The organism is Roseibium sp. RKSG952 (assembly GCF_009711355.1).
The window spans coordinates 105,774-161,503 of sequence record NZ_SMMF01000954.1 but is presented as its reverse complement, the minus strand read 5'-3'; the positions used below and the strand labels follow the sequence as shown (position 1 = coordinate 161,503).

Annotated in this window: 61 protein-coding genes, 1 tRNA gene and 1 riboswitch (1 of these 63 only partly in view); of the genes, 25 read left to right on the top strand and 37 right to left on the bottom strand. The window is 56.2% G+C overall.

The genetic code is table 11. The features are described 5' to 3' along the window. The 6 genes in view from dxs to E1297_RS36450 are tightly spaced (at most 39 nt apart) and all read right to left on the bottom strand, a layout consistent with a single transcriptional unit that may run on beyond the window. Positions 1-1,396: the 5' portion of a 1-deoxy-D-xylulose-5-phosphate synthase gene (gene dxs / locus E1297_RS36475; RefSeq protein WP_155146864.1), read on the bottom strand. 533 nt of this gene lie to the left of the window's left edge; 1,396 of the gene's 1,929 nt are visible here — the first part of the coding sequence; it begins with the start codon at positions 1,394-1,396; its stop codon lies off the left edge, out of view. Between the two features lie 16 nt (positions 1,397-1,412). Next, a complete protein-coding gene (locus E1297_RS36470) occupies positions 1,413-2,279 on the bottom strand; it encodes a polyprenyl synthetase family protein (RefSeq protein WP_155146862.1) in 867 nt (288 codons plus the stop codon). Beyond that, positions 2,280-2,522: an exodeoxyribonuclease VII small subunit gene (locus E1297_RS36465; RefSeq protein ID WP_155146860.1), complete on the bottom strand. Its 243-nt coding sequence runs from the start codon at positions 2,520-2,522 to the stop codon at positions 2,280-2,282. Next, positions 2,519-3,445, bottom strand: coding sequence for a histone deacetylase family protein (locus E1297_RS36460; RefSeq protein WP_155146858.1), 927 nt, complete (start codon positions 3,443-3,445; stop codon positions 2,519-2,521). The genes E1297_RS36465 and E1297_RS36460 overlap by 4 nt, the downstream gene beginning before the upstream one ends. A gap of 39 nt (positions 3,446-3,484) precedes the next feature. After that, entirely contained in the window at positions 3,485-4,186 is a 702-nt protein-coding gene (locus E1297_RS36455; RefSeq protein ID WP_155146856.1) for a response regulator, read from the bottom strand. Next, a complete protein-coding gene (locus E1297_RS36450; RefSeq protein ID WP_155146855.1) occupies positions 4,183-4,695 on the bottom strand; it encodes a MarR family winged helix-turn-helix transcriptional regulator in 513 nt (170 codons plus the stop codon). Before E1297_RS36450 ends, E1297_RS36455 begins: the two co-directional genes overlap by 4 nt. 158 nt (positions 4,696-4,853) lie before the next feature. Here E1297_RS36450 and E1297_RS36445 point away from each other — a divergent pair, with 158 nt between their 5' ends. The 4 genes from E1297_RS36445 (at position 4,854) to E1297_RS36430 (ending at position 7,799) form a co-directional block, all read left to right on the top strand. Beyond that, complete coding sequence (locus E1297_RS36445; protein ID WP_155146853.1) at positions 4,854-5,720, top strand: branched-chain amino acid aminotransferase; 867 nt, start codon at positions 4,854-4,856, stop codon at positions 5,718-5,720. A gap of 123 nt (positions 5,721-5,843) precedes the next feature. Further along, complete coding sequence (locus E1297_RS36440) at positions 5,844-6,794, top strand: AraC family transcriptional regulator (RefSeq protein ID WP_155146851.1); 951 nt, start codon at positions 5,844-5,846, stop codon at positions 6,792-6,794. A 111-nt stretch (positions 6,795-6,905) separates the two neighbouring features. Beyond that, entirely contained in the window at positions 6,906-7,271 is a 366-nt protein-coding gene (locus tag E1297_RS36435) for a hypothetical protein (RefSeq protein ID WP_155146849.1), read from the top strand. Between the two features lie 318 nt (positions 7,272-7,589). Beyond that, a complete protein-coding gene (locus tag E1297_RS36430) occupies positions 7,590-7,799 on the top strand; it encodes a hypothetical protein (RefSeq protein WP_155146848.1) in 210 nt (69 codons plus the stop codon). A 21-nt stretch (positions 7,800-7,820) separates the two neighbouring features. On the opposite strand, the gene cobO is transcribed toward E1297_RS36430, so the two are convergent. From cobO to E1297_RS36405, 5 genes are all read right to left on the bottom strand, one after another. Next, positions 7,821-8,420: a cob(I)yrinic acid a,c-diamide adenosyltransferase gene (cobO, locus tag E1297_RS36425; protein WP_155146846.1), complete on the bottom strand. Its 600-nt coding sequence runs from the start codon at positions 8,418-8,420 to the stop codon at positions 7,821-7,823. A 56-nt stretch (positions 8,421-8,476) separates the two neighbouring features. Further along, a complete protein-coding gene (locus E1297_RS36420) occupies positions 8,477-9,412 on the bottom strand; it encodes a DMT family transporter (protein WP_155146844.1) in 936 nt (311 codons plus the stop codon). Positions 9,413-9,464: 52 nt separating this feature from the next. Next, on the bottom strand, positions 9,465-10,127 hold the full coding sequence (locus E1297_RS36415) for an HD domain-containing protein (RefSeq protein WP_368669800.1): 663 nt from the start codon (positions 10,125-10,127) through the stop codon (positions 9,465-9,467). Further along, on the bottom strand, positions 10,111-11,211 hold the full coding sequence (gene aroC / locus E1297_RS36410; RefSeq protein ID WP_155146842.1) for a chorismate synthase: 1,101 nt from the start codon (positions 11,209-11,211) through the stop codon (positions 10,111-10,113). Before aroC ends, E1297_RS36415 begins: the two co-directional genes overlap by 17 nt. A 94-nt stretch (positions 11,212-11,305) precedes the next feature. After that, complete coding sequence (locus E1297_RS36405) at positions 11,306-11,746, bottom strand: 6,7-dimethyl-8-ribityllumazine synthase (protein ID WP_155146939.1); 441 nt, start codon at positions 11,744-11,746, stop codon at positions 11,306-11,308. Between the two features lie 72 nt (positions 11,747-11,818). Then, positions 11,819-11,966, bottom strand: a riboswitch (FMN riboswitch). A gap of 55 nt (positions 11,967-12,021) precedes the next feature. Here E1297_RS36405 and E1297_RS36400 point away from each other — a divergent pair. Then, positions 12,022-12,636, top strand: a complete 615-nt coding sequence (locus E1297_RS36400; protein ID WP_155146840.1) for an FMN-binding negative transcriptional regulator — start codon at positions 12,022-12,024, stop codon at positions 12,634-12,636. A 23-nt stretch (positions 12,637-12,659) separates the two neighbouring features. Here E1297_RS36400 and E1297_RS36395 read toward each other — a convergent pair whose 3' ends face one another. Next, positions 12,660-13,106: a cytochrome c family protein gene (locus E1297_RS36395; protein WP_155146838.1), complete on the bottom strand. Its 447-nt coding sequence runs from the start codon at positions 13,104-13,106 to the stop codon at positions 12,660-12,662. 444 nt (positions 13,107-13,550) lie between these two features. Between E1297_RS36395 and petA the strand changes: the two genes are divergently transcribed. From petA to E1297_RS36380, 3 genes are read left to right on the top strand one after another with little or no spacing between them, the layout of a single operon-like run. Further along, a complete protein-coding gene (gene petA, locus E1297_RS36390) occupies positions 13,551-14,174 on the top strand; it encodes a ubiquinol-cytochrome c reductase iron-sulfur subunit (RefSeq protein ID WP_155146836.1) in 624 nt (207 codons plus the stop codon). Between the two features lie 12 nt (positions 14,175-14,186). Next, positions 14,187-15,518, top strand: coding sequence for a cytochrome b (gene petB, locus E1297_RS36385; RefSeq protein ID WP_155146835.1), 1,332 nt, complete (start codon positions 14,187-14,189; stop codon positions 15,516-15,518). Between the two features lie 17 nt (positions 15,519-15,535). After that, the gene (locus E1297_RS36380) at positions 15,536-16,324 is read left to right on the top strand and encodes a cytochrome c1 (RefSeq protein WP_155146833.1); all 789 of its coding nucleotides are present in this window, start codon (positions 15,536-15,538) and stop codon (positions 16,322-16,324) included. A gap of 167 nt (positions 16,325-16,491) precedes the next feature. Here E1297_RS36380 and mtaB read toward each other — a convergent pair whose 3' ends face one another. Continuing rightward, complete coding sequence (gene mtaB / locus E1297_RS36375; protein WP_155146831.1) at positions 16,492-17,748, bottom strand: tRNA (N(6)-L-threonylcarbamoyladenosine(37)-C(2))-methylthiotransferase MtaB; 1,257 nt, start codon at positions 17,746-17,748, stop codon at positions 16,492-16,494. Beyond that, positions 17,745-18,578 carry a diaminopimelate epimerase gene (gene dapF, locus E1297_RS36370; RefSeq protein ID WP_209016218.1) on the bottom strand — a complete coding sequence of 278 codons (834 nt, stop codon included), beginning with the start codon at positions 18,576-18,578 and terminating at the stop codon, positions 17,745-17,747. Before dapF ends, mtaB begins: the two co-directional genes overlap by 4 nt. A gap of 220 nt (positions 18,579-18,798) precedes the next feature. Here dapF and E1297_RS36365 point away from each other — a divergent pair. After that, positions 18,799-18,874: transfer RNA gene (locus E1297_RS36365), tRNA-Lys, on the top strand. Between the two features lie 178 nt (positions 18,875-19,052). Here the strand turns inward: E1297_RS36365 and E1297_RS36360 are convergent. The 4 genes from E1297_RS36360 to E1297_RS36345 all read right to left on the bottom strand — a co-directional run bounded on the left by E1297_RS36360 (position 19,053) and on the right by E1297_RS36345 (position 21,871). After that, positions 19,053-19,808: an SDR family oxidoreductase gene (locus tag E1297_RS36360; protein ID WP_155146827.1), complete on the bottom strand. Its 756-nt coding sequence runs from the start codon at positions 19,806-19,808 to the stop codon at positions 19,053-19,055. A gap of 902 nt (positions 19,809-20,710) precedes the next feature. Continuing rightward, positions 20,711-20,899: a GNAT family N-acetyltransferase gene (locus tag E1297_RS51390; RefSeq protein WP_368669801.1), complete on the bottom strand. Its 189-nt coding sequence runs from the start codon at positions 20,897-20,899 to the stop codon at positions 20,711-20,713. Between the two features lie 122 nt (positions 20,900-21,021). Continuing rightward, positions 21,022-21,465, bottom strand: a complete 444-nt coding sequence (locus tag E1297_RS36350) for a hypothetical protein (protein WP_155146825.1) — start codon at positions 21,463-21,465, stop codon at positions 21,022-21,024. A 37-nt stretch (positions 21,466-21,502) separates the two neighbouring features. Then, a complete protein-coding gene (locus E1297_RS36345; RefSeq protein ID WP_155146823.1) occupies positions 21,503-21,871 on the bottom strand; it encodes an antibiotic biosynthesis monooxygenase in 369 nt (122 codons plus the stop codon). A gap of 103 nt (positions 21,872-21,974) precedes the next feature. On the opposite strand from E1297_RS36345, the gene E1297_RS36340 reads away from it, so the two are divergent. Then, entirely contained in the window at positions 21,975-22,463 is a 489-nt protein-coding gene (locus E1297_RS36340) for a MarR family winged helix-turn-helix transcriptional regulator (RefSeq protein ID WP_155146821.1), read from the top strand. A gap of 214 nt (positions 22,464-22,677) precedes the next feature. On the opposite strand, the gene E1297_RS36335 is transcribed toward E1297_RS36340, so the two are convergent. Genes E1297_RS36335 through E1297_RS36315 form a run of 5 tightly spaced genes read right to left on the bottom strand, consistent with a single transcriptional unit; the run spans position 22,678 to position 26,884 of the window. Beyond that, positions 22,678-23,220 carry a DUF3833 domain-containing protein gene (locus E1297_RS36335; protein ID WP_155146820.1) on the bottom strand — a complete coding sequence of 181 codons (543 nt, stop codon included), beginning with the start codon at positions 23,218-23,220 and terminating at the stop codon, positions 22,678-22,680. Then, positions 23,217-23,834: a DUF3833 domain-containing protein gene (locus E1297_RS36330; RefSeq protein WP_155146818.1), complete on the bottom strand. Its 618-nt coding sequence runs from the start codon at positions 23,832-23,834 to the stop codon at positions 23,217-23,219. Before E1297_RS36330 ends, E1297_RS36335 begins: the two co-directional genes overlap by 4 nt. Continuing rightward, the gene (locus tag E1297_RS36325) at positions 23,831-25,054 is read right to left on the bottom strand and encodes an MFS transporter (protein ID WP_155146816.1); all 1,224 of its coding nucleotides are present in this window, start codon (positions 25,052-25,054) and stop codon (positions 23,831-23,833) included. Before E1297_RS36325 ends, E1297_RS36330 begins: the two co-directional genes overlap by 4 nt. Beyond that, complete coding sequence (locus E1297_RS36320) at positions 25,054-25,599, bottom strand: hypothetical protein (RefSeq protein ID WP_155146814.1); 546 nt, start codon at positions 25,597-25,599, stop codon at positions 25,054-25,056. The genes E1297_RS36325 and E1297_RS36320 overlap by 1 nt, the downstream gene beginning before the upstream one ends. Next, positions 25,550-26,884 carry an NAD(P)/FAD-dependent oxidoreductase gene (locus E1297_RS36315; RefSeq protein ID WP_155146812.1) on the bottom strand — a complete coding sequence of 445 codons (1,335 nt, stop codon included), beginning with the start codon at positions 26,882-26,884 and terminating at the stop codon, positions 25,550-25,552. The genes E1297_RS36320 and E1297_RS36315 overlap by 50 nt, the downstream gene beginning before the upstream one ends. A gap of 229 nt (positions 26,885-27,113) precedes the next feature. On the opposite strand from E1297_RS36315, the gene E1297_RS36310 reads away from it, so the two are divergent. Next, positions 27,114-27,839 (top strand): SDR family oxidoreductase, encoded by a 726-nt coding sequence (locus tag E1297_RS36310; RefSeq protein WP_155146810.1) that lies wholly within the window; start codon positions 27,114-27,116, stop codon positions 27,837-27,839. A 39-nt stretch (positions 27,840-27,878) separates the two neighbouring features. On the opposite strand, the gene E1297_RS36305 is transcribed toward E1297_RS36310, so the two are convergent. Next, complete coding sequence (locus E1297_RS36305; protein ID WP_155146808.1) at positions 27,879-28,166, bottom strand: I78 family peptidase inhibitor; 288 nt, start codon at positions 28,164-28,166, stop codon at positions 27,879-27,881. Between the two features lie 130 nt (positions 28,167-28,296). On the opposite strand from E1297_RS36305, the gene E1297_RS36300 reads away from it, so the two are divergent. The 3 genes from E1297_RS36300 to E1297_RS36290 all read left to right on the top strand — a co-directional run bounded on the left by E1297_RS36300 (position 28,297) and on the right by E1297_RS36290 (position 32,283). Further along, complete coding sequence (locus tag E1297_RS36300; RefSeq protein WP_155146805.1) at positions 28,297-29,409, top strand: S-(hydroxymethyl)glutathione dehydrogenase/class III alcohol dehydrogenase; 1,113 nt, start codon at positions 28,297-28,299, stop codon at positions 29,407-29,409. A 252-nt stretch (positions 29,410-29,661) separates the two neighbouring features. Further along, positions 29,662-30,768, top strand: a complete 1,107-nt coding sequence (locus E1297_RS36295) for a saccharopine dehydrogenase family protein (RefSeq protein ID WP_155146804.1) — start codon at positions 29,662-29,664, stop codon at positions 30,766-30,768. A gap of 18 nt (positions 30,769-30,786) precedes the next feature. Beyond that, complete coding sequence (locus tag E1297_RS36290; RefSeq protein WP_155146935.1) at positions 30,787-32,283, top strand: aldehyde dehydrogenase family protein; 1,497 nt, start codon at positions 30,787-30,789, stop codon at positions 32,281-32,283. A gap of 47 nt (positions 32,284-32,330) precedes the next feature. On the opposite strand, the gene E1297_RS36285 is transcribed toward E1297_RS36290, so the two are convergent. Beyond that, on the bottom strand, positions 32,331-33,908 hold the full coding sequence (locus E1297_RS36285) for a DUF5928 domain-containing protein (RefSeq protein WP_155146802.1): 1,578 nt from the start codon (positions 33,906-33,908) through the stop codon (positions 32,331-32,333). A 143-nt stretch (positions 33,909-34,051) separates the two neighbouring features. On the opposite strand from E1297_RS36285, the gene E1297_RS36280 reads away from it, so the two are divergent. Then, positions 34,052-34,870, top strand: coding sequence for a sulfotransferase family protein (locus E1297_RS36280; protein WP_155146799.1), 819 nt, complete (start codon positions 34,052-34,054; stop codon positions 34,868-34,870). 1 nt (position 34,871) lies between these two features. On the opposite strand, the gene E1297_RS36275 is transcribed toward E1297_RS36280, so the two are convergent. Both E1297_RS36275 and ilvD read right to left on the bottom strand, forming a co-directional pair. Then, complete coding sequence (locus E1297_RS36275) at positions 34,872-35,318, bottom strand: NUDIX hydrolase (RefSeq protein WP_155146797.1); 447 nt, start codon at positions 35,316-35,318, stop codon at positions 34,872-34,874. Between the two features lie 115 nt (positions 35,319-35,433). Continuing rightward, positions 35,434-37,266, bottom strand: coding sequence for a dihydroxy-acid dehydratase (gene ilvD, locus E1297_RS36270; RefSeq protein ID WP_155146796.1), 1,833 nt, complete (start codon positions 37,264-37,266; stop codon positions 35,434-35,436). 106 nt (positions 37,267-37,372) lie between these two features. On the opposite strand from ilvD, the gene E1297_RS36265 reads away from it, so the two are divergent. The 5 genes from E1297_RS36265 (at position 37,373) to E1297_RS36245 (ending at position 41,643) form a co-directional block, all read left to right on the top strand. Beyond that, on the top strand, positions 37,373-37,936 hold the full coding sequence (locus E1297_RS36265; protein ID WP_155146794.1) for a helix-turn-helix domain-containing protein: 564 nt from the start codon (positions 37,373-37,375) through the stop codon (positions 37,934-37,936). Positions 37,937-37,971: 35 nt separating this feature from the next. After that, a complete protein-coding gene (locus E1297_RS36260) occupies positions 37,972-38,241 on the top strand; it encodes a hypothetical protein (protein WP_155146792.1) in 270 nt (89 codons plus the stop codon). Between the two features lie 94 nt (positions 38,242-38,335). Continuing rightward, positions 38,336-39,190: a 3-mercaptopyruvate sulfurtransferase gene (gene sseA, locus E1297_RS36255; protein ID WP_155146790.1), complete on the top strand. Its 855-nt coding sequence runs from the start codon at positions 38,336-38,338 to the stop codon at positions 39,188-39,190. After that, positions 39,190-40,374, top strand: coding sequence for an amino acid aminotransferase (locus tag E1297_RS36250; protein ID WP_155146788.1), 1,185 nt, complete (start codon positions 39,190-39,192; stop codon positions 40,372-40,374). The genes sseA and E1297_RS36250 overlap by 1 nt, the downstream gene beginning before the upstream one ends. 228 nt (positions 40,375-40,602) lie before the next feature. Next, positions 40,603-41,643 (top strand): patatin-like phospholipase family protein, encoded by a 1,041-nt coding sequence (locus E1297_RS36245; protein ID WP_196223479.1) that lies wholly within the window; start codon positions 40,603-40,605, stop codon positions 41,641-41,643. 52 nt (positions 41,644-41,695) lie between these two features. Here E1297_RS36245 and E1297_RS36240 read toward each other — a convergent pair whose 3' ends face one another. After that, on the bottom strand, positions 41,696-43,021 hold the full coding sequence (locus E1297_RS36240) for an ammonium transporter (RefSeq protein WP_155146784.1): 1,326 nt from the start codon (positions 43,019-43,021) through the stop codon (positions 41,696-41,698). A 32-nt stretch (positions 43,022-43,053) separates the two neighbouring features. Further along, complete coding sequence (locus E1297_RS36235; protein WP_170336579.1) at positions 43,054-43,392, bottom strand: P-II family nitrogen regulator; 339 nt, start codon at positions 43,390-43,392, stop codon at positions 43,054-43,056. Positions 43,393-43,649: 257 nt separating this feature from the next. Here E1297_RS36235 and E1297_RS36230 point away from each other — a divergent pair, with 257 nt between their 5' ends. Then, on the top strand, positions 43,650-45,842 hold the full coding sequence (locus E1297_RS36230; protein ID WP_155146782.1) for a transglycosylase domain-containing protein: 2,193 nt from the start codon (positions 43,650-43,652) through the stop codon (positions 45,840-45,842). Between the two features lie 51 nt (positions 45,843-45,893). On the opposite strand, the gene leuB is transcribed toward E1297_RS36230, so the two are convergent. Continuing rightward, on the bottom strand, positions 45,894-46,997 hold the full coding sequence (gene leuB / locus E1297_RS36225; RefSeq protein ID WP_155146780.1) for a 3-isopropylmalate dehydrogenase: 1,104 nt from the start codon (positions 46,995-46,997) through the stop codon (positions 45,894-45,896). Between the two features lie 91 nt (positions 46,998-47,088). On the opposite strand from leuB, the gene E1297_RS36220 reads away from it, so the two are divergent. After that, positions 47,089-47,616: a redoxin domain-containing protein gene (locus E1297_RS36220; RefSeq protein WP_155146778.1), complete on the top strand. Its 528-nt coding sequence runs from the start codon at positions 47,089-47,091 to the stop codon at positions 47,614-47,616. A gap of 6 nt (positions 47,617-47,622) precedes the next feature. Here the strand turns inward: E1297_RS36220 and E1297_RS36215 are convergent, their stop codons facing one another. Continuing rightward, positions 47,623-48,483 (bottom strand): LysR family transcriptional regulator, encoded by an 861-nt coding sequence (locus E1297_RS36215; protein ID WP_244328006.1) that lies wholly within the window; start codon positions 48,481-48,483, stop codon positions 47,623-47,625. 116 nt (positions 48,484-48,599) lie between these two features. Here E1297_RS36215 and E1297_RS36210 point away from each other — a divergent pair, with 116 nt between their 5' ends. After that, complete coding sequence (locus E1297_RS36210) at positions 48,600-49,526, top strand: sugar nucleotide-binding protein (protein ID WP_209016216.1); 927 nt, start codon at positions 48,600-48,602, stop codon at positions 49,524-49,526. On the opposite strand, the gene E1297_RS36205 is transcribed toward E1297_RS36210, so the two are convergent. Both E1297_RS36205 and E1297_RS36200 read right to left on the bottom strand, forming a co-directional pair. Next, complete coding sequence (locus tag E1297_RS36205) at positions 49,523-50,557, bottom strand: endonuclease/exonuclease/phosphatase family protein (protein ID WP_155146774.1); 1,035 nt, start codon at positions 50,555-50,557, stop codon at positions 49,523-49,525. The two genes, E1297_RS36210 and E1297_RS36205, sit on opposite strands and share 4 nt — an antisense overlap. Next, positions 50,554-51,342: a hypothetical protein gene (locus E1297_RS36200; protein ID WP_209016215.1), complete on the bottom strand. Its 789-nt coding sequence runs from the start codon at positions 51,340-51,342 to the stop codon at positions 50,554-50,556. The genes E1297_RS36205 and E1297_RS36200 overlap by 4 nt, the downstream gene beginning before the upstream one ends. Between E1297_RS36200 and E1297_RS49295 the strand changes: the two genes are divergently transcribed. Further along, a complete protein-coding gene (locus tag E1297_RS49295; RefSeq protein ID WP_196223482.1) occupies positions 51,323-51,574 on the top strand; it encodes a hypothetical protein in 252 nt (83 codons plus the stop codon). The two genes, E1297_RS36200 and E1297_RS49295, sit on opposite strands and share 20 nt — an antisense overlap. Before the next feature lie 120 nt (positions 51,575-51,694). Here E1297_RS49295 and leuD read toward each other — a convergent pair whose 3' ends face one another. The 4 genes from leuD to leuC all read right to left on the bottom strand — a co-directional run bounded on the left by leuD (position 51,695) and on the right by leuC (position 55,192). Continuing rightward, positions 51,695-52,300, bottom strand: a complete 606-nt coding sequence (leuD, locus tag E1297_RS36195) for a 3-isopropylmalate dehydratase small subunit (RefSeq protein ID WP_155146772.1) — start codon at positions 52,298-52,300, stop codon at positions 51,695-51,697. 42 nt (positions 52,301-52,342) lie between these two features. After that, positions 52,343-52,894: an HdeD family acid-resistance protein gene (locus tag E1297_RS36190; RefSeq protein ID WP_155146770.1), complete on the bottom strand. Its 552-nt coding sequence runs from the start codon at positions 52,892-52,894 to the stop codon at positions 52,343-52,345. A 142-nt stretch (positions 52,895-53,036) separates the two neighbouring features. Continuing rightward, on the bottom strand, positions 53,037-53,684 hold the full coding sequence (locus E1297_RS36185; protein ID WP_196223478.1) for a class I SAM-dependent methyltransferase: 648 nt from the start codon (positions 53,682-53,684) through the stop codon (positions 53,037-53,039). Between the two features lie 104 nt (positions 53,685-53,788). Further along, the gene (leuC, locus tag E1297_RS36180) at positions 53,789-55,192 is read right to left on the bottom strand and encodes a 3-isopropylmalate dehydratase large subunit (RefSeq protein WP_155146766.1); all 1,404 of its coding nucleotides are present in this window, start codon (positions 55,190-55,192) and stop codon (positions 53,789-53,791) included. A 271-nt stretch (positions 55,193-55,463) separates the two neighbouring features. On the opposite strand from leuC, the gene E1297_RS36170 reads away from it, so the two are divergent. Next, on the top strand, positions 55,464-55,730 hold a 267-nt coding region (locus E1297_RS36170; protein ID WP_209016214.1), incomplete at its 3' end, for a hypothetical protein.

Here is a 55,730-nt window from a genome sequence, read left to right as displayed (position 1 = left end):
CCATATGCATCAGCTCGGCTTCATCTGCTGCGGCCATGACAACCATGCCCGGCAAATTCGCAAGGTATGCGATGTCAAACGATCCCGCGTGGGTAGCGCCATCTGCTCCGACCAATCCCGCACGATCGATGGCAAATCGAACGGGCAGGCGCTGAATGGCCACGTCATGCACGACCTGGTCGTACCCGCGCTGCAGGAACGTGGAATACATCGCGCAGAACGGCTTCATTCCTCCGGCAGCTAATGCAGCTGAGAAGGTAACCCCATGCTGTTCGGCAATTGCCACATCAAAGCAACGTGACGGGTAGCGTTCCGCAAACAGGTTCAGTCCGGTGCCATCCGGCATGGCAGCGGTGACAGCGACGATTTTGTCGTCCCGTGCGGCTTCTTCAACCAGCGTTTTTCCAAAAACCGACGTGTAGGAGGGCGCATTCGAAGGGGTCTTTTTCTGCTTGCCGGTAACAACATCGAATTTTGCTGTTGCATGGCCTTTATCGCGTGCCTGCTCTGCCGGAGCGTAGCCTTTGCCTTTTTTCGTTAGCACATGGATCAAGATTGGACCGGTTGCCCGTGCTTTGACCGTACGCAGGACGGGCAGAAGCTGATCCAGGTCGTGCCCGTCGATCGGACCGAGGTATGAGAAGCCCAGTTCTTCAAACAGGGTTCCGCCGACTGCCATACCCTTCAGCATTTCCTTGGCGCGTTTTGCACCCTCGCGGAATGGTTCAGGCAACAAGGACACGGCACCTTTGGCCGCAGCCTTCAGGTCGTGGAACGGCTCTTCGGCATAGATGCGGGACAGATAGTTCGATAGTGCCCCAACCGGTGGAGCGATGCTCATCTCATTGTCGTTCAGAATGACGATCAGGCGCTTTTTCAAATGGCCGGCATTGTTCATGGCCTCAAATGCCATGCCCGCAGACAGCGATCCGTCGCCAATCACCGCAATTGCATCACCCAGCCCTTCGGGGGTGACACCACCAAGATCGCGCGCGACGGCAAATCCAAGCGCTGCGCTGATCGAAGTAGAACTATGTGCCGCGCCAAACGGGTCATAGGGGCTTTCGCTGCGTTTGGTGAAACCGCTTAACCCGTCCTTTTGGCGCAGCGTTCGAATCCGGTCGCGCCGTTCGGTCAGGATTTTATGCGGGTAGCACTGGTGGCCTACGTCCCAGATGATCTTGTCCCGGGGTGTGTCAAAAACAGCGTGCAGCGCAGTTGTCAGCTCTACAACACCCAGACCTGCGCCCAGATGTCCACCTGTAACAGATACTGCCGAAATCGTCTCGGCCCGCAATTCGCTGGCCAGTTGGTGCAGCTGCGCATCCGAGAACTGCTTGAGATCCGCCGGGCGGTTCACAAGGTCCAGCAGGGGCGTATTCGGGCGGTCAGACATTTGGCGCGTTCCTGGCTTAGCTGTCCCGGGCAATAACGAAGCGTGCGGCTTCCTTCAAGGTTTCGGCTTTGGGTCCGTAACCATCCAATGCCGCGCAGGCCTGATCAATCAGATCGGTTGCACGGGTCTTGGCTGCGTCCAGTCCCAACAGCGAAACAAAGGTTGCCTTGCCTGCATCGGCATCCTTTTGCAGGCGTTTTCCGGCTTTCTTGGCATCGCCCTCTACATCAAGGATGTCATCGGCGATCTGAAAGGCAAGCCCCAATGCTTGGGCATATCGGCGCAATGGCGCAGGATCGGCCTGTGCCAACCGGGATCCGGCGCAGGCGGACCACTCGATCAGGGCCCCGGTCTTTCCTGCCTGCAGTCGCGTGATTTCCTCCAGCGTCAGAGGATCAGGGGCTGTTTCAGCGGCAATGTCCAGCGCTTGCCCCAGCACCATACCTTGTGCCCCGCTCGCCTTGGCCAGGGTCAGAGCCAATTCGGCGCGCACTTCAGCACTTCCTGTTTCCGCTCGTGCACAGAGTTCAAATGCAAGGGTCTGCAGCGCATCGCCAGCCAGAACGGCAATGCCATCGTTCCATTTAACGTGAACCGTCGGACGTCCGCGCCGCAAGTCATCGTCGTCCATGCACGGCAAGTCGTCATGTACTAGAGAATACGCGTGTAGCGCCTCAATACCCGTCGCAGGCCAGATCGCGTGTGATTCATCAATCCCATGCAGACGGGCGCTTTCTAGAACCAGAAAACCGCGGAGGCGTTTGCCGCCCTGCGTGGCATAGGCCATCGCGCGGGTTACATCGAGATCGTCCAGTACGCCGAGAACCAGATCGAACTGCGTCTGAATGCGGTCTGCATCCTGCGCAAGAATTTCGCGAAACATTCAGAGCCCTTCGACAGGTGTCGTCCCGGTCGGCTGACCATTGGCGTCCAGCGTGATGGCGGCCACCTTTTCTTCGGCCCGCTTCAGCTCGTCCTCGCAGCGCTTTTTCAGCGCGGCGCCACGTTCATAAAGCGCGATGGACTGATCCAAAGCCACATCACCACGCTCCAGCTGGCCAACAACGGCTTCAAGCTCTTTCATCGCCTGTTCGAACGTCATCTGATCTACGGGAGTATCTGTCATGGGGCTGCCTTCATCAGTTCCTGCACATGGGCGCGTGTCGCCTCGGCCAGTGCGTTCAGATCATAACCACCTTCAAGAGTCGAGACGATACGACCATCGCAGATTTCTTCGGCGATCTTGCACAACTCGGCGGTGACCCACGCGAAATCTCCGGTCGACCAATTCAGATTGGCCAGCGGATCGTCCTGATGAGCATCGAAACCCGCTGAAATGATGATCAGCTCTGGTTTGAAGGCGCGCAAACGCGGGAATGCCTGCGTCTCGTAGGCTGCGCGCATCTCGGCCCCGCCAGTTCCGGGTGCAAGTGGAATGTTCAATACGGTGTCATAAGCACCGGTCTCGTCGGGTCGCCCCGAACCGGGCCAAAGTGGCATCTGTTGGCTGGTGATCACCAGTGCACGTGGTTCGTCCCACAGCAGATCCTGTGTCCCATTACCGTGGTGTACATCGAAATCGACCACAGCCACGCGTTTTAGTCCGTGATGATCCAGTGCGTGCTTTGCAGCCAGTGCGGCATTTCCGAACAGGCAGAATCCCATGGCGGTTTCGCGTTCTGCGTGATGTCCGGGTGGGCGGATGGCGCAGAATGCGTTTGAGGCTTCACCTCCCAGAACCAGATCGACCGCCCGAACAACCGCCCCGACTGCGCGATAGGCGGCATCGACTGACCCTGGCGACATAAACGTGTCTCCGTCAATCTGCTTGAATCCATCGTTGGGTCGGTTGCCGCGGATATCCCGAATGTGGCTTTCAGGGTGAATGCGCAACAGATCATCATCTGCCGCGAGCGGCGCAGTAACCCGTTGCAGATCCAGCGGCTCGAGCGCATGAAGGATGTGTTCCAGCCGCTCCACGCGTTCGGGATGTCCCTGCGGCGTGACGTGGCCGAGGCAATCAGCATGAGTGATCAGGGCGGTTTTCATACTGTTTTCCTGTTTTCTTGTTGTGGCCGAAGCTGCGAATTAGTCGGGGGCCAGCATGTAGCCGGCACCGCGCACGGTCTGCAGATAACGCGGCTGTTTTGGATCCTGCTCGATCTTGCGGCGCAGGCGTGTGATCTGAACGTCCACGGCGCGTTCCTGGGCCTGACCTTTGTCGCGGCCCAGATCCTCAACCAGTTTGGCACGGCTGATCGGCTCGCCGGGCTGGCCGGAAAAGATCTTCATCAACTGGCTTTCAGTGGCGGTCAGACGCACCGGATCCTCACCCTGCCACATCTCACCACGTTCGATGTCATAGCGTATCGGTCCCAGATGCAGAATTTTCGACACTGCATCCTGAGCAGGCGTTTCCGGCATCCTGCGCAGGATCGCATTTATGCGCAGCAACAGTTCCTTGGGTTCGAACGGCTTGGCCAAATAGTCATCCGCGCCAGCCTCAAGACCTGCAATCCGATGTTCGGTTTCACCACGCGCGGTCAGCAACAGGATCGGTGTTGTATGTGTTTCCCGCAGGGCACGGGTCAAACTGACCCCATCCTCGCCGGGCATCATCACATCCAAAACGATCAGGTCGAAATCCAAACCAGACAGAACCCGGCGCGCATGGGCGGCATCGCGGGCTGCGGTCACAAGAAAGCCATTACGCATCAAAAACTTCTTGAGCAGATCGCGAATACGCTCGTCATCGTCGACGATCAGCAGATGGGCGTCCATATCGCTCATGAGGTTGTATCCCGCAGTTTCGTATATGCACGACGCATATCAGCATCCATCATCGCTTCAAGCACTTTGCGAAATCCTGCCACGGCCTCGGGGCCTGCATCCTTGTAGGCGGCGCGCATCCGGGCGCGCTGTGCATCCGATAGCTTGGATTCCAATGCCTTGCCTTTCTCCGTCAGAAACAAATGGCGTTCCCGCTTGTCTACGGTCCCGACGCGACTTTCGACCAGACCATCGTCAATCAGGGTTCTCAGTACCCTATTTAGAGATTGTTTCGTCACGCCAAGGATAGCTAACAGGTTGTTTACCGTTGTTCCGGGGGCGCGGTTGATAAAATGGATGGCCCGGTGATGGGCGCGCCCATAGGCCATCTGGGTCAGAATTCGATCCGGATCTGCGGTAAACCCTCGATAAGCAAAGAACATCGCCTCGATTCCCTGCCGCAACTGCTCATCGGTCAGAAACAACAGGCTTTCTCCGCCAAAGACAGGCGCGGGGCGGATTTCGGACATATCATGCCTCATTCGTTACTCAGGCTGACTTTATGTCAGCGTTATTGACATTCCAAGTGCGTACAGGTATCGAATCGCAGTTTTTGCGCAACATTATGTCCGCTTCGGTCTTAAATAGCGCAACAATCGAAAATTCAGCCCGGTTCAGGAGGTTTCGCATGGCGGGGTATGACGATCGTGATGGTGTCATCTGGTTGGATGGCGAACTGGTGCCTTGGCGCGAGGCCAATGTGCATATTCTGTCCCACGCGATGCACTATGCCTCTTCGGTTTTTGAAGGTGAGCGGGCCTATAACGGCAAGATTTTCAAAAGCCGGGAACATTCCGAGCGCCTGATCGCCTCGGCCGAGGCACTGGATATGCCGATGCCCTATTCGGTTGATGAAATCGAAGCGGCAAAGGAAGAGGCGCTGAAGGCAAGCGGCCTGCAGGATGCCTATGTACGGGCCCTGGTCTGGCGTGGTTCCGGCGAAGACATGGGCGTTGCATCGGCCAAGAACCCTGTGCGCATGGCCATCGCGGTCTGGCCATGGGGCGCGTATTACGGTGATGCCAAGATGCAGGGTGCCAAGCTGGATATCGCAGAATGGAAACGCCCCAGCCCGGAAACCATCCCGGTTCACGCCAAGGCGGCGGGGCTTTACATGATCTGCACCATTTCAAAGCACAAGGCCGAGGCCAAAGGTTGCTCGGATGCGCTGTTCATGGACTATCGCGGCTATGTGGCCGAGGCGACCGGCGCAAATGTATTCTTCGTCAAGGATGGTGAGGTTCACACGCCGCTGGCAGATTGCTTCCTGAACGGGATTACCCGGCAGACGGTCATCCAGATGCTGAAAGACAAAGGCATCACCGTACATGAGCGTCACATCATGCCCGAAGAGATGTCTGATTTCGAACAGTGCTGGCTGACCGGAACTGCGGCCGAAGTCACGCCTGTTGGTCAGATCGGTGACTACACATTTGAAGTAGGCGATCTGACGCGTGAGATTGCGGAAGACTACGAAAAGCTGGTTCGCTCCTGATCTCACGATAAGAATTCTTGAAACCCTCGCTTATGCGGGGGTTTTTTGTTGCGGTGCGTGCGGAATTCCATGCCAATCGTTCAGACAGGTGGACGAACGCTCTAATTGAGATAGGTTCGGGCCATGTTGGATTTGCTCAGCGATATTCTCACCCGTTTGTCTTTGCGGGGAACATTTTACTTTCGCACGTCTTTCACTCCGCCTTTCGGGATTCAGGTGCCGAGCTTTGAAAACGTGGCACGATTCCATTTTGTTCAGCGGGGTGAGCTGAAGGTCTACGTTTCTTCCACCGGCGAAACCATTCGTCTGCGGCAGGGTGATCTGATCCTTATCCCTCATGGTGCGGCACACGCACTGCTGTGCAACGAGGTCAAGCCGATGGACGCGCTGCCGTTGGAACAGGTTCTGGAGGCTTCGGGTTACAAGGGCGACGGTGTTCTTGTGTATGGTGGCGCGGATGAGGACAGGGATACGCAGCTGATCTGCGGGCATTTCTCATTCACCGGACCCGCCGGTCGCCGTGGAACCGGCCATATGTTGATAGACCGGTTGCCGCCATATATTCTGATCGAAAACTATGGTGAGGACGCGGGTGCCTGGGTCGAGGCTACTTTGCGCATGATCGGTTCCGAAGTGGCCGGAGCGCGGATCGGGGGCGATCTGATCGCGCTGAAATTGTCAGAGGTTCTGTTCGCGCAGGCCATCCGTGCATACCTTGAACGTCAAAGCACAAGTGATGCAGCTTTGGCTGGTTTCGCCGATCAGCGCATTTCCCGCGCTCTGACAGCTTTTCACCAATCCCCCGCTCAGGAGTGGAGCGTCGCCACCTTGGCCAAAGAGGCAGGCATGTCACGCACCGCTTTTGCGCAACTGTTTGCAGAAAAGATGCACACGACGCCAATGCAGTACCTGACGGATTGGCGCATGCAGATCGCCTGTCATGGATTGACAGAAAGCCGCTGGAACGTAGCGGATGCTGCGGCCGAGGTCGGATATGCCTCGGAGGCCGCGTTCTCTCGGGTGTTCAAAAAGCAGGTTGGCCTGTCCCCGGCGGCTTACAGGGCCATGCACTGATAATCCGAAACTTCTGAACGATCGGCAATGTTTCTGAGACGATCTGGGCTGCACCGTCCGTCCCGCGCTTCCTATTCTTTGGTCATATCTCATCAAGGAAAGGAAATTCAGATGTCTCTTCGTTTCGTAACCCGTTCGGTCCACGCATATCTGGATTATCCGGTGGCCATTGCGTTGATGATCCTGCCTTTTGTCCTGGGGCTGGGGCAGTCGAACCCAATGGCGATTTGGTTGTCTGTTGTTACCGGTGCTGCTGCTTTTGTTCTGACCGTCTTGACCGATCATCATCTGGGGATCTGGCGGGTTCTGCCTTACAAATTCCATCTCGCGGTTGATCTGATTGTGGGTATCACCTTTTTGTTTGCGCCCAGCCTGTTTGGCTTCTCGGGACTGGATGCGATCTACTACTGGCTGAACGGCGCTGCCGTCGTTGCTGTGATCTCACTCAGCGCACCAGAACAGGGCGTAACCGCCTGACAGAGCGTCCGCCTCTGTCACCACATCTGAGCGCTACGCTCAAAAAAACTGAGCCGCCCGTGTTAAGCACCGGCGGCTCAGGCCGTGGGATTGGCCATCACCTGACTTTAATTTTTCGAAACAGCGAGAAAGAGCGCGCAGGTGGTTGGATCAAAAATTTTCGCTTCAGGGCTTGATAAATCTGACTAAATTAATCAGATATAGCGCAACGCCAGATACGAGATGATCAAGCCTTAAGTTTCGAGGCGGTTTGCGCGCTTAGCGAATTCCATTGTGAGGGCGCGCCACCGTCTCGGAAACGAACCAAGGGGTGGCAATATGCGCGATCCGATCGATAAGTTGGTCTCATTGCAGGGCACATCCGCGATTGGCGGATGTTCAATGGACGACGATATTGCCGCCTATCTGGATCAAAAGTGTTGTGAAAATCCTGAAGGTTGCTGTGATCCGTATCCCGAAGATCGCGAAGAACCACGCCAATCCGTTCGCAGGCTGCACGAAAACAGCGATCCCCGCCCGAAAACATAAGCTCGAACGGGGCTTAGAATATCAAAAGTCCACGCCGCGCTGAGCTTTGATGCCAGCCTGAAACGGGTGCTTTTCTTCGGTCATTTCGGTCACCAGATCCGCATATTCCCGCAGTTCCTGGGGTGCATCACGGCCTGTCAGGAAAACGCTGGTTTTGTCTGACCGGGCTTTGAGACCTTCGATAACGGTCTCGACCGAAAGATACTCATAGCGCAACGCAATGTTGATTTCGTCCAGCACGACCAGATCATAGTCTCCGCTTGCCATCAGCGCACATGCTTTGTCGAAGGCAGCGGTTGCTGCGGCTATGTCGCGTTCGCGATCTTGGGTGTCCCAGGTAAAGCCCTCACCCATCGTGTGCCAGGTCACCAGATCCCGCTCTTCAAAGAAACGGCGTTCACCGGTTTTCCACTTGCCTTTGATGAATTGCACCACGGCAACCTTTTGGCCCCACCCCAGCGCGCGGATTACGACACCAAAAGCGGCAGAGGATTTGCCTTTGCCCTTGCCGGTATTGATCAGAACCAGACCGCGCCCGGGGTCGACCGCCTCGGACACTTTCTTGCGGTGCTTGGCCTGCACCTCCTGCATCTTTTCTTTGTGATCCTGTGCGTCGCTCATGGGGATACCTCGTCAAATCTCCGGCCCAAACTAGGGAAAGTTGTGAAAAGGTAAAGTCACGCTTTCGGGTCTGTCACCGATCGGGCTTTGCCACGCTCCAACCCAAGTTGATGTTCACGCCAGATCACCACCACATTGCCAGCAATGACGAGCGCTGCACCGATCAGGATGGCAAGTGTCGGCAGTTCGTCAAACCAGAGATATCCGATGATTATGGCAAACAGCATGCTGGTATAATCATATGGCGCCAGCATCGAAGCCTGCCCGAACCTGTAAGACGAGGTGACAAGTATCTGGGCAACGCCACCTGTCAGACCCATCGCAATCAGGATAGCGGCCTGTTCCCACGTGGGCATGGTCCAGCCCCAGAAAACGGTTAGCCCGGACAGCAGCGTCGCCGTCATCGAGAAATAGAATACGATCGCCGCAGGATGATCGACCTGAACCAGCTGCCGAATGTGAATCTGAACAAAGGCACGGGCGATGGTTGCACCAAGAACGCACAGAGCCCCGATGGTGGCCGCCACTTCCAGTTCGCTACTGCCGAGGCGAGGCCAGATCATGATCAAGACACCCAGCAGCCCGATGGCGACTGCGCCGATGCGTATCATTCGGATGCGCTCACCCAGCATGACTGCGGCAAGAATCAGAGTGAAGATCGGAGTGGCGTAGCCAATTGCCGTGACTTCGGGCAGCGGCAGCAGGCTAAGCCCCGTAAAGGTCAGGCCCATCGCCATCGTGCCCAGCACTCCGCGCCAGAAGTGGCCCATTGGTTTCTTCACGACAAAACCCTGCGCCAATTCTCCGCGTGATATCAGCCAGATAATGATGACCGGGATGGCAAAAAGTGAGCGAAAGAACACCAGTTCGCCGGGCGGAAAGTCTTCTGACAGGGCTTTGACCAGCGCCGACATAGCCGTGAACAAAAACAGCGCGCTGAGCTTCAGCGTCACGGCAAGAACAGGTCGATGCGATGTTAAGGATTTTGCCATCCGCGCGACCCTGCGCCTTTGTTTGGCAAAGATCAATGTCTGCTGGTCGGGATTATCGATTTGCCCAGTTTCGTGGCAGCGTGCTGCCAATCTCATCTGCGAAGTCTTCGAGAAACCGGATCATGCGCGCGGTTCTGGTATGTGCAATTTCTTTGCCTGCTTCCGTCAGCATATCGTCCGGCAACTTCAGGAGTTTGACCTTCCAGTGATCAATAGAGAATTGCAGATCATTCAGGGGTCGCTGTTCTGCGAAAGGATCAGAAGGATCATAAAGCGGGCGGTCCAATGCACCAGCAACTGAAAAAGTACGGGCTATACCGATGGCACCCAGAGCATCCAGACGGTCGGCGTCACGCAGGATGCATGCTTCGTCCGTTTCCGGAGGAACCCTTGCAGAGTAGCTGTGGGCAACAATTGCATGTTGAGTGTTCTGAATTTCGCTCACGGCAAAGCCCAGATTCTTAAGAATAGACTCTGATCCCTCGGCGGATCGCCGTGAGGCCAGATGGCGGTTCGGATCGTCTTTTGCCAGATTGACCAGATCGTGAAGGTAACTCGCAGCAAGTAGCACGCGCATATCGTTCTGGTCATTCGCAATGGCCTGCACATTTACCCAGACCCGGTCCAGATGGGCCAGATCATGGGCTGGATCTGTTGCCATGCGGGCCTGTACGATGTCGCGCAGGCGGTCGCGAAGTTCAGCCAATCCGGCCACGGTTCTCGCCGATTTGGCCGCGATGCAACAGCAGGTGATCCAGGATTACGCAGGCCATCATCGCCTCGCCCACTGGTACGGCGCGGATGCCAACGCACGGGTCGTGTCGGCCCTTGGTGATGATCTCGGTCTCTTCACCGGATTTGGTGATGGTCTTGCGGGTGGTCAGGATCGACGATGTTGGCTTGACTGCGAACCGCACGACGAGGTCCTGACCCGTCGAGATCCCGCCGAGAATACCGCCAGAGTGGTTCGAGCTGTATTGGGGGCCGTTCTGCCCCATGAAGATCTCATCGGCGTTTGCCTCACCCGTCAGCTCGGCGGCGGCCATACCTTCACCGATCTCAACGCCTTTCACCGCGTTGATCGACATCATCGCAGCGGCCAGATCAGTGTCTAACTTGGCATAAACCGGCGCGCCGATCCCGGCAGGTACGCCGCGTGCCACAACTTCGACAATCGCGCCAACTGAGTTTCCAGACTTGCGCAGGTCGTCCAGGTAAGTTGCCCAGTCCTCAGCCGCTTGAGCATCGGGGGTCCAGAACGGGTTCTGTTCGATCTGGGACCAGTCGAAGTTGTCCCGATCGATCTTGTGCGGCCCAATCTGGGTCATGTAGCCGGTGATCTGAACGTTGGGTGCGATCTGCTTGATCGCTTCTCGAGCCAACCCGCCAGCAGCTACACGCGATGCGGTTTCCCGTGCCGAGCTGCGCCCGCCGCCGCGATAGTCGCGGATCCCGTATTTCTGCCAGTATGTGATGTCGGCGTGACCCGGACGGAACTTGTCCATGATATCGCCGTAGTCTTTCGAGCGCTGATCGGTGTTTTCGATCATCAGCTGCACTGGCGTGCCCGTGGTCTGGCCTTCGAACACGCCGGACAGGATTTTCACCTGATCGGGTTCACGCCGCTGGGTGGTGAACTTGTTCTGACCCGGTTTGCGCTTGTCCAGCCAGTGCTGAATCATGTCCTCATCGATCGCAACGCCCGGAGGGCAGCCATCGACGGTCGCACCCAACGCGGGCCCGTGGCTCTCACCCCAGGTGGTGACGCGGAAGAGGTGGCCAAAACTGTTCATCGACATGGGGCATGCTCCTTTGAGCGTCGTGATTAGCGGGCAAGGCCCTTGGCCTCAAGCGGATTTGCGGTTGGGGCGTGCTTGCCCCAACCCAATGAGCTTACGCAGCGGTGGCGAGTTTTGCGCGCGTCGCGTTGATTTTCAGCACAGCTTGTGCGGCTTCGCGGCCTTTTTCGACAAAATGCGCGCGGTAGATTGCGTTGTGGTGATCGGTCTCCTGATACTGATGCGGCGTCAGGGAAACGGACAGGACCGGTACGCCTGTATCCATGCCAGCGCGCATCAACCCATCAACAACGGCCTGTGCGACAAAATCGTGCCGGTAAATACCGCCATCCACAACAAACGCTGCGCAGGCGACGGCTGCGTAGCGGCCGGTCTGGGCCAGATCGCGGGCCAGCAGCGGCATCTCAAACGCGCCGGGGACGTCGAATACGTCAACCTGATCGGCGGGGATGAGTTCCAGAAACCCTTCTAGGGCCTGATCAACAATATCGGAATGCCAGTTGGCTTTTACAAAGGCATAGCGGGTGTGTGTCATCATGATCTCCTTTCGCAACAGACACGTCACCCAAGGCGATCACGGGCAGGCACGCGGCAAGGCCGACGCGCTACACGTTCTCTTTCATCCGGACTGTAACCGTCGGCTCTGGCTTTTCACCAGATCTGCTGACACCCCATTAACCGAGGCCGCTCGCGGGCTTACGGGTCGCAGCCCGCATACCGCCGGTGGGGAATTTCGCCCCGCCCTGAGAACATCGCAGAGCTTGCCAAGGACTGCCCGGTTCTGCAAGTGCTGTTGGCAGGAGGACAGGTATGCACCCCAACCCAGCCTTTCGCGCCGAAGATCGCGCGCGCCATGTTACCTTCGCCCGGGATCGCGCGTTTGGTATTCTTGCCTTGTCGACGCAGGATGCGCCGTTGCTAAGCCATGTCCCATTCCTTCTGGATGAAGATGGGCAAGTGGCAGAGCTTCATCTTGTACGTTCAAATCCCATTGTTCGGTTATTGAAGCAGCCTCAGACTGTGCGGATCGCAGTTTCCGGGCCAGATGGCTACATTTCTCCGGATTGGTATGTAGTCGAAGATCAGGTGCCGACCTGGAATTATGTCGCGGTGCATTTGACCGGCCAACTTGAGCTGATGCCGCAGGATGCATTGCCTGATCTTCTGGACCGCCAGTCAGAATTTTATGAAACACGCCTGTTGCCAAAACCGCCTTGGGTCACAGGTAAAATGTCCGAGGGCGCATTGGAGCGGATGATGCGGATGATCGTGCCGTGCCGCATGCAGGTCGAAGATGTTCAGGGCACTTGGAAACTGAACCAAAACAAGACAGAAGATGCTCGATTGGGCGCTGCTGATCAGGTTGAGGCTGCGGGTTTTGGTGTTGAAACCGGACGGCTGGCCGCGTTGATGCGGACGACGTGACCAGCGCCGGACCTGGAAACTTTTTACTGATCGCTGAAGGTGGCGAGATAGGCCGCGACATCGTCGGCCCCTTTCTTCAGCTTAACGCTCATGTTGGGGCGGGCTGATTCGTCATCCAGATACTCCTGAATGAAAACGATTGGGTTTTCGGAGTAAGCCGCGATGTTTTCTTCAGTCCAGACCAGACCTTCATCACCCGCACGGATCATATCATCGGTGAACATACCGATGGGCAAACGCTCGCTTCCATAGCGATAATCGTTTTCGGATCCGGCAACTCGCCCGACCACCCCATAGAGATTCGGTCCGGTGATGCCGCCTTTGACCAGAACTTCGCCATCCTTGATGATCGCGTGGCAGGATGAGCATCTATTGTAGAGTTTTTCACCTTTTTCCGGATCACCGGCAGCCGAGGCCTGAGTTGAAATCGCAATCGTTAACAACACCGTGGTCACAGTGACCTTTGACATGAGTTATCTCCTGTAAGGAGTTCGCGCGATTTGGCCTTTCGGACATTCTCGTTTGGGGTGCAACAGGAATCTGCCTCTCGGGGCGGATCTGGAAATATCTATTTTAAATTAATAATTTAAACTAAATACAATACCGCTATGGTTGCGCAATTCCGTTTCTGATTACTGTCCAATCCACCCGTTCGAAACGGCGTCTGAGTGGTGGTCGGACCTTCAGCCACCGCTTACAGAGGAAGCGGATTCCGCCGAATCAGCAAGTTTGTTGCCGAGTGCTCTAAGTGATGAAACAGATTTAATCCGCTTCATATCTTGAAATAATTGGCCTTCGTTGTGACATGAAAGCCCGGATGCGGCGTAATGCGCGCCTATGACCGCTGGACGAACCGATTTCTCCCCGATAGATACCCCGTTTAAGACACCGCATTCGTGCGGTGCGCGAGCTATATGCCCGTACGCGGGCGCCAGATAATCGGAGAAAACCTCGTGTCCCACGCAGAAGACCACGAAGGCACCCGCAGAGACTTCCTCTACTACGTCGCTGGCGGCGCAGGTGTCGTAGCAACGGGGGCTGTTGTTTGGCCCCTGGTCAACCAGATGAATCCTTCGGCAGATGTACAGGCTCTGTCCTCGATCCGCGTTGACGTAAGCGGGGTCGAGCCTGGAACGCAGTTGACCGTGAAATGGCTGGGTAAACCGGTCTTTATCCGTCACCGCACAGGTGCCGAGATCACCGAAGCCCAGGAACAGGATGCAGAAGGCGTTGATGCGCTGCCTGATCCGCTGGCCCGTAACTTCAACCTGAACCCTGATGCTCCTGCGACGGACGCCAACCGCGTGATGCCGTCGCCCGAAGGCGAAGCGCCGGGTGCATGGATTGTTCAGATGGGCGTTTGTACGCACCTCGGCTGTGTGCCGCTGGGCGACGCCGGCGACTTTGGTGGCTGGTTCTGCCCCTGCCACGGGTCGCACTATGACCTTGCCGGTCGTATCCGTAAGGGCCCCGCGCCCGAGAACCTTCCTGTCCCGCCCGCAGAATGGGTGGACAACAGCACAATCAAACTCGGCTAAGGGAGACCCAGAATGTCAGGAATTCCCCACGACCACTATGAGCCAAAGACCAAAGGCGAGAAGTGGCTGAACAGCCGTCTGCCGATCGTCGGCCTGCTTTATGACACCCTCATGATCCCAACCCCCAAGAACCTGAACTGGTGGTGGATCTGGGGCATCGTTCTGGCATTCTGCCTGGCGTTGCAAATCGTTACCGGCATTGTTCTGGTGATGCACTACACCCCGCATGTCGACCTGGCCTTCGCCAGCGTCGAGCACATCATGCGTAACGTGAATGGCGGCTACATGATCCGCTATCTGCACATGAACGGCGCGTCGCTGTTCTTTGTTGCGGTCTACATTCACATGTTCCGCGGCCTGTTCTACGGCTCGTACAAAGCCCCGCGTGAGATCACGTGGATCATCGGTATGCTCATTTACCTGATGATGATGGGTACTGCGTTCATGGGTTACGTTCTGCCTTGGGGTCAGATGTCCTTCTGGGGCGCAACCGTGATCACCGGCCTGTTCGGCGCGATCCCATTTGTTGGCGACGCAATCCAGACCTGGCTGCTGGGCGGACCCGCAGTGGACAATGCTACGCTGAACCGCTTCTTCTCGCTGCACTACCTGCTGCCCTTTATCATTGCGGCGCTGGTTGTCGTGCACATCTGGGCCTTCCACACTACCGGCAACAACAACCCAACAGGTGTTGAAGTGCGTCGCGGCTCAAAGGCCGAGGCCGAGAAAGACACGCTGCCGTTCTGGCCCTACTTCGTGATCAAGGATCTGTTCGCACTGGCCGTCATTCTGGTCGTGTTCTGGGCCATTGTTGGCTACATGCCGAACTACTTGGGTCACCCGGACAACTACATCGAAGCCAACCCGCTGGTCACACCTGCACACATCGTCCCTGAATGGTACTTCCTGCCGTTCTACGCGATCCTGCGGGCCTTCACCGGTGAGGTATGGGTCGTTCAGTTCGCCAGCTTCATCACCGGCGGCATCATCGACGCCAAGTTCTTTGGTGTGATCGCGATGTTCGGTGCGATCCTGGCCATGGCCCTGGCGCCCTGGCTGGACACTTCGACCGTGCGTTCGGGCAAGTATCGTCCGATGTTCAAATGGTGGTTCTACCTGCTGATCGTCGACTTCTTTGCGCTGATGTGGCTGGGTGCGATGCCCGCAGAAGAGCCTTATGCGACCTTCTCGCTGATCGCGTCTGCCTATTGGTTCGCCTATTTCTTCGTGATCCTTCCGATCCTGGGTGTCATCGAAAAACCCGATGTGCCGCCGGAAACCATCGAAGAAGACTTCAACGCGCATTATGGCAAGGCTAACGCCGATGCCACGCCGGCCGAGTAAGAAGAGGGACCGGAATCATGTTCAAGAAACTTGCAATCGGTGCCGCGTTTGCTCTGGCCCTTGCGCCCGCCTCAACCTTTGCGGCAGGTGGCGGTGAGCAGCACATCGAGGACTTTGACTTTTCATTCGAAGGTCCGTTCGGCACCTATGATGAACATCAGCTTCAGCGCGGCCTTCAGGTTTACACCGAAGTCTGCGCGGCCTGCCACGGCCTGAGATACGTGCCTCTTCGTACCCTTGAGGATCTTGGGTACACCGAAGAGCAGGTCATCACTTATTCGGCTGACAACTTCGAAGTGTTCGATCCCGAGCTGGACGATTTCCGCCCGGCCATCCCGACCGACCACTTCCCGGCCAACGACGCCGTTGGCGCACCTGACCTGAGCCTGATGGCAAAGGCGCGTGCCGGTTTCCATGGTCCTTATGGTCTGGGTATCAACCAGCTGGTCAAAGGCATGGGTGGCGCGGAATACATCGCCTCTCTGCTGGATGGCTATACCGGTAAGGAAAAGGAAGAAGCGGGTACGATCCTGTACGAAAACACCGCATTCCCCGGTGGCTGGATCTCTATGGCCCCGCCGCTGGCTGAAGATCAGGTCGAGTTCGCCGATGGTCACCCGGCCAGTGTTGAAGCGATGTCCGAAGATGTTTCTGCGTTCCTGATGTGGGCGGCTGAGCCCAAGATGATGGACCGCAAGAATGCAGGCTTCGTTGGCGTAATCTTCCTGACGATTATGTCGGTATTGCTTTATCTTGTGAACAAGCGCCTTTGGGCACCTCACAAAGGTAAGATCCGTAAGGACTAAGGTCTTAAGTGATCGCAAATGCAAAACCCCCGCACCGGATGGTCGCGGGGGTTTTTTTTAGTGATACCCGAATTCGCAGGGTGGTTTTCCGGATAGCGAATGCGAAAGGGACCACAGCCTGATCCATCAAGCGTTCAGAGGCCGATCCTGCTGATGCGACTGCGGAGCTATGCCCGCAATTGCGAAGCAGATTTGCCGGTAATGACGCCGCTCACAATCGTACCTTCGATTTGCGCTTGGTCGAACGTCACTTCGGTAAACTGTTCTGTGCGGCCCATATGCGGGTTTTCCATGAGGATCTGATGTGTCTTGCCAATTTGAGCCTCAAGGTGGCGGACAACCTGCTGCTCGCCGGCCTGACGAAGCCTGGCTGCGCGTTCCTTGATCGTGTTTCCGTTCACTTGTTGCGGAATGCGTGCGGCGGGTGTGCCTTCGCGTTTGGAATATGGGAAGACATGCAACCAGGTCAGATCGCACTCTGTCACCAGCTTTAGCGAGTTTTCGAAATGGGCATCCGTCTCTGTCGGGAAACCGGCGATGATGTCTGCGCCAAAAGTCATTTCAGGGCGCAACCTGCGCGCCTCTTCCGTAAAGCGGATTGCATCATCACGCAGGTGACGGCGTTTCATCCGTTTTAGGATCAGGTCATCGCCATGCTGCAGGGACAGATGCAGATGCGGCATCAGGCGCGGTTCAGTCGCGATGGCCTGCATCAGGTTCTCATCAACCTCAATCGAATCGATCGAGCTGATCCGCAGGCGCGGGAGGTCGGGCACCAGCTTCAGGATGCGCATGACCAGATCGCCCAGTTTGGGCTGCGCGGGCAGATCTGCCCCCCATGAGGTCAGGTCGACGCCGGTCAGAACAACCTCGTTATAACCTTTGTCCACCAGCCGCTTGATCTGATCCACCACAACGCCCGCTGGGACGCTGCGTGAGTTGCCGCGGCCATAGGGAATGATGCAAAAGGTACAGCGATGGTCACAGCCATTCTGGACCTGTACATAAGCGCGGGATCGGGTCCCAAAACCGTCAATCAGATGGCCAGCTGTTTCAGTCACCGACATGATGTCATCGACCTGCACCGCTTCGGTCTCACCTATGAAATCAGCGGCCATACCTTTCCAGGTTTCGGGCTGCATTTTCTCGGTGTTGCCGATGACCGCATCGACCTCATCCATCTGTACAAATGTCTCAGGCTCGGTCTGCGCAGCGCAGCCCGTCACGATCAGGCGCGCATCTGGGTTTTCACGCCGCAGCTTGCGAATCTCCTGCCGGGCTTTGCGCACGGCTTCGGCGGTCACGGCACAGGTGTTTATGATCACCGCATCCTGCAACCCGGCTTGCTGCGACAGCTCTTTCATCGCCTCGGTTTCATAGGCGTTGAGCCGACAGCCCAGTGTTGTGAATTTTGGTGCGCTCATCCCAGCGACTCCAGAAACTCTGGCGTCAAAGTGCCAGAGAAGACATGGCGAGTTGGCCCGGTCATCCAGACACCGTCGTCGCGCCAGTCAATCCAGATGGTGCCACCGTCCAGTTCTATCTGCACCTTACGCCCTGTCAGGCCACGCCGAGCCGCCGCAACCGCAGTCGCGCAGGAAGAAGAGCCTGAGGCGAGCGTGATTCCGACACCCCGTTCCCAGACGCGCATCCGGATATGGTCGGTCCCGATGATCTGGGCGACCTGTACATTGGTGCGTTCGGGATAAAGTGGGTGGTACTCATATCGCGCGCCAAATTCCTCAAGCGGTATTGCCTCGGCATTCTCAACGAAAAACGTGCAATGCGGATTGCCCATACCGGTCGCGGTCGGTGCGCCTTCGATCGGCAGCTCCAATGTATCCATCTCCTCGGACAACGGAATTTCCTGCCAGTTTAGCTGAGGCTGCCCCATGTTAACGGATGTCAGACCGTTTCCCGCATCGCGGGCGAAGAGTGTCCCGCGTTCAGTCGTCAGCGTAAGTTCGGATTTCCCGGTTTCCTCCATCAGAAACCGTGCAATACAGCGGGTGGCGTTCCCGCAGGCCGCCGATGTAGAGCCGTCCGCATTATAGAACACCAGGTGCGCGTCCGATTCGCCGCTTTCGATGACGGCTAGCTGATCGAAACCAACACCAAACTGTCGATGTCCGATTCCTTTGGCCAGAGCCGGAGTAATGGCCGCAGAATGAGCGCGCGCATCGACAATGACAAAGTCATTGCCCAGCCCGTGCATCTTCATAAAGGGCAAACCGGTATCGTGTGAGTGTTGCATGGCGGGCATATAGCGATGGTCACAAAATGAATCCACCCTGTCACGCAGATTCCTGAAAAAAGGGGTTGACCCCCCTGCGCCACCTGCCTAATTAGGCCGCCTATCGGGACGCCGGAAACAAGTTAAACACCGGCGAAACGAGGCGCAAAATAAGGGCTTGAACCTGATCGGTAAAATGCCTTAGAGAGCGCCACGGATCGACAAGATCCAACAAAAGAGTGGGCCGTTAGCTCAGTTGGTAGAGCAACTGACTTTTAATCAGTGGGTCGCAGGTTCGAATCCTGCACGGCTCACCACTTTTTAAATAAAAACAAGTATTTGCGTAGACGCCAGTAGTGGCGTTGAAGTTCGGTCGCTCCGTGCCCACCTAGCGCCCGCAAATTCAACATCCTAATTTATAGCATCTCGGTGAGGCAGGTTTCGTACTTATTAGTTCGCCTATCAACCATGCGCTGCAAACTTTGTGGCGACTATTCAAAGCAGACGGGTCGCCATGCCGCCATCCACGGCTAGTGGTGAACCGGTCACAAATTTTGACCTGTCTGACAGCAAGAACAACGCAGCTTGCGCAATCTCCTCTGGCTCTGCCATGCGTTTCACAGGGTGCAGATCAGCAATAAAGTCATGTGTGGCGGGGTCATCTCCGGCCATGTCGGTTTTTGTGCCACCCGGTAAAATAGTGTTAACACGAACACCGTTCGCTGCGTGATCAGATGCCAAAGACTGTGTGAGCCCAATCAACCCGGCTTTGGATGCGGCATAGGCCCCCATGCCAGGCATTCCTCCATTGCTGAAGCCAACAAAAGTTCCGGTGAATACGATGGACCCACCGCCGCGCTGCTCAATCGCCGGCAGCTGTGCTTTTGCTGCAAAAAAAGCGCTGGTCAGGTTTGTCGCAAGAACTGATTGCCAGTTGTCGGATGCCATCTCCGGAACCGGCCCCATCTCACCCATCAAGCCCGCGTTGTTAAATGCGCCATCAAGGCCGCCAAATTGACGTTCGGCAAGATCGACAAGCTCTTTGGAGTAGGCTTCGTCAGTCACGTCTCCCGCTAGACAAATGGCACGCCCATTGCTCTGTGCGATCTGCTCTACAATTGTGTTCAAGCGCAGTTCACGGCGTGCACCCAACACAACATTTGCTCCTTCTGAGGCAAACAGAAGTGCGGCAGCAGCACCTATTCCACTGCTCGCCCCCGTTACGATGATGGTTTTGTCTCTCAGTTCCATGGCTATGCCTTTCCGTAGTTGCATGCCAATCAACTAGGGAATGACGCGAGCAACGTGCGACCCGTATCTTGCGGGTCTTGAGAAACTTGAAGTGGATGCGCAAGAAACGGGTCGGTTCACAACTTACAGCCGTAAGCGGGCATTTGTGTCCATTGTAGCATCGGTTCATTTGTACTCAGGGCTAGCTTGCACAAGCATGATGAGCTGAGATCGAGGCAACGAGGGCGGCAATGCAGGCAAGGTCCGCGAGTGCGCGAGAGACCGCAGTCGAGTAAAAATCGACCAAAAACCGTTTAGGTTGTTGAGTCAGAGATATCACTCTGATAGTTAGGGGCACTGGAAACCCTGATTTAGGAGAGAATAGATATGCTGAATCGTCAGACCTCAATGCTTTGCGCGCCAGGCGCAGTAGCCCGTTAAAGCGGTCTGACAGGTTTCCAATCTGAAGGCCGCCTCGTGAGCGGCCTTTTTTATGTTTTCCTCACGTGGCGGCTTTCCATCAATTCATGGAGAGTACAATGCCAAGTTTATCACTTTACATCCCCCTCAGCCGGTCGCGCAGCCTATTGCTACAGTTAGTGGCCGTTTTCGCCCGGCGGCCCAGCGGAGATCAGCCCGTTCTGCTCAGGAGAGCCGATCTGCCGGAATATCTGAGGAAAGACGTGGGCCTCCCGCCCGAGGTTGAACACCCACCTCCTTCGCACCATCGGTTCCCGTTTTGAGCAGGCGATCCAGCAAGGGCAGATCTATGCCCTTGCTTTCCTAATCGCACATTGTTCGACGTACAGGACAATGCTGGCTTACGACTTATGGCGAGATAGTTGTCTTGACCATTACTGCTGTCTCTTCATCCCCAAAGAACTTACGGCCTTGCTCAATGTAGCCTAGCGACGAGTGGAGTTTTATCGCGATGAGGAAGACGAAACTGTGAGTTCTCGCAAACCTCGTTCGAAAGCAACCTTTTTAAGCTTTCCCGCCAAGTTACTTCCAATCCTTTTGCGGCGCAGGTCGGATGCGACAAATACAGTATTTAGTTTAAAGCCTTGCGGCGAGCCTGTGCTAATGACCTCTTCATCAGATAAAACGACGATAATCAGCCTGTTTTTGAAGGATCCAAGATCATGAGACGTCGAGAAGTTGCGGACATAGCGCCAATTCGCTGCGTTTGCTCGGATGTCGGCAATTTAGCCATGCTTGGGTTGGTACTGCATCTTCAGCGATGCCTCCGAATTTTGCCTGTCATTCGTAAACCATCACGAATGTTCAGTCCCATCATCGTGAGGTTGGCCGCCCCGGCGATTAGTTCAACCACCTGAACCGTGTAAAATGTGCCGTCGAATTCGCCAGCGGCAGCTTTGCCGGCCAGAAACCAAGCGGCGGGTACGAGGACCAGCAACCCATTCAGCGCAATGATCGGCATACGGGTCTTCTTTGCTCTTGTCAGCGCATCTTTGCGTTTCCGGCCCATTGCCATGCCCGATCCGCCAGCAATGGCCATTGCCGGAATGAGAATGAACATGCCCTTCAGGATCAACGCTTTGACAGCTGCGATTGTTTCATGGCTCGCAAAGAGTTCGCTGGTGACCGTTGATGTCCAGAAGAGGAGGATCATCACAAAGCCGATGCCGCCCGCGATGGCGTGAATCTTTGTTTTCATTGCGGTTCCCTCAAATTGGCTTTTTCAAAGGGCATCGTCACGCCGTGCAGCAATTTGGCACCGCAACCTTCTCGAACAGGTGGGGTGCTGTCACAGCGCTTGAAGGATAGTGGCTGAGCTGCTGCTGAAATTCGGGGTTTGAAAACGCGGCGCGGAAGTCCGCAACGGAATCCCAGACCGCGTAGTTCAGGTACATGCTGCCATCACCAATAGCTTTATGCAGTTGCGTGCTGATGTAACCCGGTTGCTTTTTCATCCATTGGGCATCGCTCTTCCAGGCTTCAACCAAGGCGTCTTGGTCAACGGGATCGACTGTGAAGAGGTTGACGAGAACGACGGGTCCAGCGTCGATGCTCAATTGTTGTTCAATGGGAAACTCAGGGTCGAGGGGTTTGAAACTCACCATTTCGGTACTCCTTGAAAGTCATTTTAATTTGGTGCCATGTTGTCATATTTAGGAAGCATCAAGCAGAATGACAATATGTTGTCAAATAAAGCGAGGAATCGACATGTCGGATGACCGAAGGACCGAAGAAGGAGAAGCCGTGACAGCGCTGATACTGGATGTGTTTCGGTTGAACGGTCGATTGCAGCTTGCCGGAGACCGCCTCGTATCAGAACTCGGTCTGACAAGTGCCCGGTGGCAGATTCTTGGCGCCATTGCCTATGCTGATCAGCCGGAATCCGTTGCCTGGCATGCGCGGACGTTGGGTGTTCACCGGCAAGGCGTTCAACGGATCGTCAACGAGTTGAATAAAGAGGGTGTCGTCAAGTTTCAGCCAAACCCACACCACAAGCGGGCGCACTTGGTCGTTATGACTCGAAAGGGGCAGGAGTTGTACGAAGCCGCGATTGCGAGGCAAATCCCTTGGGTAAATGAACTCTCGGAAGGCCTGTCGCCAGATGATATTTCGACAGCGCAAAACATTGTAGGCCGTCTCAAGATGCGTCTCGAAGAAGCCTCGTCGCAACAAGACCAGAGCCAGAACCAAAGCTGACGCTCGTAAAGGGTTCAGCATCGGTCTTTCTGGGCTTCTTGCCACCGTTCTCTGCGGTTAGCTTGAAGTGGTGGTAAATGCTCAGAGCTGCCGTTGCTCCCACTTTCATCCTTCGTCCCTTCAGCAGCTTGTGAGGGTACCCTCAGAACGCGAAACGTTTTCAGCTTTGGCAGCGCCCAATATAGGGCCAACATATCGCTCCCGACACGAGGTTCTATTTCTTCTCGAAAAACAAAATCACCTCACCAAGACGAATACCGAAGCGTGAGACGTAGGCGCGGTTGAGTAGTCTGTCGTCTTCCAATAGCCACATCCAATCGTCAAAATTCACGCGCATCGTGCCATCTTTGACAGGCAAATCTATCTTGTACTTCCAGTTAAAGGTATCACCCCGTTCGACCCCGCTGGCTGTTCCCAGAACACCCGGCGCGGTCCCGGTCCACGTGTCCTCGCCAGTTTTTGTCAGTGTCCAGACCCGCTGCTCGGTTGCGCCGTCATCATAGATGAAATCCTCTACCAGAGTCAGCGTCTTACCATCCCAGGTACCGTCGATATCGACCGTGAACCGGCGCGGGACATTGCCCAGAACGTCCTGGAACTGGCCATAGGCCACAGTTTTACCCTCGAAGAACTCCTCAAGGTTCAGCTGACGGTCCGATAGAAATGTCTTTGGAACGCGTGGTTTGGCTGAACAGGCGGCGAGTATTACCAACCCTGCAAGGGCGACGATTGCTACAAGGGTGCGGCGGGCGATCATTGCAATGGCCTCAGTTCAGAGTCTGTATCATGACCATTAGCGCCATGCAGATGGGCCGATTTTATCTCGGGCGACGGGCGCATCGTGGCAACCAACTCGGCCACCTTGATGCCGAATTTTCGCATCTCAGAGCGATTCATGATCGCGCCGTTCTCGGTCAGGTACATCCAGTCGGTCACATCCAGCGTATGCCCACCGGCGTCCTTGGGCAGGATGATCCGATATGTCAACTTGACGGTTGCGCCGGAAATCACACCCTTGCCCTCGCCCACGATGTCATCGGCCGTTGCTGTGAACGTATTGCCGGTGCCCAGCGTCAGGTACCATTTTCGGGTCATCTGTTTACCGTTGGAATAGGTGAAATACTCGGACAATGTCCCGGTATTACCCTCCCATTCGCCCATCATACGCGCGACGAAGCTGTTCGACATCTTACCATTGGGACCATAGATCAGACCCTCTGACAGGATTTCTCCGTTTAGATGTTTCTTAAGTGAAAACTGGGGGCCTGTGTTTTCGTAGTCGGCAGGTGCCTGAGCGCGAAAACTGAGAAATCTGCCCTTTGCTACGATCAGGGCGAGGGTGGCGAACAGGATGACTGCGATGAGTTTCATTTGGCTGATACCTCTGACGGCAGCGTCAAAACCATCCCGAACGCGCCGAGTTTGAGAATGCAGGGAAGGACAGCATAGGCAAAGTTGAGCGTTTCCAATGCCTGCGCCGAGTTAGGTTGCCCCGGGAAAAAACCGCTGCGTTCAAGCAGTGGCAGTGTGAAAAAGGCGGCCAATGCGAGGCCTAGTTTGCCTGCGAATGACCAGATGCCGAATGCGGCTGATGCGTTTAGTCCCGCGCGGGTCAGTACGACCGAGAACATGGCGGGCAAAACGACCATATCGGCCCCAAGTGCCGCACCGGATGCGATACAGATGACAGCGAAACCGGACAGGTTGCCTGCTGATAGTGTCGCTGCGCCTATAAACCCGGCGATCGACAGCGGCATTGCAATGATCAGTGTCTGTTTCGGGCCAATCCGGTTGCTCAGGCGAGCCCAAAGAGGAACACTTGCTCCTGCGCTCAGAAAGAAAAGGATCAGCAAAGGGCCGGCCTTGCCCGGCAGTTGCAGCCGATCTTCTACAAAAAACAGAAACAGGGTTGAGGTGATCGCAACCGGTAGGCTGTTGACCAGCGCAAGGGCAAGAAGTCTGAGCCCGCCAGATTTGCCAAGGCCCGCGAAAGACAGCCCCTCTCCGGTGATCGGTGGACGCCGCCAGATTGGAAATGTCAGTACGATTGTAATGACTGACAGCACGCCCAAGAACAGACCAAACGCAGGGTAACCCTGTGCACTGGCGCCCAAAGTCACGAACAGTGCAGGCGCACTGGCTGCAAGAATAACTCCGGTCAACTGCCCACCTTCGCGGTAGGCGGCGAGTGTCATCAGCTCTTTGGGATCTGGACGTTTCGCCAGAGTGGCGCTGCGTCCATAAAGCAGGATGGTGCCAAGGCTGTAGGCCGAAAAGAGTAGAACGAGAATGGCGATCAGCGTGCCGAGACCGGCGCCGTCAGTGAGCATGAAAAGCAGTGGAAAGCCGACGGCTAACCCGATCGCGGCAGCAGCGGCAAACAGAGTTTGTGCATCTGGCCATCGGTCAATTGCCCAGCCGATCAAAGGGTCCTGAACCAGATCAACCAGCCGGATAATCAAAAGGACTGTCCCGATAACACCTAGGCCGATACCCAAGTTTACCGCTGCAAATCGTGGCAGGTGGATGTAAAGCGGGATGCCTGCAGCAGCGAGCATCAGAGCATACAAGCTGACCCTGGGATACAGCATCACTGCCCCTTGAGCTGGCTGGTAAACGATGCAGATCGGGTGTTTGAGCCCAGAAAGATCGACATAAATCCGCGTTTGGCACCCGAATACGACAATGTGCAGGTCTTGCGCCCGTTCCGCCAGAACCCAATGACATTGGGTCCTTGCGAGATCGCCAGATAGGTATCGCCTTTACTGACCGCTTGAAAACACTGTTCCAACTGAGCGCGCGTGGGCGCGTTGTTACCCTGGCGCGCAATCTCTTCCAGTGTGGAATTAACCAGTGCTTTTTGGGTCAGGTTTTTCCGGTAGGTCAATTCCAGCCCAAAGTCTTCATTCCAACTGAAGGGCGCACCGCCGGGCGTGTATAGCTTTGCATCATAAAGGGGCAGCCCGAGAAATCGGAACGTGCCGCTGCCAAGCAGCTGCGCATTGTTCAGTTCCTTTGATACGACCGAAGCTGCCAGACCCGACGGGACCAGCAGCGCAATCACCAGAAGCGCTGCGCGAAGGCTATCAAAGATCAGCCGCAACGGGTATGGCCGGGTCTCTTTCAAGAATGCCATTTTCAGCTCCGATGGTCTGCGGGATACCTTCGATGCGCTCAACAACATGCATGGCGCTGGCGATCCCGTCTTCGTGAAAACCGTGCCGGTTATACGCCCCGGCAAACCAGGTCCTGTTTTGTCCCTGCATTTCGCGGATATTGCCTTGTGCCCTCAGGGCAGCTTTGTCGAAAACAGGGTGGGCGAATTCGACCTCGTCATAAATCTTGTCTTCATGGATTTCTGACGAAGCGTTCAGGGTCACAAACAGCGGATCGTTGTCGGGGATGTTCTGAAGGCGGTTCATCCAATAGGTGACACCCACATTTCCTGCCTGCGAGCGATAGGTCCAACTGGACCAGCAAGCACGTCGGCGCGGCATCTGGCTTGGATCGCAGTGCAGAACTGCCTTGTTGGGTTGATAGCGAATGGCACCCAGCGCGTCTGCTTCATCCCGGGTCGCGTTGTCTCCAAGTATGGCCAGCGACTGATCGGAATGTGTAGCCAGGATGATCTCATCAAACAAATCTGCCTGCCCATGGCTGTGCACACTCACCCCCAGAGAATCCCTTTGGATGCCCTCAACCGGGGTGGCGACACGGATATCGCAGCCACGGGCGCGCAAGGCGGTTTCAATTCGGCGAACATATTCGACACTGCCGCCTTTAACGGTCCACCATTGGTGCTGTTTGGCACGGCCACTGGCGAGCAATGCGTGATTGCGGAAAAACTGAACCAATGAGCGTGCGGGGAAACGGTCAACGAATTCGACAGGCGTAGACCAGATCGCACCGCACATGGGCATCAGGTAGTTGTGTCGGAACCAGTGGCCCAACCGCAGTTGATCAACAAGCTCACCGATCGTGGTATCATCATCCTGCGCGGCAGCGGGGGCCTCTTTGCTGAAACGCAGGATGTCGGCGATCATTTTATAATAGGCGGGCCGGGCAAGATTACGTTTTTGGGCCGTCAGGGTACGGAGATTGTTCAGCCCGTACTCGATGCGACCGTTGTCGATCGTGGCACCAAAGCTCATTTCGCTTTTGGTGACCGGGACATTCAGTTCTTCGAACAGACGGGTCAGATAAGGGTAGGTCGCATAGTTGAACACGATGAATCCGGTGTCGACGGGCTGGTCTCCGTTTCGTCCGGCAAGCACGGTGCGGGCGTGACCGCCCAGTCGGGGCTCAGCCTCATACAGTGTTACATCATGAGATTTGGATAGATAATAGGCTGCGGATAGACCTGAAATGCCTGCACCAACAATCGCGATCTTTTTGCGTACGCCCCGAGTTTCGTCGAACATGTCATCCTCTTTGTGTGACATTTTACAAGGGGATACGCTGGGTGATTGTTTGCGGATCATTCATGCTAGAAAAATATTTTAGACGCGCTAAATCATGTCTCTGGGCTATGAGCGGCCGATTTGGTGTGATCCGACGGTATCGCGGGTTCGTATTCTCTCTAAAATGACCGGAATGGCGTCCTCTTCCCTCTAAAGCCACGCGTTTTCGTGCGAATAGAAAGACCCGATCATGAGTAAGTTCGAAGGTAAAACCTATTGGATCATCGGCGCGAGCGAAGGATTGGGTCTTGCTCTGGCCAAGGCGCTGAGCCGTCAGGGTGCACGCCTGATACTGTCGGCGCGCAATGCCGATCGTCTGTCCGAGATTTGCGATACGCTGTCCGACGCGCGTGCTGTGCCAGTTGATGTAACCGACCTGAATGCAGTTCGGGATGCAGTTTCTGAGGCCGGGGATATCGATGGTCTGGTCTATAACGCCGGAGCTTATGAGCCTATGAAGGCGGCGGACTGGGATACCGAAGCCGCGCTGGCAATGAGCGACGTCAACTTCACCGGGGCACTCAGGGTATTGGGCGAGACCGTGCCCGGTTTTGTCCGCGCTGCACGCGGAGATATCACGCTGATCGGATCGCTTGCGGGGTATCACGGATTACCGGCCGCGATTGGATATGGTTCCAGCAAGGCTGCGCTGATCTCTCTGGCAGAAACGATGCGGCACGATCTGGCGGGCACCGGCGTTACGGTTCGGATCGTCAATCCCGGCTTTATCAAGACGCGGCTGACCGAAAAGAACAACTTTAAGATGCCGATGCTGATGACGCCCGAAGACGCAGCCGATCGGGTTCTGCGCGCTATGTCCCGCCGTCGTTTTCGTACAGATTTCCCTGCTCCGTTTTCCTGGGCCATAAGGTTTTTGGACTATGTGCCGGACTTTCTGGTTTACCGTGGAAAATAGACCAATGTTGCGGGTGAAAGTCGGGAAACTCAGCCAAATCTACCCACAGGTCAGCCGCTGAATTACCCCTGCGCCGTTTACATAAACGTTCAGCCGATCAATGCGATAATCCTGCGTTGCGATGTCATCAGGCCCCAATACACGTGATCTTTCAGGCAAACTGGCCTGAATCGTTGAAACCGGCTGGCCCACAGAATCGGCAAAGGGTTCACCCTTGCAGAACGCCAGATCAACGGCTGCAGCCTCGGATGTAGAAGCGCTTTCCTCAGTCACAGTTGTTTCCGCACAGGCGGCCAGAACGAACAGGATCGGGATAAAACGGTGCATTGGCGCTCCTTTTTCTGGCAATGTCGTTTCTGTAATATCAATTGTTTAGCTAACCTGTCACGAAAGCGCAGTTGAAAACACCCTGTATTTGACGCAGGGTCGGGTCAAATTTGACAGGGAGAATAGCAACATGCGTACCCGTGCAGCGGTTGCCCTTCAGGCGGGCAAACCTTTGGAAGTGATGGACGTGAACCTTGAAGGGCCCAAAGCGGGCGAGGTTCTGGTCGAAATCAAGGCCACCGGCATCTGCCATACTGATGAATTTACCCTGTCGGGTGCCGACCCCGAAGGCCTGTTCCCTGCCATTCTGGGCCACGAAGGCGCTGGCATTGTGGTTGAGGTCGGGCCGGGTGTCACCAGCCTGAAGCCGGGCGATCACGTGATCCCGCTATACACTCCGGAATGCCGCGAGTGTGAATACTGTCTGCATCCCAAGACCAACCTGTGTCAGGCGATCCGTTCCACTCAGGGCCAGGGTCTGATGCCCGATGGCACATCGCGCTTCTCGACGTTGGATGGTGACCCGATCCTGCACTACATGGGCTGCTCGACCTTCTCGAACCACACAGTTCTGCCCGAGATTGCGCTGGCCAAAGTGCGTGAAGACGCGCCCTTCGACAAGATCTGCTACATCGGTTGCGGTGTAACCACCGGTATTGGCGCGGTGATCAACACCGCCAAGGTGGAAATCGGCAGCCGCGCCATCGTATTCGGTCTGGGCGGTATCGGTTTGAACGTGATTCAGGGCCTGCGTCTGGCCGGGGCCGATCAGATCGTCGGCGTTGACCTGAACCCGTCGAAAGTTGAGATGGCGACCAAGTTCGGCATGACCGATTTCGTGAACCCGAACGAAGTCGAAGGCGATCTGGTACCCTATCTGGTTGATCTGACCAAAGGTGGCGGTGACTACACCTTTGACGCCACCGGCAATGTCGGCGTGATGCGCGCGGCATTGGAATCGGCGCATAAGGGCTGGGGTGAATCGATCATCATCGGCGTTGCGCCCGCAGGGGCCGAGATTTCAACCCGTCCGTTCCAGCTGGTCACTGGCCGTTCGTGGCGCGGCACCGCCTTTGGTGGCGCGCGTGGCCGGACCGATGTGCCGAAGATCGTTGACTGGTACATGGAAGGTAAGATCGAGATTGATCCGATGATCACCCACACCATGGGTCTGGATGACATCAACAAAGGGTTTGACCTGATGCACAAAGGCGAGAGCATCCGGTCGGTGGTTGTTTACTAAGGCAACAACAACCTAACTCATTCAAAATTTTGACGGCGTGCTCAAAAGGCGCGCCGTTTTTCTTTGTGTGCACGAGGTCAGGCAATTCGTGCTGGTTTAGCTAAACATTTCGGCGACTTACTGGTGTCGACAAAACGCAGAAATCTCCGACACAATGACGAAATTACCTGCTATTTCGTCAACACGCATGCTGTGTGCCGGACAACCTCCGCTCCATAATTCTTATTAATCAACGAATGGAGGAGGCAAATCTTGGGCTGGAATGTTTGCATTGTCGGGGCAGGGAAGATCGGTCAGATGATCGCAACCTTGCTGAAAGGCTCACCACATTATTCAGTGACGGTTGCGGATCACGATCTGAACGCACTCTCGGCATTGAACAAGCTTGGTATTGCCACAAGGCAAATAGATGCGGGTGATGAACAGGCACTGGCCAAAGGTCTTGAGGAGTTTGATGCGGTTATCTCTGCAGCGCCTTTCTTTCTGACACCCGCGATAGCCAAGGCTGCCAAGGCAGCAGGCGCACATTACTTTGATCTGACCGAAGATGTTGCGGCAACCAATGCTGTGCGTGAACTGGCAAAGGACAGCGAAACCGCATTCATGCCGCAATGCGGTCTGGCCCCGGGGTTTGTAGGTATCGCCGGTTCCGCGCTTGCATCAGAGTTTGATGAAATCGACAGTCTTCATATGCGGGTCGGTGCGTTGCCGCTCTATCCGACCAATGCGCTGAAGTATAATCTGACATGGTCAACTGACGGCCTGATCAATGAATACTGCAATCCCTGCGATGCCATCGTGAACGGTAAGTTGGTCAAGACCGCACCCCTTGAGGACTATGAAATCCTTGGTCATGACGGCGTCGAGTATGAGTGCTTCAACACGTCCGGAGGCCTTGGTACCCTGCCTGAGACACTGGAAGGCAAGGCGCGAGCGGTGTCCTATCGTTCCATCCGCTACCCGGGTCATCGCGATATCCTCAAGCTTTTGCTGTCAGACCTTGGTCTGGAGCGCCGTCGTGATTTGCTGAAGGAAATATTTGAGGCGGCTCTGCCACGTACCGATCAGGATGTGGTTCTTGTCTATTGCACGGCTAAGGGCATGATCGATGGTCAGTTGCGGGAGAAATCCCTGATCAACAAGTCCTTTGCGCGTGTCATCGATGGACAAGTCTGGAGCGCAATTCAGATCACCACGGCTGCAGGTGTGCTTGGCGTCGTCGATCTGATGCGAACCGGGGCGCTGCCTTCCAAAGGCTTCATCCGACAAGAGCAGGTAAATCTGAAGGATTTCCTGAATACCGAATTCGGCCGGCTGTATCGCGCTGGCGACGTAACCGAACAACACAAGGCGGCTTGAGACATGAAAGACGTTGTCATGACAGCAGAAACCACACTCGCAAATCTGGATCTGACTTCGGCGGACCTGACCGGAGGCACGCTTACCGTAACATCCCCGATTGACGGCAGAGTTCTGGCTGAGGTCCATGAAACACCGGCCTCTGAAATGAACGCGATCTTTGCCCGGGCAAAAACCGCGTTCCGGGAATGGCGTGTTGTGCCGGCCCCGCGACGGGGCGAGTTGATCCGCCTGCTGGGCGAAGAACTGCGTGCAGCCAAGGATGATCTGGGGGCATTGGTCAGCTGGGAAGCGGGCAAGATCACCTCTGAAGGTCTGGGTGAAGTGCAGGAGATGATCGACATCTGCGACTTTGCCGTTGGACTGTCGCGCCAGCTCTACGGTCTGACCATCGCATCCGAACGCCCCGGGCATCGGATGATGGAAACCTGGCATCCAGCCGGCCCTGTTGGCGTGATCTCGGCCTTCAATTTCCCGGTCGCAGTATGGTCATGGAACGCAGCGCTGGCCTTGGTCTGCGGCGATCCGGTTATCTGGAAGCCATCCGAAAAGACCCCTCTTACCGCGATGGCCTGTCAGAAGATATTTGAACGCGCACTGGTCCGGTTTGGTGATGCACCTGAAGGCTTGTTGCAAACACTGATCGGTGGTGCCGATCTTGGGGAGGCTTTGGTGGCCAGCGAAGATGTACCTGTCATCTCTGCCACGGGTTCAACCCGCATGGGGCGCGCGGTTGCTCCGATCGTGGCGCAGCGTTTCGGAAAGTGCATTCTGGAGCTTGGTGGCAACAACGCCATGATCGTCGGCCCGTCTGCCGATCTGGAAATGGCGGTTCGTGCGATCGTGTTTTCTGCGGTTGGCACCGCCGGACAGCGCTGCACCACGCTCCGTCGTCTGATTGTACACAACTCGATCAAGGACGAACTGGTTGCGCGGTTGAAGAAAGCCTATGCCGGGCTGCCGATCGGTAATCCGCTGACGGACGGCACACTGGTTGGTCCTCTGGTGGACGAGGCATCCGGCAAGGCGATGACCGCAGCGCTGGAATCTGCAAAATCCGAGGGCGGCACGGTCTTTGGCGGCAATCGTGTAACCGAAGGCGTGCCCGCAGGTGTCTACATGGAGCCGGCCATTGTTGAGATGCCCGGTCAGACAGCGACGGTTAAGACCGAGACCTTTGCGCCGATCCTTTATGTCATGGGTTATGAAAACTTTGAAGATGCTCTGGAGATCCAGAACGATGTACCTCAGGGTCTGTCCTCGTGCGTATTCACTCTGAACATGCGTGAGGCCGAGCAATTCCTGACGGCAGCTGGTTCGGACTGTGGCATCGCAAACGTCAATATCGGTCCATCAGGAGCCGAAATTGGCGGTGCGTTCGGCGGTGAAAAGGAAACCGGCGGCGGTCGTGAAAGCGGCTCGGATGCGTGGAAGGCCTATATGCGCCGTCAAACCAATACGGTGAACTATTCGGCCGAATTGCCGCTGGCGCAGGGCGTCAAGTTTGACATCTGAAGTAATATCCGGCGGCGCTAACTTGCGCCGCCGGTTTATTTGGGAATTCAATCCACAAACAGGTAATCAAGCCGCATAACGGCCTGAGCTTTTTCTTCCGATACATCCAGAAATTCAGCGATTGTGGCTTCGTTCTCAGTACGATCCGCTGTTTCCCGAATGCGCAGGTACTGTTCGGTACCGGCATTACGGATTTGTTCGGATTCGTAGGCCATATCGTTGCGTATAGTCGGCAATAGCCGCTCAACCGTTTCGGCTGGTGTGCTCTCTCCGGCAAGTCCGACGCGGCGCGCATGTCCAACCAGATACTCGTCGGAATATTCGCACTCGATCTCCAGCACGTGGGTTTTGGACTGGTCCGCGCAGAAATCCTGAACGATGTCTGCGTTCGAGGGATCAACACACACCACCAATTGGTCTGTCTCAAAGTGATCGAACAGCATTTGAATTACAGCGCGCCTGTGCCGTGATCGCTTGAGCAACGTGGTTTCGATACCCCCCAGATCGGGCAGCGGTGTATCCTGCTCATTGAACAGATACTCGACACATGGAATATCCGTCTCGGATGCAATCTGATCAACCAGACGCTTGGCCACGTGCCATTTCTTGCAGACAATCAGAAACAGTTCACGCTCGGCCCCCAATGTGTTCCCGGTTTCCCAGAACCGTTGCCCGAACCTTCGGCCAACACGCCCACGTCCTGCAAGAAAGCTGTAAAGGTTACGACCTTCGTCCGAGATCTGAAAATCGACCCCTTCACTTGAGTACAGCTGGCCCAGCTTTTCTTTCAGATCATGAGCCTCGGGGCTGATCTTGCGTGCAAACAGGTAATCCTGTCCCAGCAGCATATCGTAGTGATCGTTGTAGAACGTCACGGGCATTCCGTAGTCCGAGAACATTAGGAACGTCAGTGTGCGATTGTCGATCTCATGCTTTGGGATCAGATGTCGGACAAGGGTTTGAAAAAATGTCTCATCCGGTATCCAGGTGGTCGAGAAGAACTTGATGACATCGCGGCGTTGACGCAGGAAATCAAGGATCATTTCAACGGTTCGCCTGCGCAGACACCACCATTGGCTGCCGATCATGACCTGAATGTCATGCGGAATATCCCGCGTCAGGCCAAAGCGCTTTTGCAATTCGAACGAGGCATAGAACCGCCCGCTTTGCGTGCGTTCATTGAAGTAGTGTCTGTAGATCAGCCGGTCTTCTTTCATACCGGTTTTGATCCAGTCGCTTTCGAAGAAATCGTGACTTTCGATGAAATCCCTGTCGTTTTGATCAAGAAAACGGTGGGCATACTCGGCTGTCTTGATCGCCATGCAGTCGCCCGACAGCATGTAGAAATGCGTCGCGCGAGGGAAAGCATCAACCGCGGCCTGCAAAGCATACAAGGTCGCCTGGACCAGTGACCATTCCCCCCACCCGCATTTGATGCGCCGGGTCGCGAAGGTCACGTTTGGATTGTCCTTCAGGGCAGTGCGGATGCGGTCGTAATCAGCATCACTTGAGCGCGCATCGAAATGGATGGCCATGCAATCGCCAGCTGCGGTCAGCTGCTCGGCCTGCGAGATGATCGCATCAGGGTCTTTGTGACACAGCAAAATGTAGGCAATCTTTGCCATAAGTCGAACGTAATTCCTGTTTCTGCCCGTTTCCAACCGTGATACTGAGGATGAGCGATTGAATAAACAGAATAATTTTGCTTGTTTGGGGCCAAACGCTGACGCGTCAACTTGAGACCCGGACAGCTCAGGAGGCATTGCAGATGGGTTTTCCCGGTACATGGATGACCGAGAGTGAGAGCATGGTCTACCGTGTTGTGCCTAAATGCGCCTGCTCAACCATCGGCCAGATCATGTATTACTCTGATCATGGTCAGTTTTTTGACGGTGATATCCATGACGCCAAGGACGGGATGCACAAATGGGCGTTCGACTCCAGTCAGGATTCGATTTCCAGCAATGTGCGATCTCATACCTCATATGCCTTCACCTGTGTCCGCAATCCCTATACCCGCATTCTGAGTTCGTTTTTTGACAAGATCTGCGGCATTCAGCGTAACGGTAAGCGGTATCGCGGGAATCTGGTTCCAACGCTGATCTACAACTACGGGATCGAAGTCGGCGGAGACGACGGTAAAGGTGAATTCGATCAGATCGCCAGCTTTCGCCGTTTTTTGCTGTTTGCGCGTGATACCATCCGCTGGCGTCGTCCGATGGACCCGGACATTCACTGGTCAGCCATGTCCGGGCACGTATCGACCTTCATCGTGAATGGCGGGCGGTATGACCGAATTTTCTGGACCGAGAAATTCAACGATGGGATGCAGGACGTGCTCAGCCATGTCGAAACACCCAACGCCGTGACCTTGTCGGAAATTCCGCGCTTTAACGAATCCGAAGGCCACGGGCCAAAACGTGCACATCCGGTCGAAGACTATTTTGACGACCTGTCGATGCATCTGGTCTACGAAATCTACAAACATGATTTCGAGCTGTTCAAATACGATTTCGAAAACCCTGCCAACAAGATGCCGATTGGCGAGATTGATCTGGATGAGGTTCACGCCAAACTTGGCGACTGAGTTAACGGAGCAGGTGATCTTTCAGGCCTGTGGGGTAGAGCTCCGGGCCGCCAATATCCAGGGTATCCAGACTGAACCAACCTGCCGTCCAGCTCTGACCATCATCTTCCGCGAATGAAATCGAGGTATCGGGCAAACTCAAAAGTTCCGGGCACTGGATCTCGGCCACGAAGATAATCTCATGCCCCTGATGACCTTCGTGCTGGTAGAGATTCTCGATCACCAGCGGTTGTCCACTGATTTCTATCGCCACATTAAGCTCTTCCCTGAACTCACGTTTCAGCGCGTCGTGCCATGTTTCGCCGAATTCGACCGATCCACCTAAGGGACGCACGCCCTTGATACGGCCGGCGTCATCCGGAACTTCGGCAGCGAGGAGCCTGTCCTCCCGCCAATGCAAGCCTATGGCTTTGACGCGGATACCGTTATGCGGGCGCCAGAATGTCATGGTTTTCACCGAGCTTTCTATGGATATCATTGAATGCAAAAGAGAAAGGCCTCGCTATTCGTGTTAGCGAGGCCTTTCAAGCTATTGCAGTTTTGTTGGGTTGGAAACCGCTTCGTTACACTTGACGCACAGCACCTTTTGCAGCGCTTGTCGTCAGCTTGGCGTATGCTTTGAGCGCGGTGGACACTTTGCGCTTGCGTGGTTCAGTGGGCACCCAGCCCTTTTCATCCTGCTCTTCGCGTCGCGCGGCCAGTTCTTCGTCTGACACGGCCAGATGGATTGTGCGGTTTGGGATGTCGATCTCGATCTTGTCGCCGTTCTTGACCAGTCCGATCTCACCACCTTCTGCCGCTTCGGGCGAAACGTGACCAATCGAAAGGCCCGATGTACCGCCTGAGAAGCGACCGTCTGTCAGCAGCGCACAGGCTTTGCCCAGACCTTTGGATTTCAGGTAGGACGTCGGATATAGCATTTCCTGCATACCCGGTCCGCCACGCGGGCCTTCATAGCGGATCACCACCACGTCACCTTCTTTGACCTTGCCCGTCAGGATGTCGTTAACCGCCTGATCCTGACTTTCGCAGACATAGGCCGAGCCGGTGAACTGCAGGATATTTGCATCCACACCCGCAGTTTTCACAATGCAGCCGTCGCGCGCGATGTTGCCGAACAGAACCGCCAGACCGCCGTCTTGGCTGAACGCGTGCTCCTTGGACCGGATCACGCCGCCTTCACGGTCGGTGTCCAGTTCTTTGTACCGGTTCGACTGGCTGAAGGCCTGTGTCGTGCGCACGCCACCCGGCGCGGCCTTGAACAAGTCCTGCGCCGCCGGGTTGTTAGCAATCTTGATGTCCCAATTGGCAATCGCCTCGCCCATCGTGGCCGAATGCACGGTGCTGCAATGTTCATGCAACAGTCCGGCGCGGCTAAGCTCGCCGAGGATCGAGAAGATACCACCGGCGCGGTGCACGTCCTCCATGTGAACGTTCTCGGTATTGGGTGCGACCTTACACAGGCATGGCACCTTGCGGCTGAGGCGATCCATGTCGGACATGGTGAAGTGCACTTCGCCCTCATGCGCGATGGCCAGCAGGTGCAGTACCGTGTTGGTCGATCCGCCCATGGCGATATCAAGGCTCATGGCGTTTTCAAACGCGTCGAACGTGGCGATTTCGCGGGGAAGGAAGCCTTTTTCATCCAGATCGTAGTGCCGTTTGGTGATTTCGACGATCCGGCGCCCGGCTTCAAGGAACAGGTTCTTGCGGTCAGCATGCGTGGCCAGGGTTGAGCCGTTGCCCGGCAACGCCAGACCCAGAGCTTCGGCCAGACAGTTCATCGAGTTGGCGGTGAACATGCCCGAGCACGAACCACAGGTCGGGCAGGCGTTTTCTTCGATGTGCTGGACCTGCTCATCGGTGTAGTTTTCGTTGGCCGCCGCAACCATCGCATCTACGAGGTCGATTTTTTTGACGTCCAGATCGGCGATGTCGATCTTGCCGGCTTCCATCGGGCCGCCCGAGACGAAGATTGCGGGGATGTTCAGGCGCATGGCGGCCATCAGCATGCCGGGGGTGATCTTGTCACAGTTCGAGATACACACCATCGCATCGGCGCAGTGTGCGTTGACCATGTATTCAACCGAATCCGCGATGACCTCACGCGAGGGCAGCGAGTACAACATCCCGTCATGACCCATGGCGATACCATCATCCACCGCGATGGTGTTGAACTCTTTCGCCACACCGCCTGCGGCCTCAACCTCGCGCGCGACCATCTGGCCCAGATCCTTCAGGTGCACGTGGCCGGGCACAAACTGGGTGAACGAGTTGACGATGGCGATGATCGGTTTGCCGAAATCGTCATCCTGCATACCGGTGGCGCGCCACAGGCCACGGGCACCGGCCATGTTGCGGCCATGGGTTGAGGTTCTGGATCGGTACATTGGCATGATGCTGTTTCCCTTTTGCCCCGGTTGCGATATTCGGGGTGCGTACGTTATAGCGCACGTACCACATGTGCGCTATAACGCACAAGAGGATTCGAGAGACGACAAGATGGCACCGGATGAAATTACGCTGAAACTAAGGGACGTGCGGGCGGCCTCGGGGCTGAGCCTGTCCAAGGTCGCTGACATGACCGGGGTCAGCAAGGCCATGCTTGGCCAGATCGAACGCGGCGAATCGAGCCCGACGATTGCGACACTTTGGAAGATCGCAAAAGGGTTCCAGATGCCGCTGAGCGCCCTGATCGGGCCTGCTGCGATGCGCGATCCGGCTGATGCCGATGTTTTCCGCACGGTAACCTTCCCAGGCAGTATCGAAGTCAAGATCGTCTTTCCCTATGATCCCGCGCTCGGGGCCGAAACCTTTCATGTCGAGCTTTCCCCAAACCAGAGCCATGAATCGGCTGCCCATGCGACGGGGGTAACCGAAGAAGTGTTTGTTCTGAACGGAACGCTGGACGTTCTGCGTGACGGTGATTGGGTTCCGCTACAGGCTGGGCAGGGTCTGCGGTTTGCCGCTGATTTGCCACACGGCTACCGGGCCGGGGCCACCGGTGCAGCCTTTCTGAACATGCACCACTATGGGCAACCGGCTACAGCAGCGCCGGTCGCCTGATCCCATAAAACATCAATTCCATCCGGAGGCAGGCGATGGCCGCTTTTCTTGACAGTCTGACTTTGGCCGACGCTGTCGGCTCATTTGGCGCCATGGTCGTTGTGACCGCTTACTTTGCGACACAGATGCGGATGATGAATTCCGATGATCTGGCCTTTCCGATCCTCAATCTGGCCGGGTCCGTTCTGATCGTTTACTCGCTGTTGCAGAACTTCAATCTGGCTTCGATGCTCATCGAATGCTTTTGGATCGTGATCAGCATCATCGGGATAGTTCAGTTCATCAGATTGCGCCGCGCCAATTGAATGCGACATGATCTGGATTGGTAGCGCCATCCAGTCTTGAACCCGCATCAACGCGCGTATAGGGACAACTCAAGCTCGCTTAGGGGAGGCTTTGATGCAGGACGATCCGAAAACCCTCGTTTCTACCGAATGGCTTGCCGCTCATCTCAAGGACCCGGATCTGCGGATTCTGGATGGGTCTTGGTATTTGCCGCAGCAGGGGCGAGACGCAAAGGCCGAGTATGAGGCCGGTCACATCCCCGGTGCACGGTTTTTCGATATCGATGACATTTCCGATCACCGCTCGGACCTGCCGCACATGGCGCCCCCGGTCGAGAAATTCATGTCGCGCCTGCGGGCCATGGGTGTGGGCGACGGACATCAGGTGGTGGTCTATGATGGCGCCGGGCTGATGTCTGCTGCACGGGTCTGGTGGCTGTTTCGCCTCATGGGGCAAGAGAACATTGCTGTCTTGGATGGGGGCATGCCCAAGTGGCAGGCCGAAGGACGTGAGATCGAGGATTTGCCCCCGGTGATCCGGGATCGCCACATGACCGTTCGGGTTCAAAACCATCTGGTGCGCGATGTGACTCAGGTATCGGCTGCAGCCAAGCTGGCGGATCATGAAATTATTGACGCGCGCTCTGCCGATCGTTTTGCCGGAACCGGGGTTGAGCCGCGCGAAGGTCTGCGTTCGGGTCACATTCCGGGGTCGCGCAATGTACCCTTTGGCAATTTGCTGAACAAGAACGGTACGATGAAATCGCCCGAGGATTGCCGTGCAGTGTTCGAAGCCGCGGGCGTAGACCTGACCAAACCGGCTATCACGTCCTGCGGATCAGGCGTGACTGCTGCCATCCTCAGCCTTGCGCTTGAGCGCATCGGCAAAAAAGACCATTCGCTTTATGACGGCTCCTGGGCCGAATGGGGTGCCTTCCCGACCCTGCCCGTCGCAACCGGAGAGAACTGATGTTCGAATTTCTCAAGCCGCAGCCAGCTGACAAGATTCTGGCGCTGATGCAAATGTATCGCGAGGATCCGCGCGATCAGAAGATCGACCTGGGTGTCGGTGTTTACAAGAACGCCGATGGCCTGACACCGATCAAGCGTGCGGTGAAGGCAGCCGAGAAACGCATTTGGGAAGAACAGGAAACCAAGGCCTATACCGGGCTTGCGGGCGATCCGGCTTTTGCCGACGTGATGATTGGCCTGATTTTGGGTACATCTGTTGCACGCGGCAATATCGGTGCTGTGGCAACACCGGGCGGGACAGGTGCATGTCGTCAGGCGTTCGAACTGATCCGTATGGCCAATCCTTCGGCACGTGTGTTCGTTTCGAACCCAACATGGCCAAACCACTTGTCGATCCTGAACTATCTGGGCATCGAAACAGTGCAGTATCGCTATTTTGATGGTGAAACCCGCGGTGTTGATTTCGATGGTATGATCGAAGACCTCAAAACTGCCAATGCAGGTGATGTTGTCCTGCTGCATGGATGCTGCCACAACCCGACAGGTGCAAACCTGAACATGGTGCAATGGCAGGAAGTGGTGAACCTGATCAACGAGCGCGGCCTCGTCGCAATGATCGACATTGCCTATCAAGGCTTTGGTGATGGTCTGACCGAAGACGCACAAGCCACGCGTCTGGTGGCCTCGTCGGTCAAGGAATGCCTGATCGCCGCCTCATGCTCCAAGAACTTTGGTGTCTATCGCGAGCGGACGGGTCTGCTGATGGCTGTCAGTGCGGATGCAGGGCAAACAGCTCTGAATCAGGGAACGCTGGCTTTCCTGAACCGGCAGAACTATTCGTTCCCTCCGGACCACGGCGCGCGTGTTGTCACCACGATCCTGATGGACGAGGCACTGCGCGAAGACTGGGCAACCGAGCTGGAAGAGGTGCGCTTGTCAATGCTGGGTCTGCGCCAGCAACTGGCCGATGAGCTGCAGCGGCTGAGCGGCTCGGACCGTTTCGGATTTCTTGCACAGCACCGCGGCATGTTCTCGCGTCTTGGTGCGTCGCCTGAACTGGTCGAGAAGCTGCGCGTTGAACACGGTATTTACATGGTCGGTGACAGCCGCATGAACATTGCCGGGCTGAACGCGACGACGGTCCCTATTCTGGCTCAGGCGATTGTTGATGTTGGAGCATAACAACTCCGTCACGGAGGAACAAAAGCGCACGTAAAGGCAGACGGTCCTGTCCGGAAGCCGTTGTCACAAACTCCGGATAGGATCTCTGTCTTGCAGTCGCTCCGTTCTTTATGTCTGGTCGCCTCAATACTTGCTGTTGCGGCCTGTGAAGCTTCATATCCAAGGGATGAGATTGCTCCGCCTGCTGACCGGTACGAGCAATTTTATCCTGCTGGCGCAGATCAGGACGTGAGAGAATACGAAGATGAATTCTCGCAATCCAACCCGGCCCGCATCGCCAGCTATCGCGCTGCTCTGACACAGGTTCCCCGAACCCGCGGCGTGAACATTCTTGCCCTATCTGGTGGGGGGCAGCACGGAGCGTATGGGGCCGGTGTGCTGAACGGTTGGACCGCTTCGGGAAACAGACCAAAATTTGATATTGTCACGGGAATTTCTACGGGTGCGTTGATTGCACCATTTGCCTTTCTCGGACCTGAGTACGACGATCGGATCGAACGGTTCTATACGCAATCCACGACGCGGGATGTCGTGCGCCTTGACCTTGGCGGTGCCTTGTTCGGCAAGGGGTTTCTTGCAAAAACAACCCCTCTGCGGGCGGCAATCGAGCGTGAGCTTTCAGATGACGTGATCAACAAGATTGCGCAGGAACATGCCAAAGGTCGCCGTCTTTTTGTCGGAACGACAAACATCGACGCCGAACGTCCGGTAACCTGGGACATCGGCGCTATAGCGATGATCGGTACCGAAGAATCGCGCCAGCTAATTCGTCAGGTCGTGCTGGCTTCTGCCTCTATCCCTGTTGTGTTTGAGCCCGTTTCCATCTCGGTCACCGATGGTGACATCCTGCGCGAAGAACTGCATGTCGATGGCGGGCTCACGCGCGAGGTGTTTGCTTATCCACATGGGATAGAAATGCGCAAACTGCTCAGGCGTTCAGGCCTGAGCGGGCGTCAGAATCGCATTTGGGTAATTCACAACAAGAAGCTTGAGGCGCACTACGCGCCGCAGGCCGAAAACGCCACTGCCGTTGCTCAGCGCGCGTTCGAATTGCTGATCAGGGCGCAGAGCATTGGAGATATCGAGCGGATCGTTGAACAGGGCGCGAGGGACGGTTTGGTGACAAACCTGACGTGGATACCGGTCGAGTTTGATGTTCAGCCTGAGGAAGCCTTCGATAAGGACTATATGACGAAACTGTTTGCTCTGGGCCGGTTCGCCGGGCAGCAAAAAGACGCCTGGCTGTATGACGTGAGTTCGCTTTACTGAAAACGCCGGACCATCAGGCCCGGCGTATTCATTTGCTCAAGTTGAGATGGCTTTAGCTTCTCGAGAACTCAGGGTACGCTTCCATACCCAACTCACCCATATCCAGACCATTGATCTCTTCTTCCTCGCCAACCCGCAGGCCAACGGTTGCCTTGAGGATCGAGAACAGGATGAAGCTGACCACGAAGACGAAGACACCGATGGCAGCGAAGCCGATGATCTGGGTCACAAAGGATGCATCACCATTGGTCCACGCCACGATGAAAGTGCCCCAGAAGCCCGCGATTAGGTGAACCGGGATTGCGCCAACAACGTCGTCGATCTTCATGCGGTCCAGCATTGGAACGGTCAGGACAACGATCACGCCACCGACGGCACCGATGATCAGCGCCTGGAACAGCGACGGAGCCAGAGGTTCGGCGGTGATCGAGACCAGACCGGCCAGTGCGCCGTTCAGAACCATGGTGAGGTCGACCTTGCCATACATCAGCTGTGTCAGAATCAGCGCTGCAACGGCACCCGCTGCGGCTGCCATGTTGGTATTGGCAAAGATGCGGCTGATGTCGGCCATGTCACCAATGGTGCCCATCGCAAGCTGCGAGCCGCCGTTAAAGCCGAACCAGCCCAGCCACAGGATGAATGTACCCAGAGTTGCCAGCGCGAGGTTCGAGCCGGGGATCGGAACCACTTTGCCATCCTTGTTGTACTTGCCGATACGAGGGCCAAGCACAATGGCACCTGCCAGCGCTGCGAAACCACCTGCGGCGTGCACCAGGGTCGAGCCTGCGAAATCGCTAAAGCCCATCTCGGACAGCCAGCCGCCACCCCACTGCCAGGATGCTTCGATCGGGTAGATGATGCCCGTCAGGACGATCACGAAGATGAAGAAGGGCCACAGTTTGATCCGCTCGGCCACGGTGCCCGAAACGATCGATGCGGTGGTGGCGCAGAACATCAGCTGGAAGAAGAAATCCGAGCCTACCGAAGCGTAGGACAGATCGGTCTCGACACCATCAAGGCCAACGGGTTCCAGAGATGTTGGCGAAAACGCGCCAAGAACGCCTGTGATGGTCCAGCCATCGCCCGGATACATCAGGTTGAAGCCAACCAGCCAGTACATGATGGCCGCAAACGAAAACAGGCCCATGTTCTTGATCAGCTGCATGGCCACGTTCTTGGAGCGTACCAGACCGGCTTCGAGCATGGCGAAGCCTGCGGCCATCCAGAACACCAGAAAGCCGCCGACCAGAAACAGCAGCGAGGTCAGGATGTATTGCGTATGCTGCGCGGTCTCGCCAGCGGCGGCCTCTTGCGCAAAGCCCATCTGCGGCAACGCGACGATCGCGGCGGCAGGGATGAGAGATTTCATCAGGTTCATGTGACTTCCTCGAATGATTTGAGTGGCGGCGCTTACAGCGCCTCTTCGTTCGTTTCCCCGGTCCGCACGCGCAGGGCCTGCTCGACATCAAGGACGAAAATCTTGCCGTCACCGATCTTGCCGGTTTTGGCGGTTTTGGTGATGGTCTCGACGATCTGGTCAGCCATGGTGGCGGGCACCACGATCTCGAGCTTGATCTTGGGTACGAAGTTCACGGCGTATTCAGCCCCGCGATAGATTTCCGTGTGTCCCGATTGCGAGCCAAAGCCCTTGATCTCGGTCACCATCATGCCGCGCACCCCTGCATCGGTCAGTGCCTCGCGCACCTCCTCCAGCTTGAACGGCTTGATTGTCGCAATGATCAGTTTCACGTCTTTCCCCTCTGCTTTCCGGGCAGGCCGGTTTGTTTGCACCTGCAGAAAAAGAGCGCGACCTGACGTCGTAAGGAACGGACTCACCCATTCGACGCCGGGTAAAACAGCGTGAAGTTGCACAATTTTTGCACAAAACGTGTGATATGTTCAAAAATTAGGCGCATGTGAGAGGGGAAATACCGGAAAATCACACCTCTACATGCCCGCGCAGCCACGGTATGGTGACGCAAAAGCATAATCGGGCAGAGTTGAGCATGACTGAGTCCAAGCGCCGCAAAGCGACACTGGTCGCGGATAAAAGATACCCGTCGAAAGGGCGCAAGCCCACGGCGTCCAAACGTGTTGCCAAACCGGCGGGCAAGAAAGCGACTGCGCGCAAAACAACAACGCGCAAGACCGCACGCAAGAAAACCAGTAAGGGCTCTGGTGGTAATGGCGGAGGGATCTTCCGCCGTCTGTTCCGCTGGATCTGGCGACTGATCTGGGGCCTGACCTGGCGTGTCGGGGCGATTGCAGCACTGCTCATCGCGCTCGCGGTGGGGATCGTTTACTCATCTCTGCCGGATGTGGATGCCCTGTTGGATGGACGCGCGCGCGGATCGGTCACGTTGCTGGATCGCGATGGCAAGGTCTTTGCGTGGCGCGGGGACCAGTTCGGCGGTGTAATTACTGCGGATACGGTTTCGCCCCACTTAAAGAACGCGGTGATCGCGACCGAAGATAAGCGTTTCTATCGGCACTTTGGCGTCAGTCCGCGTGGTGTTGCCAGCGCCGTTCGCATCAACCTGAGCGAAGGGCGTGGACCGCTGTCAGGGCATGGCGGCTCGACCATCACGCAACAGACCGCCAAGTTGCTGTGCCTAGGTGTGCCATATGAGCCGGATCAATGGGAATCTGAGGCAGCCTATGAGGCAGACTGCCGTCAGGGATCGCTGTGGCGTAAAGCCAAAGAAGCCATCTATGCGATGGCGATGGAGGTCAAATACTCCAAGGATGAGGTTCTGACTGTTTATCTGAACCGCGCATTCCTTGGAGCAGGTGCCCGCGGCTTCGAAGCTGCGAGCCAGCGTTACTTTGGTAAATCAGCGGCCGAGGTTAATCCGGCTGAGGCTGCGATGCTGGCAGGTCTTCTTGTTGCGCCGACGCGCTACGCCCCAACCAATAACCTGCAGCGGTCGCAGGATCGCGCACGCCTTGTGATTGGGCTGATGGAGGATCAGGGCTATCTGACTGCCTCTCAGGCCAGCACAGCGCGCAGTAACCCGGCGCAGTTGTCAGAGGCAGCAGCTGCAAGGGCTGGCGGCTACTTTGCCGACTGGGTCATGGCCAGTGGGCCCGAGTTCTTTACCCGCAATACAACCGAAGATGTGGTGATCCGGACCACTCTGGACCAGCGCCTGCAGAAATCAGCTGAAGAGGCCCTGCAGTTCATATTTCAGGAGAAGGTTCGCGAAGGGTCCAAGGCGCAGGCTGCAATTGTTGTAATGTCGGCCGACGGTGCCGTGCGCGCCATGGTTGGCGGTCGAAAGACCCGCGTCTCAGGCGCATTCAACCGGGCCACGCAGGCTTTGCGCCAGACCGGATCTTCCTTCAAACCATTTGTCTACGCGACAGCACTGGAACTGGGGTATTCGCCATTGGATACTGTGGTGGATGAGCCCACTTGCTGGAACATTCCCGGATCGGGTCAGTGGTGCCCAAAGAACTACACCAACAAATATTATGGGCGTGTGACGCTGGCCGATGCGTTAAAGAACTCGCTGAATATTCCAGCGGTGAAGGTGGCCGATATCTCGGGTCTGGACAATGTCCGGACTGTCGCCAGTCAGTTCGGAATTGCCAGTGACTTGGCTGAGGGGCCGGCGCTGGCGCTGGGCGCGTCAGAAAGCACTCTGATCGAGATGACGGGGGCGTATGCCGGTATCCTGAATGGTGGATCATCGGTGGAACCTTATGGCCTGACCGAGCTGAAATTGCTGGGAGATGAGACACCGGTCATGGTGACCACGACCGGGATCGGAGAGCGTGTGATCCGGGATGATGCCGCCAAACAACTCACATGGATGATGGAGCGCGTCGTGTCCCAGGGCACCGGGCAACGGGCGAAGCTGCCTGGATGGCAGGTGGCAGGTAAAACCGGGACAACACAGGCGGCACGGGATGCCTGGTTCATCGGCTTTACGGCGGATTACGTGGCCGGTGTCTGGATGGGCTATGACGATAACACACCCTTGTCGGGCGTGACCGGTGGCGGCTTGCCAGCTGAAATCTGGAGAGAGACCATGCTGCGCGTGACCGATGGGATGACCCCGACACCACTGCCCATGCTGGCCCCAGAGCCCCCAGTTCAGGTGGCACAACCAACGCAGCAACGGCGCCGGCAAGGTGGCGGCGGATTTGCCAAGGCAGTCGATAATCTGTTGAAGGATATTTTCGGCAGGAACTGATGTTCAGGCCTGAAGGGCAGGCAGCGCGTGTAGCGCTGCCTGACTATTGGGTCAGAGACTTTCGTTCAGCGCAGCAACAATGGCGTCGCCCATCTCTGTGGTCGAAACAGGCTCGACACCCTCATCCGCCAGCAGGTCACCGGTGCGAACGCCATCAGCCAGAACTTTCTCGACAGCGGCTTCGAGGCGATCTGCCTCTTCACCCTGATCAAAGCTGTAGCGCAGCGCCATCGCAAAGCTGAGGATACAGGCGATTGGGTTCGCCTTGCCTTGACCAGCAATGTCCGGAGCGGAACCATGTACGGGTTCATACAGCGCCTTTGGCCGACCATTGGCCATCGGTGCGCCCAGCGAGGCGGATGGCAGCATGCCCAGCGACCCGGTCAGCATCGCGGCGCAGTCGGACAGGATGTCACCGAACAAGTTGTCGGTCAGGATCACGTCGAACTGCTTGGGCGCGCGAACCAGCTGCATTGCGCCGTTGTCGGCATACATGTGAGACAGCTCGACCTCAGGATAATCAGCCGCGACACGATTCACGACTTCGCGCCACAGGATACCTGATTCCATCACATTGGCTTTTTCCATCGAGCAGAGCTTTTTGCCCCGGCGCATGGCCAGTTCGAAAGCCGAACGTGCTGCGCGCTCGATCTCGGATTCGGTGTAACGCTGGGTATTGATGCCCACACGCTCGTTGCCTTCTTCGAAGATACCACGCGGCTCGCCGAAATATACACCCGAAGTCAGTTCGCGCACGATCATGATGTCCAGACCGGCCACCACATCCTTTTTCAGCGATGAGAAATCGGCAAGCGCGTCAAAGCACTGGGCCGGACGCAGGTTCGAATACAGGTCCATTTCCTTGCGCAGGCGCAGCAGTCCGCGCTCGGGCTTGAGGCTGAAGTCCAGATCGTCATACTTCGGTCCACCTACGGCACCCAGCAGAACAGCATCTGCCTCTTGTGCCTTGGCCATGGTCTCGTCCGATAGTGGCTTGCCATGGGCATCATAGGCGGCGCCGCCTACGAGGTCCTCGCTCACGTCAAATTGAAGTCCGCGATTGGCGCCGAACCAATCGATGATTTTGCGCACTTCGGCCATAACTTCCGGGCCAATTCCGTCTCCGGGCAGGATGAGGAGCGAGGGGTTGGACATGAAGGGTCTCCTTGCGTTTTACAGCAAAGGCCCTAGCGTCTGCGCCGCATCGGGTCAATGAGACGATCCGGCCAAAACACGAGGAAAACACATGTTGATACCGGGAAATCCCGTTCCTGAACTGAAAATCGAAACCGTGGCACATGGCAGCTTTGATCTGGATGCGGACAAAGGTGAAAACGGGACGCTGGTGATTCAGTATCGCGGCCTGCATTGCCCGATCTGTATCCGCCAGATGGGTGAGGTCGAAGCAGCGTTGGATGACTTCGCGGATCTGGGCATCGAAGTGATCGTGCTGAGCACCGACACCGCCGAGCGCGCGGCTGAAACGGTAGAAAAGGCGGGCACTTCGCGTTTGCGTGTCGGGCACAGCCTGCCATTAGCGGCGGCGCGAGATGACTGGGGCCTGTACTTGTCCAAGGGTCGTGAAGGTACGGCTGAGGCGCCATTCTTTGCGGAGCCGGGGCATTTCTATATTGCACCTGACCGATCGCTTTATTTTGCGTGGCAGCAATCGACCCCGTTCGGCCGTCCATCCATCGCCGACATCAAGGGTGGAATCAAATACGCGCTGGACAACAAGTATCCCCCGCGTGGCACGTACACAGGCGCGCTCTGAATACGCTCAGAGGCTGGCCTTCAAGCCTTCGGCCAGTAGATCCCAGACCCTGCGTATGCGTGGGGTCTGTCGCATCGCCTGAGGCGCAGCAAGCCAAACGGGTAGAATAGGGATATCGACATCCAGTTGCAGGATTTCTACGGCTGGATCAGCCTGGGCTACTTTCACCTGACTGAAGCCAATACCGCAGCCTGCCCGGACCAGTTCCCAATATGCGCTTTGCAGATCGCATCGCGTGGCAAAGCTGTCCTTGCCAACAGGCCATCCCTTTTCGCGCATCTTTGAAATGATCTCTTCGTTGGCGTCGAATCCGACGAGATCATGGTCAAACAGTTCCTGAGGTGTCGTCGGGCGCCCGGCGCGGTCCAGATAGGATGTAGCGGCACAAAAACACAAAGGAACATCCCCAAGATAGCGAGAGATGATATCCATCTGTTCCGGACGATACATACGCACGGCGATGTCCGCTTCGCGATAAAGCAGGTTCTCTGTCACATCTGTCGCGACAAGTTCTAACTGTATCGCGGGTTCTTGTTTACGGATCTCGGCCAGAATCGGGGGAAGCAAATGATGCGAGGCGAAAACCGAAGCTGTGATCCTGACAGACCCTTCGAGTTGTTGGGATTGCCCGGCGGCGGTCAGGCTGAAAGCGCTCATTGCTTCGTGCATTTGCTGCGCCATTGGCAATAGCTGCGTACCCACCTGGCTGAGTTTCAAGCCCCGGGCATGGCGGTCAAAGAGAGAAACACCCAACTCGCTTTCAAGGATTTGAATCTGGCGACCCAGCGTGGGCTGGCTGCGCCCAAGCTCTCGGGCAGCTGCTGACAGCGATCCGGAATCTGCAACCGCAAGAAAACTCTGGATCAATGACCAGTCTGAGAGAGTAAGTGTTCTGTCCATACACAGATGAATACATGATCTGCGAATTTCGACAATTCCCCAAACCTTTTGAATGCCTAGGTTCGGGGCAAAAGGAGGGCGTCATGACTCAATCAGTTCTTATTCTGGGGGCCTCTGGCCGGTTTGGCCGGAATGCCGAAGACGCATTTCGCAGCGCCGGCTGGGACGTACGCCGTTTTGATCGCAAGACCAACAATCTGATGACGTCCGCGCAGGGTGTCGATGTGATCGTGAATGGCTGGAACCCGCTTTACCCCGATTGGGCCAAAATGGTGCCGGACCTGCACCGGCAGGTGATCGAGGCTGCCTCAGCCAGTGGCTCTACAGTGATCGTTCCGGGGAATGTGTATGTCTTCGGGGCTGAGACGCCCGGACCATGGTCGGCATCTACACCCCATATGGCCACCAACCCCCTTGGGCGGATCAGGATCGATATGGAGGAAGCCTACCGCGCCTCGTCGGTTCGCACCATTGTTTTGAGGGCCGGAGACTTCATCGACACTACAGCATCGGGAAACTGGTTCGATCAGGTCATGAGCAAGCAGCTTGCACGTGGCCGGTTTGTGTATCCCGGTAACCCCGAAATTCCTCATGCCTGGGCCTACCTGCCCGATCTTGCGCGTGCGGCTGTTGCACTGGCTGAGATGAGGGCGGAACTGCCACGGTTCAGTGACGTTCCATTTGCGGGTTACACACTGACAGGGAACGACCTGATGCGTGGGCTTTCACGGGCCACCGGTAAAGAGCTAACATTGAAGCGCATGCAATGGTGGCCTCTTCGGCTCGCCCGCCCATTCTGGCGGTTAGCTCCGCATCTGCTTGAGATGCGCTATCTTTGGGATGTTCCGCATCGACTGGACGGGAGTTTTTTTGACGAGCTGGTTGGCGATTTTCAATCGACGGATCTGGAGGTCGCCTTGTCGACCTCAATCCCCCCCATTCTGCAACCAGCAGATGGTTTGTCTCCGAACAGGCCCCTGAAAGCAGAGGTGGTGACGCAGGTGCACTAATTTTGTCGGATTGATAGGTCGACCCAGATCAGGCGATGTCTGCTTGCGGTGGCGGCAGCCTCGACCTGTTTCCCTGTCTCATCAGTCCAGTAGATCCCCGAATGCTCCACCTGCCAATCGGCTGAAGGCAGTACATAGTCAACGCGCATCTCGCCAACGCCTTTCCAGGCCACCGTTGTCGCAGATCCGGTTGAATCTCGGGGTTCTGGATCCTGCAGATGTGGATCGGCCAAGAGATTCCGGATTGCGCTGTTGTGACCATCACCTTGGTCGGGGTCGAGATTCGCATCCCCGGCGATCACAAACCGGCCGGCTGGGGCTGTACCAATATCGCTATCAAGCAAAAGCGACCAAAACCGGATCTCATCCCGGTTGCGCAAGCCGTTTCTATCCTCAGGTCCGTCAAAGACCGGTGGGCTGGCGTGAAAGGTCATCAAGTCAAACCTGCCTCCGGGCGCATCAATCGGTATTACCCAATGCGCTGTTGATGAGAGCCGTTGGATTGATTGCGCCTGTTCAGATGGAAACGGCAAACCGTCTGAGACCGGCAGTTGGGCGCCGGGGACATCCCTCCAAAGGGTCGTTGAATAATCAGCGATATCGTCTGTCAGGATTGGGAAGCGCGAGAGTACAGCCAAACCGCCTTGGCCGGTAAACCGTCCCCAACCCTGCGCGTCACCTGGGCCCTCGGATTTGCCATCACCATCCAGATCAACGCCTGTGGCCAATCCCGAATTTGGCTGCGCAGAAAAGCTGTAGGCATAATCCAGTCCCGCAGCTTTGAGTTTTGCAGTCAGTGCTGTGAGGGCGAGATTGTTGTAGTCCCAGTCTATACCCTGCAACGCGACTACATCGGGCTGAATCGCTGCAAGGACACCGACAACAGCCATGACCTGCGGATCATCACGTTCAATATCGCGCAGCAAAACACCGGGCCCATCGCGGCTGAGTTCAGTGTTAAAGCTTGCTACGCGCAGGGGGTCCGCCTGTGCCGCCAGGGGCAGCAGCAACAGGATCAGGTACCGGATCATGCAGTCTGAGTTGTCTCGGCAGTAGAATAGGCGCGGCGTTTTTCGACGATCAAACCCGCAATACGGAGCGTAGCCATGCCTCGCATGATCATGCTGGCGGGCAGGAAGGCCCAGGCGCTTAATGTCCAGATCAGTGTTTGTGGATTACTGAGCGACAGGGGGTCTACATAGTCGGTTGTAATCTTGATCAGCGCCGGAATCAGGAAAGGCAGCAGAACGCCAAGCGAAATGTTCAGTTTTCCATCCCTGCGCAGACGCGTGACCACGTCTCCACCTTTGGTCGGGTCGAAAAGCGGCAGATTGGTCCAGACATTGAACGCGCCATTTCCAACCGGCCAACCGCGCATTTTTACCGCGTATGCAAAGCTGGCGATCGTCACCAAAGCAGCCACATAAGCGACGCTGGCAGAAATCCGGACCAATTCAATCAACGGCTGACTTGCACCGGCGGGCAACATCAATACCACCAATCGAACGGGTGAATACGGAAAGTCGACCACAGCAGCGACGGCCAGGCCAACGGAATAAATCGAACTGGTCAATTCTGTAGGAGCGTAGGCGTTTTTACAGATCAGCGTCAGGAACGACACCATCGACATCAGTCCGACAAAACGCAGGCGATTCACCGGGGGCGCATCACGAAATTCAATAAAGCTGGGAAAGGCCGAATTGTATTCAGCAAAAGTCAGGATAAACGCGAGGATGGCGAGAAAGACAACAATCTCGGTCCCATTCGACGTCGATGTCGGGAGATACAACGCAGGGGTGAGCACAAGAAGTGCCACCAATAATCCGCGTATCGCCGCCCCCGTGGTGCGTGCAATCACTATCCGAACCCTTTCAAACTGGACTAGTCGATTCTTCGCCGACTTCGTTCCAACTTGTGCCCATCATTTCGACGGTTGCCAATTTATCGCCAACACTGGCGGTTATCCGCTCAAACCTCAAGCCAAGCGGCAGGAAACACCTGATTTCGGGCAAAATGATGGCAAAACTGGTGCGGCTTTGCATCATTGATGACGCATAGATGACGTGTATTCAGAATGCACCGCTACATGTTGTGGTTGCTTATATTTTACACCCAAGAATAAGAAAAGGGCCGCCTAAGCGACCCCCATAAGTTGTATCTGCCTAGAATCAAACCCAGGGGCGGGCCTGACTTGCATGATCTTCAAACTTGTCGATGTGGTGATCTTTTTCCATTGTCAGGCCGATATCATCCAGACCATTCAGCAGGCAATGTTTGCGATGGGGATCAATTTCAAACTCGATTACCACGCCGTCTGATGTAGTGATCTGCTGATCTTCCAGATGCACGGTCATGCGGGCGTTCTCGCCCTTGTGGGCGTCTTCCATCAGGATCACATGATGCTCTTCTTCGACCACGATGGGTAGGATGCCGTTCTTGAAGCAGTTGTTGAAGAAGATGTCAGCAAAGCTGGTCGAGATTACGACCTTGATGCCGAAATCCTTGATTGCCCAAGGGGCGTGTTCCCGTGACGAACCACACCCAAAATTGTCGCCGGCCACCAGAATCTCGGTATTGCGATAAGCGGGTTTGTTCAGAACAAACTCCTCATTCTCGCCGCCATGATCGTGATAGCGCATCTCGTCAAACAGCACGACGCCAAGGCCGGACCGTTTGATCGTTTTCAGGTGTACTTTCGGAATGATCATATCTGTGTCGATATTGATCAGCGGCATTGGGGCGGCCACCCCGTGGACTTTGTCGAACTTTTCCATGTCTACACTCCTGCGGGAGAGGGCCGCGCCCATGCCCCGCGTTTAAGCTTCTTTCGCTTCTGTCGTTTCGTTAGGTGCGTTTTTGACGAAGAACGCCATGAAGACCAAACCGAACCCGTTGAACAGCATCTCGATGCCCAGCAAAATACCAAGAAGCTGGAACAGTACCGCAGGTTCTTCTGCGGCATAACTCCAGATGATACCTGCGAGGATAATCGACAAGATGCCCGAGATCAGTGTGGGCCAGAAAAAAGACGTTCCGCGCATCTGAAATGAGAGGAAGATCCGGGCAATACCGCCTGCCATGAACAGGATCAGAACCACCGTCGCCAGCGTCAGTGTGCCTTCCAACGGGTTATCGAGGAACGACCACCCGAGAAACAGCATTACGGCACCCATGATGAAGGACAGGATCTTATTTCCCGTACCTTCAACGGTGAAGCCGCCAACAACCTGCAGCACGCCTGATATCAGCAGCAGCACGCCAGTCACCACTGTTACTGCAATGGATGCAACAACAGGTGCGCCCAGCACAAAGATGCCAAACGCTATGGATAGTAGCCCCAGCAGGAGCCATTTGACCCAATCACTCATTTCAGTCTCTCCCTCAAATATCTAGATATGAGGGTAGCTTACGTTAGATTTGATGTTTCTGCCAACCATCCTTAACTCTCTCTTGTATCGTCTCGCGCCATCACGCGGGCTGCAATATCGATTGGAGTGACTTAGCACATCTTCACCTGAGCCAATTGCGCACTCGGGTCACAATTCCCGGAGGGTTCGGGTCGGGTTTTTGCACGACAAAAACATCCCGAAACTCCCCCAGTACGCCGATGCTGGCGTCGTTCAACCTGACCTGACGCACCGATGCACCCGGCGCCCAGTTCAGGATCAGGCTGGACAGGTCGTTGCCAAAGTGGAACGTTACCGCGGCGCCTTCATTGTCGATCGGATTACCGTGGTACTCTGGCTCGAACAGATGCTCCACACCATCTTCCCTGATCCAGGCGCGCCTCTCTGTCGTGGCTTTGGTTTCATAAACCGGGGTGGTGAAAATGATGAACCCTCCTGGCTTCAGCGTTCGCATCATTTCGGTAAAACATGCACCGGGATCATTCACATGCTCCAAAACGTCCAAATGGCAGTGAATGTCGATCGAGTTGTCCTCAAAAGTCAGTTGCTCAAGATTTTCCGACTGGTACGGACCATTCTTCTGACCGCGCGGCACATCCGAATAGTAGTGCGAGCCGATATAGCCTGGGGCTTCTTTCATCATCCGAACTGAAATGCCTCGTTCGGCAGGTGAGCATTCATGGATCACCATGGAACGCCAGTCCGGAATGAAGTGGTGAAGGCACCAGGCCAGCGCACGTTCTCTCGGCAAGGATCCGCAATTTGAGCACAGAAGAAAATCGCGGAGCCAATCGTGTTCTGAACGAAATTTTGACGGTTGCTCGCAGATCGGGCACGTCCCTGCAAACACGTGCATCATATCAGAGTCCGTACGTCTGTCAGCCGTCCTGTGATTGCCGCAGCGGCCGCCATTGCGGGGCTCAGCAGATGGGTGCGTCCGCCCCGGCCCTGACGGCCCTCGAAGTTGCGGTTCGAGGTCGCGGCACATCGCTCGCCCGGTTGCAACTGATCGGGGTTCATCGCCAGACACATCGAACATCCCGCCAGACGCCATTCGAATCCGGCCTCTTTGAAGATTTCGGCAAGGCCTTCTTCTTCGGCCTGAGCGCGAACAAGACCCGAGCCCGGCACGACCATAGCGCGCAGACCGTCCTTGATCTTTTTGCCCTTCAGGATTTCAGCCGCAGCGCGCAGGTCTTCGATACGGCCGTTGGTGCACGAGCCGATGAAGACGGTGTCGATTTCGACATCGCTCAGCTTCTGACCGGCTTCCAGACCCATGTATTCGATCGAACGGCGGGCTGCGTCGACCTTGCCGCCCTCGAAATCTTCGGGGTTCGGCACGGTTGCGGTGATCGGCAGCACGTCTTCGGGGCTGGTGCCCCAGGTGACGACCGGCGCGATGTCTTCGCCGCGCAGGGTGATGACCTTGTCGAAATGCGCGTCTTCGTCGGTATAAAGCGTTTTCCACCAATCCATCGCCGCTTCCCACTGGGCACCTTTCGGTGCATGGGGACGGCCTTTGACATATTCAAAGGTGGTCTCGTCAGGGGCGATAAGGCCCGCGCGTGCGCCGCCTTCGATCGCCATGTTGCAGACGGTCATGCGGCCTTCCATCGACAGATCGCGGATCGCTTCGCCGCAATATTCGATGACGTAGCCGGTGCCGCCGGCGGTACCGGTCTCGCCGATCACGGCCAGAGTGATGTCCTTGGCGGTCACGCCCGGCTGCAGTTTGCCGGTGATTTCCACCTTCATGTTTTTGGACTTCTTCTGGATCAGGGTCTGCGTGGCCAGAACATGCTCAACCTCGGACGTGCCGATGCCGTGGGCCAGTGCACCAAACGCGCCGTGGGTGGCGGTGTGGCTGTCGCCGCACACAACGGTCATGCCGGGCAGGGTCCAGCCTTGCTCGGGGCCGACGATGTGGACGATGCCCTGACGCACGTCATGCACAGGGTAGTAGTGAATGCCAAAATCCTTGGCGTTCTTATCCAGCGCTTCGACCTGAATGCGCGATTCCGGGTTTTCGATCCCGTTCACCCGGTCAGGTGTGGTGGGCACGTTGTGATCCGGGACGGCGATGGTCTTTTCCGGTGCACGTACTTTACGACCCGCCATGCGCAGGCCTTCAAAGGCCTGTGGGCTGGTGACTTCGTGCACCAGGTGACGGTCGATATAAAGCAGGCAGGTGCCATCATCGGCTTCGTGCGCGACATGGGCATCCCAGATCTTGTCATAGAGCGTTTTGGGGGACATAGGTCCTCTCCCGTATGTAATGAGAAATAGCTGGCGAGGTGGCTCAGGCCGCCGATAGGCGGGCCAGGACCGTGCGGGCAGCCCCAAAGAACCGTTCACGCAACCGCGCGCGGTCTTCCAGATTCTGGAGTTGGGCCACATTGAGTCTCATGCGCCCCAGATATATCGCAGCTTCGCGTCAATCAAGGATCAATCCCGCATACCTGTAGACCGGTAGCTTGGGCTTGCATCAGGACGCATCGGTCTCCAAGCTAACCAGCAGGAGATGCGCATGAACCAGGATCTGTTGCCGGAATCGCTGTCTGATCTTTATGAAAACATGGCTTTGGCCTTTTCCTCGCAGTTTGAAAACCTGATTGAACTGGTCGTGACACCGGGGTGGCGACAGTACCAGTTGATCATCATCCTGTTCCTATGGGCGCTGGCCTTTGTCCTGCGACTGCTGACGCAAAAGCGTTGGGAGGCGTGGGCGCGCGCGCGCACGGGCTGGCCAAAATGGCGTTTGCGCACACTGGTCCAACTGATGCGTCGCCTGACA

Coding starts and splice junctions, on each gene's coding strand:
- E1297_RS36470 (WP_155146862.1), bottom strand. CDS start 2,279: ATGTTTCGCGAAATTCTTGCGCAGGATGCAGACCGCATTCAGACGCAG.
- E1297_RS36465 (WP_155146860.1), bottom strand. CDS start 2,522: ATGACAGATACTCCCGTAGATCAGATGACGTTCGAACAGGCGATGAAA.
- E1297_RS36460 (WP_155146858.1), bottom strand. CDS start 3,445: ATGAAAACCGCCCTGATCACTCATGCTGATTGCCTCGGCCACGTCACG.
- E1297_RS36455 (WP_155146856.1), bottom strand. CDS start 4,186: ATGAGCGATATGGACGCCCATCTGCTGATCGTCGACGATGACGAGCGT.
- E1297_RS36450 (WP_155146855.1), bottom strand. CDS start 4,695: ATGTCCGAAATCCGCCCCGCGCCTGTCTTTGGCGGAGAAAGCCTGTTG.
- E1297_RS36445 (WP_155146853.1), top strand. CDS start 4,854: ATGGCGGGGTATGACGATCGTGATGGTGTCATCTGGTTGGATGGCGAA.
- E1297_RS36440 (WP_155146851.1), top strand. CDS start 5,844: ATGTTGGATTTGCTCAGCGATATTCTCACCCGTTTGTCTTTGCGGGGA.
- E1297_RS36435 (WP_155146849.1), top strand. CDS start 6,906: ATGTCTCTTCGTTTCGTAACCCGTTCGGTCCACGCATATCTGGATTAT.
- E1297_RS36430 (WP_155146848.1), top strand. CDS start 7,590: ATGCGCGATCCGATCGATAAGTTGGTCTCATTGCAGGGCACATCCGCG.
- cobO (WP_155146846.1), bottom strand. CDS start 8,420: ATGAGCGACGCACAGGATCACAAAGAAAAGATGCAGGAGGTGCAGGCC.
- E1297_RS36420 (WP_155146844.1), bottom strand. CDS start 9,412: ATGGCAAAATCCTTAACATCGCATCGACCTGTTCTTGCCGTGACGCTG.
- aroC (WP_155146842.1), bottom strand. CDS start 11,211: ATGTCGATGAACAGTTTTGGCCACCTCTTCCGCGTCACCACCTGGGGT.
- E1297_RS36405 (WP_155146939.1), bottom strand. CDS start 11,746: ATGACACACACCCGCTATGCCTTTGTAAAAGCCAACTGGCATTCCGAT.
- E1297_RS36400 (WP_155146840.1), top strand. CDS start 12,022: ATGCACCCCAACCCAGCCTTTCGCGCCGAAGATCGCGCGCGCCATGTT.
- E1297_RS36395 (WP_155146838.1), bottom strand. CDS start 13,106: ATGTCAAAGGTCACTGTGACCACGGTGTTGTTAACGATTGCGATTTCA.
- petA (WP_155146836.1), top strand. CDS start 13,551: ATGCCCGTACGCGGGCGCCAGATAATCGGAGAAAACCTCGTGTCCCAC.
- petB (WP_155146835.1), top strand. CDS start 14,187: ATGTCAGGAATTCCCCACGACCACTATGAGCCAAAGACCAAAGGCGAG.
- E1297_RS36380 (WP_155146833.1), top strand. CDS start 15,536: ATGTTCAAGAAACTTGCAATCGGTGCCGCGTTTGCTCTGGCCCTTGCG.
- mtaB (WP_155146831.1), bottom strand. CDS start 17,748: ATGAGCGCACCAAAATTCACAACACTGGGCTGTCGGCTCAACGCCTAT.
- dapF (WP_209016218.1), bottom strand. CDS start 18,578: ATGCAACACTCACACGATACCGGTTTGCCCTTTATGAAGATGCACGGG.
- E1297_RS36360 (WP_155146827.1), bottom strand. CDS start 19,808: ATGGAACTGAGAGACAAAACCATCATCGTAACGGGGGCGAGCAGTGGA.
- E1297_RS36350 (WP_155146825.1), bottom strand. CDS start 21,465: ATGAAAACAAAGATTCACGCCATCGCGGGCGGCATCGGCTTTGTGATG.
- E1297_RS36345 (WP_155146823.1), bottom strand. CDS start 21,871: ATGGTGAGTTTCAAACCCCTCGACCCTGAGTTTCCCATTGAACAACAA.
- E1297_RS36340 (WP_155146821.1), top strand. CDS start 21,975: ATGTCGGATGACCGAAGGACCGAAGAAGGAGAAGCCGTGACAGCGCTG.
- E1297_RS36335 (WP_155146820.1), bottom strand. CDS start 23,220: ATGATCGCCCGCCGCACCCTTGTAGCAATCGTCGCCCTTGCAGGGTTG.
- E1297_RS36330 (WP_155146818.1), bottom strand. CDS start 23,834: ATGAAACTCATCGCAGTCATCCTGTTCGCCACCCTCGCCCTGATCGTA.
- E1297_RS36325 (WP_155146816.1), bottom strand. CDS start 25,054: ATGCTGTATCCCAGGGTCAGCTTGTATGCTCTGATGCTCGCTGCTGCA.
- E1297_RS36320 (WP_155146814.1), bottom strand. CDS start 25,599: ATGGCATTCTTGAAAGAGACCCGGCCATACCCGTTGCGGCTGATCTTT.
- E1297_RS36315 (WP_155146812.1), bottom strand. CDS start 26,884: ATGTTCGACGAAACTCGGGGCGTACGCAAAAAGATCGCGATTGTTGGT.
- E1297_RS36310 (WP_155146810.1), top strand. CDS start 27,114: ATGAGTAAGTTCGAAGGTAAAACCTATTGGATCATCGGCGCGAGCGAA.
- E1297_RS36305 (WP_155146808.1), bottom strand. CDS start 28,166: ATGCACCGTTTTATCCCGATCCTGTTCGTTCTGGCCGCCTGTGCGGAA.
- E1297_RS36300 (WP_155146805.1), top strand. CDS start 28,297: ATGCGTACCCGTGCAGCGGTTGCCCTTCAGGCGGGCAAACCTTTGGAA.
- E1297_RS36290 (WP_155146935.1), top strand. CDS start 30,787: ATGACAGCAGAAACCACACTCGCAAATCTGGATCTGACTTCGGCGGAC.
- E1297_RS36285 (WP_155146802.1), bottom strand. CDS start 33,908: ATGGCAAAGATTGCCTACATTTTGCTGTGTCACAAAGACCCTGATGCG.
- E1297_RS36280 (WP_155146799.1), top strand. CDS start 34,052: ATGGGTTTTCCCGGTACATGGATGACCGAGAGTGAGAGCATGGTCTAC.
- E1297_RS36275 (WP_155146797.1), bottom strand. CDS start 35,318: ATGACATTCTGGCGCCCGCATAACGGTATCCGCGTCAAAGCCATAGGC.
- ilvD (WP_155146796.1), bottom strand. CDS start 37,266: ATGCCAATGTACCGATCCAGAACCTCAACCCATGGCCGCAACATGGCC.
- E1297_RS36265 (WP_155146794.1), top strand. CDS start 37,373: ATGGCACCGGATGAAATTACGCTGAAACTAAGGGACGTGCGGGCGGCC.
- E1297_RS36260 (WP_155146792.1), top strand. CDS start 37,972: ATGGCCGCTTTTCTTGACAGTCTGACTTTGGCCGACGCTGTCGGCTCA.
- sseA (WP_155146790.1), top strand. CDS start 38,336: ATGCAGGACGATCCGAAAACCCTCGTTTCTACCGAATGGCTTGCCGCT.
- E1297_RS36250 (WP_155146788.1), top strand. CDS start 39,190: ATGTTCGAATTTCTCAAGCCGCAGCCAGCTGACAAGATTCTGGCGCTG.
- E1297_RS36240 (WP_155146784.1), bottom strand. CDS start 43,021: ATGAACCTGATGAAATCTCTCATCCCTGCCGCCGCGATCGTCGCGTTG.
- E1297_RS36230 (WP_155146782.1), top strand. CDS start 43,650: ATGACTGAGTCCAAGCGCCGCAAAGCGACACTGGTCGCGGATAAAAGA.
- leuB (WP_155146780.1), bottom strand. CDS start 46,997: ATGTCCAACCCCTCGCTCCTCATCCTGCCCGGAGACGGAATTGGCCCG.
- E1297_RS36220 (WP_155146778.1), top strand. CDS start 47,089: ATGTTGATACCGGGAAATCCCGTTCCTGAACTGAAAATCGAAACCGTG.
- E1297_RS36210 (WP_209016216.1), top strand. CDS start 48,600: ATGACTCAATCAGTTCTTATTCTGGGGGCCTCTGGCCGGTTTGGCCGG.
- E1297_RS36205 (WP_155146774.1), bottom strand. CDS start 50,557: ATGATCCGGTACCTGATCCTGTTGCTGCTGCCCCTGGCGGCACAGGCG.
- leuD (WP_155146772.1), bottom strand. CDS start 52,300: ATGGAAAAGTTCGACAAAGTCCACGGGGTGGCCGCCCCAATGCCGCTG.
- E1297_RS36190 (WP_155146770.1), bottom strand. CDS start 52,894: ATGAGTGATTGGGTCAAATGGCTCCTGCTGGGGCTACTATCCATAGCG.
- leuC (WP_155146766.1), bottom strand. CDS start 55,192: ATGTCCCCCAAAACGCTCTATGACAAGATCTGGGATGCCCATGTCGCG.